The 56,712-nt window shown below is 38.4% G+C and carries 64 protein-coding genes and 1 riboswitch (2 of these 65 running past the window's edge); of the genes, 59 read left to right on the top strand and 5 right to left on the bottom strand.

The window, feature by feature from the left end; translation table 11 throughout:
- Positions 1 to 470, top strand: the 3' portion of a protein-coding gene (locus tag ACOZIR_RS02710) for a peptidoglycan DD-metalloendopeptidase family protein (RefSeq protein ID WP_045292940.1). Its footprint begins 220 nt before the window's first position; only the last 470 of its 690 coding nucleotides appear in the window; the start codon falls outside the window, past its left edge; its stop codon occupies positions 468 to 470.
- Positions 471 to 501: 31 nt separating this feature from the next.
- Here ACOZIR_RS02710 and serA read toward each other — a convergent pair whose 3' ends face one another.
- Positions 502 to 2,076: a phosphoglycerate dehydrogenase gene (serA, locus tag ACOZIR_RS02715; RefSeq protein ID WP_045292938.1), complete on the bottom strand. Its 1,575-nt coding sequence runs from the start codon at positions 2,074 to 2,076 to the stop codon at positions 502 to 504.
- 299 nt (positions 2,077 to 2,375) lie between these two features.
- A riboswitch (FMN riboswitch) is annotated at positions 2,376 to 2,519 on the top strand.
- Between the two features lie 154 nt (positions 2,520 to 2,673).
- Here serA and ACOZIR_RS02720 point away from each other — a divergent pair.
- The gene (locus ACOZIR_RS02720; protein WP_028411530.1) at positions 2,674 to 3,249 is read left to right on the top strand and encodes an ECF transporter S component; all 576 of its coding nucleotides are present in this window, start codon (positions 2,674 to 2,676) and stop codon (positions 3,247 to 3,249) included.
- Positions 3,250 to 3,330: 81 nt separating this feature from the next.
- Here the strand turns inward: ACOZIR_RS02720 and ACOZIR_RS02725 are convergent, their stop codons facing one another.
- Positions 3,331 to 3,579 (bottom strand): ferredoxin, encoded by a 249-nt coding sequence (locus tag ACOZIR_RS02725; RefSeq protein WP_013059046.1) that lies wholly within the window; start codon positions 3,577 to 3,579, stop codon positions 3,331 to 3,333.
- Positions 3,580 to 3,836: 257 nt separating this feature from the next.
- On the opposite strand from ACOZIR_RS02725, the gene ACOZIR_RS02730 reads away from it, so the two are divergent.
- The 10 genes from ACOZIR_RS02730 (at position 3,837) to ACOZIR_RS02775 (ending at position 13,269) form a co-directional block, all read left to right on the top strand.
- A complete protein-coding gene (locus tag ACOZIR_RS02730) occupies positions 3,837 to 4,886 on the top strand; it encodes a helix-turn-helix domain-containing protein (RefSeq protein WP_045292936.1) in 1,050 nt (349 codons plus the stop codon).
- Positions 4,887 to 4,909: 23 nt separating this feature from the next.
- Positions 4,910 to 6,427 (top strand): RecQ family ATP-dependent DNA helicase, encoded by a 1,518-nt coding sequence (locus ACOZIR_RS02735; protein WP_045292935.1) that lies wholly within the window; start codon positions 4,910 to 4,912, stop codon positions 6,425 to 6,427.
- The gene (locus ACOZIR_RS02740) at positions 6,427 to 7,032 is read left to right on the top strand and encodes a CPBP family intramembrane glutamic endopeptidase (protein ID WP_045292932.1); all 606 of its coding nucleotides are present in this window, start codon (positions 6,427 to 6,429) and stop codon (positions 7,030 to 7,032) included. The genes ACOZIR_RS02735 and ACOZIR_RS02740 overlap by 1 nt, the downstream gene beginning before the upstream one ends.
- Positions 7,033 to 7,120: 88 nt before the next feature.
- On the top strand, positions 7,121 to 7,576 hold the full coding sequence (locus ACOZIR_RS02745; RefSeq protein WP_045292931.1) for a DUF2663 family protein: 456 nt from the start codon (positions 7,121 to 7,123) through the stop codon (positions 7,574 to 7,576).
- 54 nt (positions 7,577 to 7,630) lie between these two features.
- The gene (locus tag ACOZIR_RS02750; RefSeq protein ID WP_029714579.1) at positions 7,631 to 8,005 is read left to right on the top strand and encodes a hypothetical protein; all 375 of its coding nucleotides are present in this window, start codon (positions 7,631 to 7,633) and stop codon (positions 8,003 to 8,005) included.
- Between the two features lie 20 nt (positions 8,006 to 8,025).
- Positions 8,026 to 8,793, top strand: coding sequence for a metallophosphoesterase (locus ACOZIR_RS02755; RefSeq protein ID WP_340141706.1), 768 nt, complete (start codon positions 8,026 to 8,028; stop codon positions 8,791 to 8,793).
- Between the two features lie 107 nt (positions 8,794 to 8,900).
- Positions 8,901 to 9,812, top strand: coding sequence for a MerR family transcriptional regulator (locus ACOZIR_RS02760; RefSeq protein ID WP_310878406.1), 912 nt, complete (start codon positions 8,901 to 8,903; stop codon positions 9,810 to 9,812).
- Between the two features lie 127 nt (positions 9,813 to 9,939).
- Positions 9,940 to 10,542, top strand: a complete 603-nt coding sequence (locus ACOZIR_RS02765) for a genetic competence negative regulator (protein WP_045292925.1) — start codon at positions 9,940 to 9,942, stop codon at positions 10,540 to 10,542.
- Positions 10,543 to 10,899: 357 nt separating this feature from the next.
- Entirely contained in the window at positions 10,900 to 12,165 is a 1,266-nt protein-coding gene (locus ACOZIR_RS02770; protein WP_370506064.1) for a Glu/Leu/Phe/Val family dehydrogenase, read from the top strand.
- Between the two features lie 132 nt (positions 12,166 to 12,297).
- Entirely contained in the window at positions 12,298 to 13,269 is a 972-nt protein-coding gene (locus ACOZIR_RS02775) for a YpdA family putative bacillithiol disulfide reductase (RefSeq protein ID WP_034649048.1), read from the top strand.
- 19 nt (positions 13,270 to 13,288) lie between these two features.
- Here the strand turns inward: ACOZIR_RS02775 and ACOZIR_RS02780 are convergent, their stop codons facing one another.
- Positions 13,289 to 14,260, bottom strand: coding sequence for an asparaginase (locus tag ACOZIR_RS02780; RefSeq protein ID WP_045292922.1), 972 nt, complete (start codon positions 14,258 to 14,260; stop codon positions 13,289 to 13,291).
- Positions 14,261 to 14,457: 197 nt separating this feature from the next.
- On the opposite strand from ACOZIR_RS02780, the gene prsW reads away from it, so the two are divergent.
- From prsW to ACOZIR_RS02830, 10 genes are all read left to right on the top strand, one after another.
- Positions 14,458 to 15,108 carry a glutamic-type intramembrane protease PrsW gene (prsW, locus tag ACOZIR_RS02785; RefSeq protein ID WP_034649053.1) on the top strand — a complete coding sequence of 217 codons (651 nt, stop codon included), beginning with the start codon at positions 14,458 to 14,460 and terminating at the stop codon, positions 15,106 to 15,108.
- Positions 15,109 to 15,253: 145 nt separating this feature from the next.
- Positions 15,254 to 16,186 (top strand): spore cortex-lytic enzyme, encoded by a 933-nt coding sequence (gene sleB / locus ACOZIR_RS02790; protein WP_045292918.1) that lies wholly within the window; start codon positions 15,254 to 15,256, stop codon positions 16,184 to 16,186.
- Between the two features lie 17 nt (positions 16,187 to 16,203).
- Positions 16,204 to 17,553, top strand: coding sequence for a germination protein YpeB (gene ypeB / locus ACOZIR_RS02795; RefSeq protein WP_045292916.1), 1,350 nt, complete (start codon positions 16,204 to 16,206; stop codon positions 17,551 to 17,553).
- Positions 17,554 to 17,708: 155 nt separating this feature from the next.
- The gene (locus ACOZIR_RS02800; protein WP_045292915.1) at positions 17,709 to 18,374 is read left to right on the top strand and encodes a flagellar brake protein; all 666 of its coding nucleotides are present in this window, start codon (positions 17,709 to 17,711) and stop codon (positions 18,372 to 18,374) included.
- A 68-nt stretch (positions 18,375 to 18,442) separates the two neighbouring features.
- Complete coding sequence (locus ACOZIR_RS02805; protein ID WP_013059030.1) at positions 18,443 to 18,619, top strand: YpfB family protein; 177 nt, start codon at positions 18,443 to 18,445, stop codon at positions 18,617 to 18,619.
- 162 nt (positions 18,620 to 18,781) lie between these two features.
- Positions 18,782 to 19,456: a (d)CMP kinase gene (gene cmk / locus ACOZIR_RS02810; protein ID WP_045292914.1), complete on the top strand. Its 675-nt coding sequence runs from the start codon at positions 18,782 to 18,784 to the stop codon at positions 19,454 to 19,456.
- Positions 19,453 to 20,040: a lysophospholipid acyltransferase family protein gene (locus ACOZIR_RS02815; RefSeq protein WP_045292912.1), complete on the top strand. Its 588-nt coding sequence runs from the start codon at positions 19,453 to 19,455 to the stop codon at positions 20,038 to 20,040. The genes cmk and ACOZIR_RS02815 overlap by 4 nt, the downstream gene beginning before the upstream one ends.
- Before the next feature lie 162 nt (positions 20,041 to 20,202).
- Positions 20,203 to 21,339, top strand: coding sequence for a 30S ribosomal protein S1 (gene rpsA, locus ACOZIR_RS02820; RefSeq protein ID WP_029714590.1), 1,137 nt, complete (start codon positions 20,203 to 20,205; stop codon positions 21,337 to 21,339).
- A 16-nt stretch (positions 21,340 to 21,355) separates the two neighbouring features.
- Positions 21,356 to 22,408, top strand: coding sequence for a type 2 isopentenyl-diphosphate Delta-isomerase (fni, locus tag ACOZIR_RS02825; RefSeq protein WP_045292910.1), 1,053 nt, complete (start codon positions 21,356 to 21,358; stop codon positions 22,406 to 22,408).
- A 177-nt stretch (positions 22,409 to 22,585) separates the two neighbouring features.
- Positions 22,586 to 23,800 (top strand): MFS transporter, encoded by a 1,215-nt coding sequence (locus ACOZIR_RS02830; protein WP_045292909.1) that lies wholly within the window; start codon positions 22,586 to 22,588, stop codon positions 23,798 to 23,800.
- Between the two features lie 30 nt (positions 23,801 to 23,830).
- Here ACOZIR_RS02830 and ACOZIR_RS02835 read toward each other — a convergent pair whose 3' ends face one another.
- Complete coding sequence (locus tag ACOZIR_RS02835) at positions 23,831 to 23,968, bottom strand: YpzI family protein (RefSeq protein WP_013059024.1); 138 nt, start codon at positions 23,966 to 23,968, stop codon at positions 23,831 to 23,833.
- A gap of 120 nt (positions 23,969 to 24,088) precedes the next feature.
- Between ACOZIR_RS02835 and ACOZIR_RS02840 the strand changes: the two genes are divergently transcribed.
- The 36 genes from ACOZIR_RS02840 to ACOZIR_RS03015 all read left to right on the top strand — a co-directional run bounded on the left by ACOZIR_RS02840 (position 24,089) and on the right by ACOZIR_RS03015 (position 56,047).
- The gene (locus tag ACOZIR_RS02840; RefSeq protein WP_045292907.1) at positions 24,089 to 24,694 is read left to right on the top strand and encodes a YphA family membrane protein; all 606 of its coding nucleotides are present in this window, start codon (positions 24,089 to 24,091) and stop codon (positions 24,692 to 24,694) included.
- Positions 24,695 to 24,991: 297 nt separating this feature from the next.
- Positions 24,992 to 26,302, top strand: a complete 1,311-nt coding sequence (gene der, locus ACOZIR_RS02845) for a ribosome biogenesis GTPase Der (RefSeq protein WP_045292905.1) — start codon at positions 24,992 to 24,994, stop codon at positions 26,300 to 26,302.
- Positions 26,303 to 26,319: 17 nt separating this feature from the next.
- The gene (locus ACOZIR_RS02850; RefSeq protein ID WP_045292903.1) at positions 26,320 to 27,351 is read left to right on the top strand and encodes an NAD(P)H-dependent glycerol-3-phosphate dehydrogenase; all 1,032 of its coding nucleotides are present in this window, start codon (positions 26,320 to 26,322) and stop codon (positions 27,349 to 27,351) included.
- A gap of 315 nt (positions 27,352 to 27,666) precedes the next feature.
- Positions 27,667 to 27,870 carry a DUF2768 domain-containing protein gene (locus ACOZIR_RS02855; RefSeq protein WP_028411511.1) on the top strand — a complete coding sequence of 68 codons (204 nt, stop codon included), beginning with the start codon at positions 27,667 to 27,669 and terminating at the stop codon, positions 27,868 to 27,870.
- 24 nt (positions 27,871 to 27,894) lie between these two features.
- Entirely contained in the window at positions 27,895 to 28,617 is a 723-nt protein-coding gene (locus tag ACOZIR_RS02860; protein WP_045292901.1) for a hypothetical protein, read from the top strand.
- Between the two features lie 229 nt (positions 28,618 to 28,846).
- Positions 28,847 to 30,325, top strand: coding sequence for a stage IV sporulation protein A (gene spoIVA, locus ACOZIR_RS02865; protein WP_013059017.1), 1,479 nt, complete (start codon positions 28,847 to 28,849; stop codon positions 30,323 to 30,325).
- A gap of 373 nt (positions 30,326 to 30,698) precedes the next feature.
- The gene (locus ACOZIR_RS02870) at positions 30,699 to 30,971 is read left to right on the top strand and encodes an HU family DNA-binding protein (RefSeq protein ID WP_013059016.1); all 273 of its coding nucleotides are present in this window, start codon (positions 30,699 to 30,701) and stop codon (positions 30,969 to 30,971) included.
- Positions 30,972 to 31,119: 148 nt separating this feature from the next.
- Positions 31,120 to 31,686, top strand: coding sequence for a GTP cyclohydrolase I FolE (folE, locus tag ACOZIR_RS02875; RefSeq protein ID WP_013059015.1), 567 nt, complete (start codon positions 31,120 to 31,122; stop codon positions 31,684 to 31,686).
- 25 nt (positions 31,687 to 31,711) lie between these two features.
- Positions 31,712 to 31,942 carry a trp RNA-binding attenuation protein MtrB gene (mtrB, locus tag ACOZIR_RS02880; protein WP_028411509.1) on the top strand — a complete coding sequence of 77 codons (231 nt, stop codon included), beginning with the start codon at positions 31,712 to 31,714 and terminating at the stop codon, positions 31,940 to 31,942.
- A gap of 279 nt (positions 31,943 to 32,221) precedes the next feature.
- Positions 32,222 to 33,016 carry a heptaprenyl diphosphate synthase component 1 gene (locus ACOZIR_RS02885; RefSeq protein WP_045292900.1) on the top strand — a complete coding sequence of 265 codons (795 nt, stop codon included), beginning with the start codon at positions 32,222 to 32,224 and terminating at the stop codon, positions 33,014 to 33,016.
- Positions 33,017 to 33,020: 4 nt separating this feature from the next.
- Positions 33,021 to 33,725, top strand: coding sequence for a demethylmenaquinone methyltransferase (locus ACOZIR_RS02890; RefSeq protein WP_013059012.1), 705 nt, complete (start codon positions 33,021 to 33,023; stop codon positions 33,723 to 33,725).
- An 81-nt stretch (positions 33,726 to 33,806) separates the two neighbouring features.
- Entirely contained in the window at positions 33,807 to 34,772 is a 966-nt protein-coding gene (gene hepT / locus ACOZIR_RS02895) for a heptaprenyl diphosphate synthase component II (protein WP_013084891.1), read from the top strand.
- Positions 34,773 to 34,887: 115 nt separating this feature from the next.
- Complete coding sequence (gene ndk / locus ACOZIR_RS02900) at positions 34,888 to 35,337, top strand: nucleoside-diphosphate kinase (RefSeq protein ID WP_013059010.1); 450 nt, start codon at positions 34,888 to 34,890, stop codon at positions 35,335 to 35,337.
- Positions 35,338 to 35,548: 211 nt separating this feature from the next.
- Entirely contained in the window at positions 35,549 to 36,331 is a 783-nt protein-coding gene (locus ACOZIR_RS02905) for a CheR family methyltransferase (RefSeq protein WP_045292899.1), read from the top strand.
- Between the two features lie 134 nt (positions 36,332 to 36,465).
- Positions 36,466 to 37,638, top strand: a complete 1,173-nt coding sequence (aroC, locus tag ACOZIR_RS02910) for a chorismate synthase (protein WP_045292897.1) — start codon at positions 36,466 to 36,468, stop codon at positions 37,636 to 37,638.
- Positions 37,638 to 38,720, top strand: a complete 1,083-nt coding sequence (aroB, locus tag ACOZIR_RS02915) for a 3-dehydroquinate synthase (RefSeq protein WP_045292895.1) — start codon at positions 37,638 to 37,640, stop codon at positions 38,718 to 38,720. Before aroC ends, aroB begins: the two co-directional genes overlap by 1 nt.
- 283 nt (positions 38,721 to 39,003) lie before the next feature.
- Entirely contained in the window at positions 39,004 to 40,518 is a 1,515-nt protein-coding gene (gene trpE / locus ACOZIR_RS02920) for an anthranilate synthase component I (RefSeq protein WP_310878413.1), read from the top strand.
- Positions 40,511 to 41,536 (top strand): anthranilate phosphoribosyltransferase, encoded by a 1,026-nt coding sequence (gene trpD / locus ACOZIR_RS02925; protein WP_045292893.1) that lies wholly within the window; start codon positions 40,511 to 40,513, stop codon positions 41,534 to 41,536. Before trpE ends, trpD begins: the two co-directional genes overlap by 8 nt.
- Positions 41,526 to 42,293, top strand: coding sequence for an indole-3-glycerol phosphate synthase TrpC (gene trpC, locus ACOZIR_RS02930; RefSeq protein ID WP_045292891.1), 768 nt, complete (start codon positions 41,526 to 41,528; stop codon positions 42,291 to 42,293). Before trpD ends, trpC begins: the two co-directional genes overlap by 11 nt.
- On the top strand, positions 42,283 to 42,909 hold the full coding sequence (locus ACOZIR_RS02935; protein WP_045292889.1) for a phosphoribosylanthranilate isomerase: 627 nt from the start codon (positions 42,283 to 42,285) through the stop codon (positions 42,907 to 42,909). Before trpC ends, ACOZIR_RS02935 begins: the two co-directional genes overlap by 11 nt.
- Positions 42,906 to 44,120: a tryptophan synthase subunit beta gene (gene trpB / locus ACOZIR_RS02940; RefSeq protein WP_045292887.1), complete on the top strand. Its 1,215-nt coding sequence runs from the start codon at positions 42,906 to 42,908 to the stop codon at positions 44,118 to 44,120. The genes ACOZIR_RS02935 and trpB overlap by 4 nt, the downstream gene beginning before the upstream one ends.
- On the top strand, positions 44,107 to 44,922 hold the full coding sequence (gene trpA / locus ACOZIR_RS02945) for a tryptophan synthase subunit alpha (RefSeq protein ID WP_029714672.1): 816 nt from the start codon (positions 44,107 to 44,109) through the stop codon (positions 44,920 to 44,922). The genes trpB and trpA overlap by 14 nt, the downstream gene beginning before the upstream one ends.
- A gap of 4 nt (positions 44,923 to 44,926) precedes the next feature.
- On the top strand, positions 44,927 to 46,030 hold the full coding sequence (gene hisC, locus ACOZIR_RS02950; RefSeq protein WP_411303773.1) for a histidinol-phosphate transaminase: 1,104 nt from the start codon (positions 44,927 to 44,929) through the stop codon (positions 46,028 to 46,030).
- Positions 46,031 to 46,102: 72 nt separating this feature from the next.
- Positions 46,103 to 47,203 (top strand): prephenate dehydrogenase, encoded by a 1,101-nt coding sequence (locus ACOZIR_RS02955; protein WP_421535507.1) that lies wholly within the window; start codon positions 46,103 to 46,105, stop codon positions 47,201 to 47,203.
- Positions 47,204 to 47,224: 21 nt separating this feature from the next.
- On the top strand, positions 47,225 to 48,514 hold the full coding sequence (gene aroA / locus ACOZIR_RS02960; protein ID WP_045292878.1) for a 3-phosphoshikimate 1-carboxyvinyltransferase: 1,290 nt from the start codon (positions 47,225 to 47,227) through the stop codon (positions 48,512 to 48,514).
- A 303-nt stretch (positions 48,515 to 48,817) separates the two neighbouring features.
- A complete protein-coding gene (locus ACOZIR_RS02965) occupies positions 48,818 to 50,074 on the top strand; it encodes a tetratricopeptide repeat protein (protein ID WP_014458357.1) in 1,257 nt (418 codons plus the stop codon).
- A 97-nt stretch (positions 50,075 to 50,171) separates the two neighbouring features.
- The gene (locus ACOZIR_RS02970) at positions 50,172 to 50,717 is read left to right on the top strand and encodes a ReoY family proteolytic degradation factor (RefSeq protein ID WP_013058996.1); all 546 of its coding nucleotides are present in this window, start codon (positions 50,172 to 50,174) and stop codon (positions 50,715 to 50,717) included.
- A 117-nt stretch (positions 50,718 to 50,834) separates the two neighbouring features.
- On the top strand, positions 50,835 to 51,293 hold the full coding sequence (locus tag ACOZIR_RS02975; protein WP_224357771.1) for a YpiF family protein: 459 nt from the start codon (positions 50,835 to 50,837) through the stop codon (positions 51,291 to 51,293).
- Between the two features lie 204 nt (positions 51,294 to 51,497).
- Positions 51,498 to 51,998, top strand: coding sequence for a ubiquinol-cytochrome c reductase iron-sulfur subunit (locus ACOZIR_RS02980; RefSeq protein ID WP_415381708.1), 501 nt, complete (start codon positions 51,498 to 51,500; stop codon positions 51,996 to 51,998).
- A 3-nt stretch (positions 51,999 to 52,001) separates the two neighbouring features.
- Positions 52,002 to 52,676, top strand: coding sequence for a menaquinol-cytochrome c reductase cytochrome b subunit (gene qcrB / locus ACOZIR_RS02985; protein WP_013058992.1), 675 nt, complete (start codon positions 52,002 to 52,004; stop codon positions 52,674 to 52,676).
- Positions 52,677 to 52,787: 111 nt separating this feature from the next.
- A complete protein-coding gene (locus tag ACOZIR_RS02990) occupies positions 52,788 to 53,555 on the top strand; it encodes a menaquinol-cytochrome c reductase cytochrome b/c subunit (RefSeq protein ID WP_013058991.1) in 768 nt (255 codons plus the stop codon).
- Positions 53,556 to 53,691: 136 nt separating this feature from the next.
- On the top strand, positions 53,692 to 54,279 hold the full coding sequence (locus ACOZIR_RS02995) for a DUF1405 domain-containing protein (RefSeq protein ID WP_045292874.1): 588 nt from the start codon (positions 53,692 to 53,694) through the stop codon (positions 54,277 to 54,279).
- An 82-nt stretch (positions 54,280 to 54,361) separates the two neighbouring features.
- The gene (locus ACOZIR_RS03000; RefSeq protein ID WP_013058989.1) at positions 54,362 to 54,772 is read left to right on the top strand and encodes a YlbD family protein; all 411 of its coding nucleotides are present in this window, start codon (positions 54,362 to 54,364) and stop codon (positions 54,770 to 54,772) included.
- Between the two features lie 5 nt (positions 54,773 to 54,777).
- The gene (locus ACOZIR_RS03005) at positions 54,778 to 55,014 is read left to right on the top strand and encodes a YlbE-like family protein (protein WP_045292872.1); all 237 of its coding nucleotides are present in this window, start codon (positions 54,778 to 54,780) and stop codon (positions 55,012 to 55,014) included.
- 99 nt (positions 55,015 to 55,113) lie between these two features.
- Positions 55,114 to 55,500 (top strand): hypothetical protein, encoded by a 387-nt coding sequence (locus ACOZIR_RS03010; protein ID WP_045292871.1) that lies wholly within the window; start codon positions 55,114 to 55,116, stop codon positions 55,498 to 55,500.
- A 100-nt stretch (positions 55,501 to 55,600) separates the two neighbouring features.
- A complete protein-coding gene (locus ACOZIR_RS03015; protein ID WP_045292869.1) occupies positions 55,601 to 56,047 on the top strand; it encodes a YlbF family regulator in 447 nt (148 codons plus the stop codon).
- Between the two features lie 5 nt (positions 56,048 to 56,052).
- On the opposite strand, the gene ACOZIR_RS03020 is transcribed toward ACOZIR_RS03015, so the two are convergent.
- Complete coding sequence (locus ACOZIR_RS03020) at positions 56,053 to 56,367, bottom strand: hypothetical protein (RefSeq protein ID WP_045292867.1); 315 nt, start codon at positions 56,365 to 56,367, stop codon at positions 56,053 to 56,055.
- Between the two features lie 77 nt (positions 56,368 to 56,444).
- Between ACOZIR_RS03020 and ACOZIR_RS03025 the strand changes: the two genes are divergently transcribed.
- Positions 56,445 to 56,712, top strand: the 5' portion of a protein-coding gene (locus ACOZIR_RS03025; protein WP_013058985.1) for a YlbG family protein. Its footprint extends 8 nt past the window's final position; 268 of the gene's 276 nt are visible here — the first part of the coding sequence; its start codon is at positions 56,445 to 56,447; its stop codon lies off the right edge, out of view.

The following is a 56,712-nucleotide window of genomic DNA, read 5'->3' on the forward strand; positions in this document are numbered from 1 at the left end:
TGGTGAGCCGCTCTTATTATTCAAATACATACGGGCAAGTTGTTTTTATCAAACAAACGAATGGATACGAAACGGTCTATGCTCATCTAGAGAAACGACTTGTTGCAGAAGGAAATTCTGTAGCCCCAGGTCAAAACATTGGATGGGTTGGCAATACAGGACGATCTTCAGGTGCACATTTGCATTTTGAAGTTCATCAAGGAAGTTGGAATCCGGATAAAACCAATGCGGTAAACCCACTCGCCAAATTGGACAAGCAAAAACTATCGGCATACGTAAAAAACGATTTAGCTGCCACGGTTTTTCAGCAGTTACATCAGGCTTCTGATAACTGTATTCTTATCCATCAAGGAGATACATTATCTGAACTTGCGGCCAAATATGAAGTCGATGTGGAGCAGCTAAGAAAGTGGAATCATTTAGAGAACACCGCTTTAAATGCAGGACAAGTGTTAAAAATAAGTCCATAAAAAAAGAGCCGCTAAGGCTCTTTTTTCAATGTCACAACTCAATGCGCTGTATGGTCACAATTTCGCTTGTTTGTTTTAATGAATTGATGACAGAATCATCTAAAAGTTTATCAAACGTGAGCATCATAATGGCTTCTCCGCCTTTTTGCTTACGGCCCACTTGCATGGTAGCAATGTTAATACGTAAATCTCCAAGTACTTTCCCTACATTTCCAATAACTCCGGGCTGATCACTGTGACGGATATAAAGAAGATGTCCTTCTGGATAAAAATCAATATCAAACGAATCAATATTAACAATTCGAGGTCCATATCCTGCTATATAAGTGCCCGTAATCGTAAATGTACGCTGTTCGCCTGTTACCGTAACGTCAATTATATTAGAATATCCTTGCGTATCTTCCGATGTTTTTTCACCAAATGTAATTCCTCGTTCTTTGGCAATCATAGAAGCATTGACTTCGTTAACAGGTGAGTCAATACGATGGGTTAAAAAGCCTGATAACAAGCTCCGTGTAATATAAGTGGTTTCTAAATCCGTCACTGTACCTCCGTAGGAGATCGAGATATGCTGAACGGGTTCTCGCATGCATTGAGATAAAATAGCTCCCATTTGTTTAGTAAGGCTCGTAAACGGCTGAATTTTTTCAAAAACTTCTTTAGAAAGCGTTGGTAAATTAATAGATGAACTTACAGGATTACCTTCTAGAAAACGCAGAACGTCATGTGCCACGTCTTCAGCAACGTTAAGCTGGGCTTCTTTTGTAGAAGCTCCTAAATGGGGAGTTGTAATAACTTGATCAAAATGTAACAAAGGGTTATCAATCGGCGGTTCAACTTCAAATACGTCAATAGCTGCACCTTGAACATGGCCAATTTCTAAATAATGAACTAAGGCTTTTTCATCAATGATCCCGCCGCGTGCGCAGTTTAATAAAAATACACCCTTCTTTGTTTTGGCTAATGTTTCATGATTGAGCAATCCCTTGGTTTCTTTCGTAAGCGGAGTGTGTACGGTAATTACATCCGCTGCTGCTAGTAATTCATCCAGGGATAATAGTTCTACGCCTAGCTTTTCAGCTCGGGAAGAGGTTAAAAAAGGATCGTAAACGTGAACGCTCATATTGAAGGCTTTTGCGCGTTTCGCAAGCTCTGAGCCAATTCGTCCAAATCCGATAATGCCCAGGTGTTTGCGATTAAGCTCTGTTCCAACAAATGCTGAGCGGTTCCATTCGCGCGCTTTGACTGAAGCATTTCCTTGGGGGATATGCCGAAACAAGCTAGCCATCATAGCAAATGTATGTTCCGCCGTTGAAATGGTATTTCCGTTCGGCGCGTTAATAACGACAACCCCTCGTTTGGTTGAGGCTTCAATATCAATATTATCGACACCTACTCCAGCGCGAGCAACAATTTTTAAATTCGGCATTTTTGCCAGCAAATCCTCTGTAACCGTCGTAGCACTCCGTACTAAAAGCGCATCGTACGTATGCAAATCATTCTCAACTTCTTCAACTTTTTTTCGCGTAAGATTCACATGAGGAGCTTCAAGTAGTGGAGCAAGACCTTCATTGCTAATTGAATCAGCTACTAATACGTTATACATGACGTGAACATCTCCCTTGGATTTTACTATCATCAAATATTTGATAATTTACCATGTTAAAAAAATTCTGTCAATTATATTTTTTAAACTTTACAATTAGTTATCAAATACACAATTGTAAACGTAAAATTGAAACTATAAATATGTCATAATGCTGTTGGTTATGCACTTATTTCCTTATTTTACATATAAAACAGTAATGAAGTTTATAAAAGACATCAATTTAATAGGAATTAAAAAAACTTCTTTATTTACTTTTAATTCGAGATAACATATAATAAATTCATAATTAAATATTGGTCTATCTTCGGGGCAGGGTGAAATTCCCGACCGGCGGTAAAAAAACAAATTGTTTTGAGCCCGCGAGCTTATATGTAATACATACGAGCAGATTTGGTGAAATTCCAAAGCCGACAGTACAGTCTGGATGGGAGAAGGTGGAGGTTCAGCGTTCAAAACCTAATGTGATGAACGTTTATTAAATATGCCTGCCATGTCTCCTCTCAACGAATCATTTGTTGGGAGGTTTTTGCGTGGGGATATGAAGTTGAACCTTTCTTCTTTGAAGAGCGGATCACAAAGAAGGAGAGAGGCAAGATGCAACAAAGTAAGAAAACTCAAAAGCTGGTTATACTAGGAATGTTAAGCAGTATTGCTTACATTTTAATGATGATTAATTTTCCGATTCCTGGATTACCTCCGTTTTTAACAATTGATTTTAGCGAAATTCCTGCACTCGTAGCAGCACTTGTATTTGGACCTATGGCTGCTGTTATAGTAGAAGGAATAAAAAATTTATTGAATTATTTAATTCAAGGAAGTGCCACAGGGGTTCCGGTTGGTCAAGTGGCGAACTTTGTAGCTGGTTTACTGTTCGTTCTTCCTGTATCATACATGTTCCGCCGATTTAAAACGGCTAAAGGCGTAACGATAGGTTTGGTTACGGGTACGGTTGTAATGACGGTACTCATGGCTGTCTTAAATTATTATGTCTTTTTACCGGCGTACACAATCTTCTTACAATCGCCAGAAATGTCTAGTGAACAAGCACGTCAATATATCGTTGCAGGTATTTTGCCGTTTAACTTAATAAAAGGAGCAGCAACAGGGGTTATTTTTGTCTTATTGTTTTCAAAAATGAAGCAATGGATCACGCGCCGCGTTGCTGTTTAATTCAATCGCTCTCCCGGGGAGAGCGATTTTTATATATAAACAAACCTGCAGTATGTACTATACTACAGGTTTGTTCAATACTTATTCGAATTTATTAGCATCGCCTTCGAATTTTTCATCCGCTACGCGAATTGAATCCGTAGGGCAGCCTTCCATTGCATCCATCATATCATCTTCTAGATCTTCTGGAATTTCTACTACACCTTGGTTATCATCTAATGTTACGAATGCAATACCTTCATCATCATAATCATAAATGTCTGGTGCTGCTGCTCCGCAAGCGCCGCATGCGATGCAAGTATCTTTATCAACAATTGTATATTTTGGCATAACAAGACCTCCTGTAAAGTGTTCGAAAATTTCTCATTATATAATCTCTTCGCGAATCAAGAGTGAAATTTCTCCTTATTCATTGTAAAATGATTTATAAAACTTTTCAATAGAAAAGTCACTGAGAATGCTTATCAAATCAAGGTTTCTTCACTTATCCAAACGTTTTGATACATAAAGGAAAGAGCTAAAAAGCCTTTATCTCACATGCTGTTGGTCACTTTTGGTACAATGAATGAGAAAGGAAGTTGACACCTTTGAATTATATTCAAGTTAGCATTTTATTTTGTATAAAACAGTTAAAAGGTGAACGAACCGCCTATGGTATTTATCATTTATTAACAGGTAAAAAGTCAGCTCAAACGATTCAAGACGGAAAAATTTTTGGAATCTCTTTTCTTTTTCAGTCATTTCTTTACTTAGATAAACGGTCTTTTGAAACCTGCGTTGCATATTTAAAAGAACAGCAGTATATTGAAGAAACTGAAAATCAAAAGTATGTGATGACAGATAAGGGACGAGCACGCCTTGAAGATGAACTGACGGATCGGCCCTTTCATCCGGCTTTAGACGGATGGAAATTCGCAAGCAGTACTCAATTATTTTTAGCAAGAATCACTTTGTTCATTCAGACCTTATCAAACCTACAGTATTTTCAAAAAGGGTTTTTACCCATTTCAAAAAACCCTGAGGTCATTCAATGGGTCAAAACGTATATTATGTCTCAAAAGCAAACGCGTCAAGAGTTGGCTGCCGAGCTATTCAAAGAGCTCCGAACGTGCTTGAAAGGTTGTACGGAACGGGATGCGTCTCTTTTTGTTTTGCAACTGACTGGATACCAAAGAGTAGGCTTTACAAAAAATCAGTTAGCATATCAATATGAACTCGATGAACATTATGTTCATATTCAACTTTTAGGAGTTATTCATCATATCATTGAAAAAGTGAGTAAAAATAATGAAAGCTTTCATGTACTTTCTTCTTTTTTACATGATTTATATTTAGAATTACCTTTGACGAGCTCGACGTTAAAAACGTATAGCTGGCTTCAAAAAGGAAAGGCACTTGAAGAAATTGCTTATATAAGGCGTTTAAAAGAAAGTACAATTGAAGATCATATTGCAGAATTAGCTCTGTTTGTTCCGACTTTTTCAATCGATGCATACGTATCGCCTAAGCAGCAGGAAGAAATTATCTCGGCTTTTGAAGGTTTGCGTACAAATAAATTAAAGATGATAAAGGAAGAAGTAAAAGACGACGTTACCTATTTTCAGATTCGTCTCGTATTAGCAAAACATTTTACCTGATACTAAAAAAAGTGGTGTTTGATGTGAAGATAGAACAACTTCTACAGAAACAATTTGGCTATAGCCAATTTCGGCTAGGACAAAAAGAGATTATTCAAGATATTTTAACAGGTCATAATGTGTTAGCGGTTCTTCCTACAGGAACAGGAAAATCATTGTGCTATCAGCTCCCAGCTTATTTGTTGAACCGACCGGTGCTGATTGTATCTCCTTTAATTTCACTGATGGAAGATCAAGTTCAACAACTAAAGGCAAGCGGAGAAAAGCGAGTTATTGCCTTAAATAGTTTCCTACAACAAGAAGAAAAACGACGGGCGCTAAAAGATTTAGCTTTTTATCGTTTTATTTATGCATCTCCTGAAATTTTGCAAAATGCTGTTGTAGTAGAAGCATTAAAGCAGGCAAAGGTAGGCCTTTTCGTTGTGGACGAGGCGCACTGTATTTCTCAGTGGGGACATGATTTCCGTTTGGATTATCTTCAGTTAGGAGATATATGGAAGGAACTTGGCAGTCCGCTATGTCTGGCATTAACGGGAACTGCGACTAAGGAAGTAGTGGAAGATATTAAGCGCTACTTATCGCTGCCTGTGGTCAACGAGCACATCTATTCCATGAATCGAAGTAATATTGCGATGAAAGTTGATTTTGTTGCAAGTATTGAAGAGAAAAAAGAGAAGTTGCTGATGTACGTTAGTGAACTGCAAAGTCCGGGAATTATCTATTGTTCCAGCCGATCTTGGACAGAAGCATTAACACAGCTTCTAAAGGAAAATGGGATACAGCGAGTGCAGTATTACCACGGGGGAATGGAACCGAATGAAAGAATGCTTGTTCAACAGCAATTTTTAGAAAATCAGCTTGATATCATTTGCTGCACAAGTGCATTTGGAATGGGGGTTAACAAATCGAATGTTCGCTTTGTTATTCATTTTCATGCACCTACGCAGCTAGAAGCATACGTACAGGAAATTGGAAGAAGTGGACGCGATCAGCAAAACAGTATTGCGATTTTGCTTTATGCTGAAGGAGACGATGATTTTGCTCATTCTTTACTTGAAATTGAGCTTCCTTCTTCAGATACCATCTTATACTGCTTGTCGTATTTACGAAACCATGATCAGGCCATTCCTTTAAAACAAGTAGAGTCTCATTTTCTTTATACGGTGGGTATTCAAGAAACACATTGGCGATTTATTCGTTATTATTTGCACAGAGAAAATGTAGTAAAAAATGAACATGTTGAACCCTGGAAAATTCCTGAATCGCTGCATGAAACGATTGTTGCAGCTGTAAATAAACGTCTTCGGAACAAACATGACAAGTACCGTGCCATGAAGGGGTTTGTTGAGGCAAAAGAATGCCGTCGGCAGGTGCTCCTTGGCTATTTCAATGAGCTGGGAAAATCAGAGCTTCAGAATTGTTGCGATTGCTGCGGATTGGATTTAGAAGCCTATAAAAAAACAAATGGTGAGCAAGAGCAATGGACATTTCAAGGCTGGGAATTAGAATTAGCTCGTTTGCTTCGTCAAGGAGAGATATAATGGCAAAATCACAGCAAGAGCTTATTTCATCTATGACGGATGCAGAGCTGGTTAAAAATTTATATGTAACGCAGCTGCTCATCTGCTTTATTGCTTTAGGCATCGGTTTTTTTACATTTGATTCGTGGCATTCCTTTTTACAGTTTTTTGAGCTGGATTGGGCTTCTATTTTATTGTACGGGGGAGGCACAGCTCTCTTGGTGGTAGGAGGAGATATGCTTCTAATGAAATATGTACCTGAACATTTATATGACGACGGAGGGATCAATGAACGTTTATTTGCTAATCGTTCTGTTCCTCATCTAGCCTTTATTTGCCTAATCGTTGCATGTTCAGAAGAAATATTATTTCGAGGGGTTATACAAGTTCAGTTTGGCCTTTTTTGGGCGAGTATCGTATTTGCACTCGTTCACATTCGATATTTAAAAAAGTGGTTTCTTTTTATTTCGGTTGTGGTTTTAAGCTTTTTAATAGGGCTACTGTTTTGGTGGACTGAAAATTTGTATGTCACGATTTTCACTCATTTTCTCATTGATTTTTTATTAGGCCTGCAGATACGAAAGTCAAAAGGGAAATCTGTACAGCCAGAAGAACTAATGCAGTAAAGGTTAAGGAAACAGCCATTATTTTCAGTGTTATCCACATAATCTTTTATATTCACTCATATGTTGTACTAGCATACGAGGGGGTGGAATGTTGGGGAACAAGTTGATAGACTTTGAAAGCGATGAAACACTTCAATATATATTAGCGAGCGTTATCAAAAGAAAAGAGACGGTTAATAAGCTGAAAGCTAAAGAGAAAAAATGGAAGCTCTTGTTTTTAGCCAGTGTAACGGCTGTCATTAGCTACTTTTTTTTCATATTTCAAAGCGGTTTTTTTACAACGTTTAGCGAATTTTTCTCATTTTTGTTAGGCAACATAGGGCATTTGATGTTTCTATTGCTTACCGTCTCCCTTTACTTTTATACTGTACAGCTGCAGAAAAAAAGCGAGAAAGCAGAAAAGACTTTTCAAGATTTGCGCTGTGAGATTATTAAAAGAAGCAAAGAGCTATGGGCGACGCCTGAAACATGGGAGCACCGAAAAGAAACGTTCCGCTGGATGCAGTCCACCTATGGAATTAATTTATATCATGAAAACAAATAGAATCGCATGAAAAAGCCTCTTTTTACATAGAAGTTTAGTGAAGGGGGTTTTTTTGTGAGAGATTGGTTTAACTTGCTGGCTGCGTGGTTATGCAGTTATTATATCAGCAGTTTAACGGCTGCAGGCTCAAAAGCCTCGTTAACCTATTTACTTATTCAAATGATTTTACATCCGTTAGATGTGTTTGGTATTATAATCTTATTTTTCACGGCTCTTTTTTGTCTGTCGGCGGCAGTTCGTAAAGTGTTTCTGCAAAGTCGGTTGTTTCTAAAAGGCTATAAAGTAAAATGGCATGAATATCTTGTTTCATGTTTATGTGTGATAGGGATTTTATCGTTAAGTACAATTGCGCTTTATCAAGTAGTAGGTTTGTTAACAATTGCGACAATTTATGCCCTTTCTTCTTTAACAGAAACACACCGTGTATAAAATGAAAAGAAGGAGAACAGATGGTTATTTTTTTAATTATTTTAGCGTTAGGCATAGGCCTGCTGATTTTTATGTTTTCAGAAGCCCATCGTACATATGTAGAAGAAAGAACGATTCATTTATCAACATTTCCCGAAAATCAGCAGTCTTTACACCTGTTTTTTATATCGGATATCCATAAGCGAACAGTTTCTTCGAAGCTGTTGGGAAAAATACCTGGTGAAGTAGATTTTGTGATCATAGGCGGTGACTTACTAGAAGAAGGAGTACCTTTATTGCGTGCTCGTCAAAATATTCAAAAGCTTAAAACGCTTGGACCGGTCTATTTTGTATGGGGAAATAATGATTACGAAGTAAGTCAAATGCAATTGAAGCAGATGCTTAAGGATGAAGGAGTCATTGCCCTTAAAAACGAGCATGTCATTGCAGTTTCTAAACATGGTACTACATGCAATTTTGCGGGAGTAGATGACTTATCAGAAGGTGAAATGAATCTAAAGAGAGCTGTTTCTTCCATTGAACCTGAACAGCTTACCATTCTTCTAAGCCACAATCCTGATGTTATCTATTATGTAGATGAAGAATCAAAAGTAGATTTAATTTTGAGCGGACATACACACGGAGGACAGATACGCTTATTTAATTTTGGTATGTATGAATTAGGAGGACTGAAAGAGAAAAGACAGATTCCTCTTTTTGTTAGTAACGGATATGGTACAACCTCCCTGCCTCTCCGTTTACAAGCTAGAGCACAAACGCATTATATCACTTTAAAAAGGAAAGAATAGCCTTGAACAAACTCTTTACATAGCATATACAAATTTTACACACAGGATAACTTATCCTATAATTCAATTAATAGAAACAGTTCACGAAGAGTAGTTGGAGGTTACGTATGGCTCACGAAGGGAAGTATAATATTAAAGCCATCTCAAATATGGTCGGGATCCAGCCGGGAACTTTGCGTGCATGGGAACGACGTTATCAAATTTTAAATCCTGTCCGCAATGAATCGGGGCATCGGTTATATACAGAGGAAGATTTGCGGAAATTAAAATGGCTCACGGAAAAAGTGAGCGGAGGTTTTACCATTAGTCAAGCGGTTTCGTTATTAGAAACGGAAAGTAGTACAGTAGGAACGTTTGAAGAAGAAGGAGAAGTAGATTCCCCTCAAAAAATTAGGGATGAGCTGTTAACAATGCTTTTATCTTTTGAAGAAGGAAAAGCACAGGATTTAATTAATCATGCTTTTAGTCTGTATTCGGTAGAAAAAGTGGTTATTGATATTTTGGGTTCTCTACTCGTGACGGTTGGAGATATGTGGGAAAAAGGGCAAATTACAAGTGCTCATGAGCATTATACGACTCAAGTATTAAAAACGCGTATCAGCATGATTTTTTATTCGCTGCCTTCAAATGGCTTATTGCCTAAAGCGATTGCTGTATGCGGACCTAATGAGACACATGAAGTAGGACTCCTAGTCTTTACGCTATTTTTACGCCGTAAAGGGTTTGAGGTTATTTATTTAGGAAGCAGCATTGAAGATAAAGATGTTGAGTTAATTGTTAAGGAAGTAGACCCAACGTTTTTATTTATGTCATGCACAATGATGGAAAATGCCGAGAAAACACTAAATTTGACGAACCAAATGATAAAGAAATTCCCGCATCTTAAAGTAGGATTAGGCGGTTATGTATTTGATGGTTTAGATAGCAAAAGAAAAGGCGAGGCCGAGCCGTTTATTTTAGGAAATACAAAAGAAGAGTGGAACAGCTGGCTAACAAAAAAATTAGCAGAAATTGATTGAGAATAGCTTGTCTTTCCTGTCATAAACCTGTAAACTCGTAAGTAAACATCACGAACCGTTTTCCAAAAAATACATATACTGCATTATCGAACCATGTGGTTATGAGTGCAAGCGGGGAGGGACGCTAATGAGGCTTGAACGATTAAACTATAATAAGCTAAAAGTTTTTTTGACCTACGATGATTTAACAGAAAGAGGGTTAACAAAAGAAGATCTATGGACAGATACATTCAAAGTAAAACAGCTCTTTCGTGAGATGATAGAGCAAGCTTCTCAAGAACTGAACTTTGAACCTACAAATTCTCTTTCGGTAGAAGTTTTTTCACTTCAAGCACAGGGAATGGTTGTATTTGTGACAAAGCAGTATGAAGAAGAAACCAGCTACGGTGAGTTCGATGAAGACGAGTTCGAGGACTTCATTGAAATGCAGGTCATGCTAGATGAAAGCGAAGACATGTTTTTTGAGTTTGATTCATTTGAAGATGTCATTCAGCTGACCAAACGCATGTCAAACTTTTACGATACGGATAGCGTGCTCTATTCATTCGAAAAACGTTTTTACGTGCTGTTGGATTATCACATGCTGTCACCAGCTGAAGTTGGGAATATGATTGCGGTTTTGGCGGAGTATGGAAATCCCTCTACAATTACAAAGCACCGCGTAAATGAATATGGAAAAATATTAGTAGAAAAGAGAGCTCTGGAGTATATTAACTCTGTCTTTTCTTAACTGTTTAATTGAAATAATTACACCCGTGAAGGATAAAGCACTTTTATTAAAATAAGAGTGGCTGCACTTTCAGCTTGTACAAAGTTGTTAAAAGTGCTCTTTATCACCGGGTGTTTTTTATTTTTTTAAGACGATTAACGCATACTAGAAAAGAGGCAGACTTAAAACATTGTAGCATACCTTGTAAAGTTATTGGAAGCGTTTTCTTATAAGAACACAAAAAATACTAAAAGTTCGATATTTTCCTTTGCAATGTAAAACTAAGGGTGTATACTATGTCATGAAAGAAGCACCATTCAATTAAAAACGAATAATTTTCGATACATTTTAGGAGGTTTACAGATGGTAGCCGACAAGATGCAAGACAGTAAAAATAGCCAAGAAGAGAAGCATGATGTTTTAAAATCTACACAAACAGTGATACATAAAGCGTTAGAAAAACTAGGCTATCCTGATGAAGTGTATGAACTATTAAAAGAGCCATTACGAATGATGACAGTGAAAATTCCTGTTCGTATGGATGACGGATCAGTTAAGATTTTTACAGGTCACCGAGCGCAGCATAATGATGCAGTTGGTCCTACGAAAGGTGGAATTCGTTTTCACCCAAACGTAACTGAAAAAGAAGTAAAAGCCTTATCTATATGGATGAGTTTGAAATGTGGAATCGTTGACCTTCCTTACGGTGGAGGAAAAGGTGGAATTGTGTGTGATCCTCGAAATATGTCTTTTGGAGAATTAGAACGTTTAAGCCGCGGATATGTTCGTGCGATTAGCCAAATTGTTGGACCAACAAAGGATATTCCAGCGCCGGATGTGTTTACAAATTCACAAATTATGGCTTGGATGATGGATGAATACAGCCGGATTGATGAATTTAACTCGCCTGGCTTTATTACTGGAAAGCCCCTTGTCTTAGGTGGTTCGCACGGCCGTGAAACAGCGACTGCAAAAGGAGTAACTATTTGTATTCGTGAAGCAGCGAAAAAACGAGGCATTGAATTACAAGGTGCACGGGTAGTAGTACAAGGGTTTGGAAATGCAGGAAGCTTTTTAGCTAAGTTCATGCACGACGCTGGCGCTAAAATTGTAGGGATATCTGATGCATACGGAGCGCTGCACGATCCTAATGGTTTAGACATTGATTATTTATTGGATCGACGCGATAGCTTTGGTACAGTAACGAAATTATTCAATAATACAATCAGCAACAAAGAGCTGCTTGAACTTGACTGTGACATCCTAGTTCCAGCTGCGATTGAAAATCAAATTACAGAAGAAAATGCCCATAACATTCAAGCGAGTATTGTGGTAGAAGCAGCAAATGGACCAACAACTCTTGAAGCAACGCGCATCTTGTCAGAGAGAGGGATTTTATTAGTTCCAGACGTTTTGGCAAGTGCGGGCGGTGTAACAGTTTCTTATTTTGAATGGGTGCAAAATAACCAAGGTTATTATTGGACGGAAGAAGAAGTAGAAGAAAAGCTTGAAAAAGTAATGGTTAAATCATTTAATAACATCTACGAAACTTCTACAACTCGAAAGGTCGACATGCGCCTAGCTGCTTATATGATAGGCGTAAGAAAAATGGCGGAAGGCTCTCGTTTCAGAGGCTGGATTTAAAAACAGAACAGCAGAACAGCAGAACAATTGCGTAAATAGAAAAAATCTCCTATCATTAATGAGGAGATTTTTTTGTTTTACACTGCGTTAAAATAAAAAAAAGGTGCGTTTACAACTGAAGGAGTGACAGGCATGAAGAAAGAAAAAGTAATTATTGTTGGCGGAGGACCATGCGGGCTTTCAGCAGCTATTGAGCTTCAACATACAGGTATTGATGCCCTTGTAATTGAAAAAGGGAATATTGTGAATGCAATTTATAACTATCCGACCCACCAAACGTTTTTTAGTTCAAGTGAAAAACTAGAAATTGGGGATGTCCCTTTTATTACCGAAAATCGCAAGCCTGTGCGCAACCAAGCTCTTGCTTACTACCGAGAAGTGGTGAAGCGCAAGCAAGTTCGAATTCAGCCGTTTGAACGTGTCTTGCAAGTAGACAAACAAGCGGAAAACCAAATTATTGTCACAACATCTAAAGAGACATATGAAGCGGAGAATGTCATTATAGCTACGGGCTATTACGATCATCCTAATTATATGAATGTTCCTGGTGAAGATTTATCAAAGGTATTTCATTATTTCAAAGAAGCGCATCCTTACTTTGATAAAGATGTAGTCGTTATAGGCGGAAAAAACTCTAGCGTCGATGCAGCTCTGGAATTGGTGAAGTGTGATGCAAGGGTGACGGTTATTTATCGTGGCTCAGATTACTCCCCGAGCGTAAAACCTTGGATATTGCCTGAATTCGAAGCGCTGGTTCGAAATGGAACGATTGGGATGCATTTTAATGCTCATGTAACAAAGATAACGGATGACACGGTAACATATGAGCAGGAAGGGAAAGAGTCTACAATTAGTAACGATTTCGTTTTTGCCATGACTGGCTATCACCCTGATCACTCGTTTTTAACAAAAATGGGTGTGGAATTAGATGATGAAACAGGCCGCCCTTCTTTTAACGAAGAGACGATGGAAACAAACGTGGAAGGAATTTATATCGCTGGTGTGATTGCTGCAGGAAATAATGCTAATGAGATTTTTATTGAAAATGGACGTTTTCATGGGAAATCAATCGCTTCTCATATTCTCAACAAAAACAACGCATAGGCTTCTATGCGTTGTTTTACTAATGATTAAACAGCTGCTGCAATTCATCGTGATTCTTTGTTACTTGGAGAGCAACTAACAGCTTAATGCGTGCTTTAGGACCATTTAAGCCATTTGAAAAAATAACGCCCATCTCTTTTAACTGCTTGCCACCGCCTTCATATCCATATACATCTTGAGCAATTCCATTAAAACAGCGAGAAACGAGCACGATGGGTATCTTTCGCTTCAAAAGCAACTGAATCCCCGGAAGTGTAAGGGGAGGTAGATTTCCTTGACCGAGAGCTTCAATTACAAGTCCATCAACATTCATTGAAGCCACTGCTTGAAATAAATGGTCATCCATTCCTGCATAAGCTTTTAATAAAGTGATTTGTTTATCTATCTGATTAACAGGATAAAATTCATGTTCTGTAGGCATGTGGTGAAAAGATACGCCGCGTTTTGTGATTAATCCTATTGGCCCGTACTGAGGGCTTTGAAATGTCGCCACGTTGCTTGTGTGGGTCTTGGTCACATTCTCAGCGGTATGAATTTCATCGTTCATCACAACTAAGACACCTTTTCCTTTTGCACCGTCACTAATAGCCACCCGAACCGCGGATATAAAATTATAAGGACCGTCTGAACCAATTTCATTGCTTGATCTCATGGCTCCAGTTAAGACAATTGGAATATCTGTATGCACTGTTAAATCTAAAAAATAAGCGGTTTCTTCCAGCGTGTCCGTGCCGTGGGTTAACACGACTGCATCAATTTTGCCTTCATCAATTTTATCGCGTATTTTTTTTGAAAGTATAAGCATTTCCTTAGGAGTAATGTGAGGAGAAGGCAGATGAAATGCTTCTTCTACGATTACATTGGCCATACCTGAAACAGATGATGTTGAGCGGTGAAGCGGGTTTTGAATATCTGGTGTTACCGATCCAGTTGCCATGTCTTCTTTCATAGAAATTGTGCCGCCGGTGTGAAGAATATAAACAGTTTTCATAGAGAGCTCCTTTCAATTTTTCATATAAGTATGATACATTTTTTGGTATACTTGTTTAAGGTCTTTGTTAGGCTTTGTAAATCGACAGCAAGTTATGTGAGCATTTACATATAAAGATAAGGACATTATAGACGGAGATTATCATCATAAAGATAACATGTTACTATTAAAAAAATAGAGGAGATGAGGCGCTATTTATGTTGGCGATTGTATCTGCAGGCATTGCGCCAGGATTGGCATTGTTAAGTTTTTTTTATTTGAAAGATGAATATGAAACTGAGCCTATTTCAATGGTATTAAAAACATTTATTTTTGGAGCAATGCTTGTTTTGCCAATTATGTTTATACAATATGTATTTGGTGAAGAGCACGTTTTTCAATCACCTTTTCTTGAAGCATTTTTCACGACAAGCTTTTTAGAAGAATTTTTCAAATGGTTCATTTTATATTTCACGATTTATCAGCACGTGGAATTTGATGAGCATTATGATGGAATTGTTTACGGGGCAGCTGTTTCATTAGGTTTTGCTACCGTTGAAAATATTTTATATTTATTTGCAAATGGTTTAGAATCAGCGTTAGGAAGAGCCTTTTTACCCGTATCTAGTCATGCTTTATTCGGTGTCATTATGGGATATTATTTAGGGAAAGCAAAGTTTTCTGAAGGAAAGGAAAAAACGAAGTGGACGCTGTACTCCGTATTTGTGCCGCTCATTTTACATGGAACGTATGATTATATTTTAAAAACAATGGATCATTGGGTATTTATTATTATTCCATTTATGATTTATTTATGGTGGCTGGCGTTAAGAAAAGTAAAAAAGGCCAAACAGCCATCGATTGTCTAGGCTCAGCTTGTAAATCTTTTTTGAGAGATTTACGAGCTGAGTTTTTTCATTTCGGTAAATTTTGCGCATCTTGTATAAAAAAACAACCTTTACAAAAAATACTCCTATCATCTTATCAGTTACATACGATGTAGGAGGTTTTGTCATGTTATCATTTCGATGTTTTAAAAAGTATGCATGTCTCATATGCATATGTTCATTTATTGCAGCGTCCGTTGTGAGCCCAAAGGCCGCTCACGCGTTTTCAAATCAAGTCATTCAACACGGAGCAGTTGGAGATGACGTTATTGAGCTGCAGTCGAGACTTCAGTATTTAGGTTATTATAACGGGAAAATTGACGGTGTATTTGGATGGAGCACATACTGGGCACTGCGCAATTTTCAATATGAATTTGGCATTAAAAAGATTGACGGTTTAGCAGGCTGGCAAACAAAGATTAAATTAGCCAACGCAACAAAATATCACGAAAGCTATGTGAAAAATCAAATTAGAAAAGGAAATAAGTTTACGCATTATGGCGGTAAGCCTCTTGATCAGCAGTCTAAAGGAAGCAGTAGCAGTGGAAAAAGCAGCGGGAACAATGGTCAGCAAAAAGCACAAAGCGGATCTTCTCAAGCAAAAAAACCTGCCAGTCAGCCGCAGCGTAATACGTCTAACGGAAGTTCTGAACAACAGAAAGAAAAAGCACAAAAGCCAACAGCGGTGAATGTACCGAGCGGGTTTTCACAAAATGATATTCAGCTCATGGCAAATGCCGTACATGGTGAAGCACGGGGTGAACCATATAATGGTCAAGTAGCCGTAGCAGCCGTTATTTTAAACCGAGTTAACAGTCCGGCATTTCCAAACACAGTTGCTGGAGTTATTTTTGAACCGCGTGCATTTACTGCCGTAGCAGATGGGCAAATTTGGCTTGAACCCAACCCAACATCTAAAAAAGCGGTTATGGATGCTATTAACGGATGGGATCCCACTGGGAATGCTATCTATTACTTTAATCCGGATACAGCAACAAGCGCGTGGATTTGGTCACGTCCTCAAATTAAGCAAATCGGGAAACACATTTTCTGTCGATAAAGAGAGGTGAAGGAAACATGATTCGAACAATTTTAATTGTATTATTAGCTATTGGTGTTGTAGGTGTAGGGTATTGGGGGTACAGCGAACATCAAGAAAAAGATGCTGTGCTGCTTCAAGCGGAGAATACGTATCAACGAGCATTTCATGATTTGTCATATCAGCTAGATTTATTAAATGATAAAATCGGTGGCACGCTCGCCATGAGTTCGAGAGATCAGCTTTCGCCCGCGCTTGCAGAAGTATGGCGTTTAACTTCTGAAGCTCATAACAATGTAGGGCAGCTGCCTTTATCGCTTTTGCCGTTCAATAAAACAGAAGAGTTTCTTTCAGATGTTGGGGACTTTACGTACAAAGTGGCGGTAAGGGATCTAAGCAAATCACCCTTAACAGATAAAGAGTATAAAACGTTAAATTCGCTTTATGATCAGTCAGGCGAAATTCAAAATGAAATGCGCCAAGTACAGCATCTAGTCATTGATAATAATTTACGCTGGATGGATGTTGAGCTAGCCCTAGCTACAAAAGAAAAACAAGGGGACAATACGATTATTGACGGATTAAAAACCGTTGAAAAAAGTATGGATTCTTTTGCCGAAACAGATTTGGGCGTTATGAATGCAACGAATGAACAGGAAAAAAATGCTTTTCATCAATTAAAAGGCAGAGAAGTTAGTGAAGATGTTGCAAAACAAGTGGCGCGTTCGTTTTTGAATTTAAAAGGAAATGAACAAATTCATATTGTAAAGAGCGGAAAAGATGCCGATTATGAGGTGTACAGCTTAACCATTACAGATCCAAAGACTAAACAAGAAACGTATATGGATATTACACAAAAAGGCGGATATCCGCTTTGGGTGCTCGAAGATCGAGATATTAAAAAACAAAATATTAGTCTAAACGATGCAATGAACAAAGCGAATAAGTTTTTAAAAGATCATCGTTTTGAAAGCCTAGTGATGGCTGAAAGCGCTCAATATGATAACATGGGAGTCTTTACATTCGTAGAGCAGACGGAAAGTGGAGTTCGGATTTATCCGGATTCAGTTAAAATGAAAATGTCTTTAGAAGATGGATCTGTGATTGGTTTCTCAGCTAAAGACTTCTTATTAAAACATCGTACAAGAGATATTCCACAACCTGAAATTTCGAAAGAACAGGCAAAAACCAAGCTGAACTCGAATGTAAAAGTGATGGAAGACCGCTTGGCAATTATTACGAATGATTTAAACGAAGAAGTGCTATGCTATGAGTTTTTAGGGACAATAAAAAATGATACGTATCGTATTTTTATCAATGCCGATACGGGATTTGAAGAAAAAGTCGAAAAACTGCAAAACTCAGAACCTTTATATAATGAACTATAAAGCTGAGAAACCGGTGTCTATAGACACCGGTTTTTTTTGTGTTTTATAAGATTTTTTGAGTCTAAATAACTAATTTTTATTTACAAAATAAATATATTTAACTATGTTTAAATAGAGGGAAAAAGTGTATATAGTGGAACTGAAGGGGAGAGAAGATGATAAGAGCGGGAATGAGGTTGACGTTAGAGAGCGGGCACAGAGAGCCTACATTGCAACAAACGTATCGATGTAAGGTAGTTGAGTTTACGGAAGACGTGATTTATATTAGCTATCCGCTAAATGAAGAAACGCAGCGAAGTGCTTTTTTACTAAAAGGTACAAAATTACTGGCTACGTTTATTGGATATGATCAAAATGTATACACCTTTCCAACTGAAGTAACAGGGCGTGAAATAAAAAGCATGCCTGTTGTGAAGCTCTTTTACCCGGGTGATAAAAAGTTAAAATCCATCCAAAGAAGAAATTTTTTCCGTGTGCCGCTTACAGTGAAGGCGGTGATAGAAAGTGAACAAGAACAGCAGGACGTAATGGAAATCATGACTAAAAACATTAGTGCAGGTGGAATAGCCGGCTCCTTCCATCACTCGCTGCTTTTTAATGAAAAAGATTCCGTTGTTGTACGATTAAGTCTTCCTAATCGTGAGGGAGCTTTGCAGCATCTTAAATTAAAAGGGGAAGTTGTACGAATTACCGCCCCGACTTCTTGTAAAGTAGGTCAGGTATCTATTAAATTTATGGATATGGAAAAACAAACGAAAGAAATGATGATTCGTTATACCTTAAAGCGTCAGCTCGACCTAAGGAGAAAAGGTCTTCTTTAACGTATAAAAAAAACTTCTCTTTCCTAAACTGTAAGCAAAGGTATTACTTCTTACAAAAGGAGAAAAAGATGAATCGAATAGAACGAATTTTAATTAAATTAGTGGTTATTCAATTTGTGTTTTTAATAATTGCCCAATGTATTTTACTATCTAGCAGTCACAGTACATATTTTTCAAAGGTTATTCAGTATGAGGGAGTTAGCAAAAATAATTTTAATAAAATTATTGAAACATTCGACCAGTAGTCGGACGTATGGTAAAATAACTAGGAAAGAAACATGCAGTGAACACCAGGCAGGAGAAGACCCCCTGCTCTTTTTTTCGTTTATAAACGTTTTATATAAAATGGCTCATTGTATAAAAGATGAAAGTGGTTTGTTCCTGTTTTGAAATTAAGGGAGGCACTTATGGAAAAACAAATTTCAATCGCGATTGACGGTCCTGCAGCTGCTGGGAAAAGTACAGTGGCAAAGATTATAGCAGAAACCTTATCATATATTTATGTTGATACAGGAGCGATGTATCGTGCTCTAACGTATCAAGCGCAGAAAAACCAGATAGATTTACAAAATGAAGAAGAGCTATTGCATTTGCTTAATGAAACAGTAATCGATTTAAAACCGTCTGAATCTGGACAGGTAGTCATCTTAAATGGACAGAATGTTACAAGTGAAATTCGTTCCGCAGAAGTAACTAACTCTGTATCCATCGTAGCGAAACATCGTGCAGTTCGTGAAGAGATGGTAACGAGACAGCAGGGTCTTGCTAAAGATGGAGGCGTTGTAATGGATGGACGTGATATCGGCACACACGTGCTTCCTCAGGCAGAAGTTAAAATCTTTTTATTAGCGTCTGTGGATGAAAGAGCACAGCGACGCCATGACGAAAACATAAAAAAAGGTTTTGAATCAAATTTAGAGCGTTTAAAAGAAGAAATTGCCCGCAGAGACAAGCTGGATTCTGAGCGTGAAGTAGCACCTCTTAAAAAAGCTGAAGATGCAATTGAAATCGATACAACTTCCTTATCGATTGAAGGAGTTGTAGAAAAAATACTTTCTATTACAAAAGAAAGGATTGGATGATTTTGAGCTTTTATATGTTTGCACGTGGCATTGTAAAAGGTATTTTAACACCAGTTTATCGTTATGAAGTAATCGGTGCAGAAAATATCCCTTCAGATGGCGGAGTTTTGCTTTGTTCAAATCATATTGACAACTTAGATCCGCCTACTGTAGGTGTGACATGTCCAAGGCCTATTTCGTTTATGGCAAAAGCAGAGCTGTTTAAAGCACCTTTTCTGAAGACGGTTCTGCCAAAGTTAGAAACATTCCCTGTAAAGCGGGGGATGGCAGATCGTGAAGCTTTGCGCCAAGGGTTAAAGATTTTAAAAGAAGGAAAAGTGCTTGGATTATTTCCAGAAGGCACAAGAAGCAAAGATGGGAAATTAGGAAAAGGGATGGCTGGAGTAGGCTTTTTTGCCTTGCGTTCAAAAGCAGCTGTTGTTCCTTGTGCTGTTATTGGTCCATATAAGCGTTTTGCAAGGTTAAAAGTAGTGTACGGACCCCAAATTCAGATGGATGAACTTCGTGAACGAAAGGCATCAGCCGAAGAAGTAACCGAAGTTATTATGAAAAGCATTGGTGAATTAATTGAAAAATATCAATAGTTTGTAACCTTATGACTTGACAAAAGATTCTATTTATTAGAAGTTAGTAACAAAGAGAGTTTTTTCTATACAGAGCTATATACAATAATGATGAGCTAAAAGAGTGAAGAACTCTTACAAGGGAATACATATTGTAGATGGATATTGGAGGAGGAAAAGACGATGACAGAAGATATGAATCAAGTAGAGGTAACGTCATTAGAAGTAGGAGAAACAGTAAAAGGTACTATTACAAAAGTAGAAGAAAAGCAAGTGTATGTAGATGTACCTAACAGCAAACTAGACGGTATTATTCCAATTAGTGAATTAGCGAGCTTACATATTGAAAAAGCAGGCGATGTAATCCAAGAAGGTGCCGAAGTCGAAGCGAAAGTAATTAAAGTGGAAGACGATTTGCTTGTGTTATCTAAACGGGCTGTAGATGCTGAAAAAGCATGGGACGGTTTAGAAGCAAAACTTTCTTCAGGTGAAGTGTTTGAAGCGGTAGTCAAAGAAATTGTCAAAGGCGGATTAGTAGTAGATATTGGTGTAAGAGGGTTCATTCCAGCTTCTCTTGTTGAAACTCATTTCGTGGATGATTTTGCAGAATATCAAGATCAAACTCTTACAGTCAAAGTAGTGGAATTAGATAAAGAAAAAAATCGCGTGATCCTTTCGCATCGTGCAGTTGTAGAAGAAGAGCTTGTACAACAAAAAGAAAATGTTCTTGAGTCATTAAAAGAAGGTCAGGTTTTAGAAGGAACCGTTCAGCGCTTAACAGACTTTGGTGCGTTTGTAGATGTAGGCGGAGTAGATGGGTTAGTGCATATTTCTCAGCTTTCACATACGCGTGTAGAAAAACCTTCAGACGTAGTAGCTGAGGGAGATACTGTGAAAGTCAAAGTATTATCTGTTGACAAATCAACGGGGCGTGTTTCATTATCTATTAAAGATACGTTAGAAGGTCCATGGTCCAACATTTCTACGAAGCTTCGCCAAGGTGATGTAGTAGATGGAACTGTTAAAAGACTTGTATCTTTTGGAGCTTTTGTGGAAGTTCTACCTGGAGTAGAAGGACTTGTACACATTTCTCAAATTTCACATAAGCATATCGGGACACCGCATGAAGTGCTTTCTGAAGGCGAAAAAGTGACGGTAAAAGTACTTGATGTGAATGAACAAGAACGACGCGTTTCGTTAAGCATTCGTGACCTTGAGGAAGAAGAGCAAGAGGATTACGGTGACTATGAATTACAAGAAGAGTCAAAAGGCTTCCAATTAGGTGATATGATTGGAGATCAATTAAAAAAATTAAGATAAGTAATGGTGATGATTTGTGAGCAGAGCAAAACGTAAAATTGATCACATTCATCATGCGATTCAAACGGGACAGCATCGGCTGCACGGGCTAGATGATATTCGCTTCGTTCATAATAGCTTACCAAATACAGGCGTGCACGATGTTCATATTGATACAAAAATTGGCGAACTTTTGTTAAGTTCGCCAATTTTTATAAATGCTATGACGGGCGGAGGCGGACAAGAAACGGAACGGATTAACCGTTCGTTTGCTCAAATTGCTCATCATGGTCAATTAGCAATGGCCGTTGGATCGCAGATGGCTGCGATTAAAGATGAAAAGGAAGAACAATCATACAGAGTAGTGCGTCAAGAAAACCCTAACGGAATTATTTTTGCCAACCTAGGCAGTGAAGCGACAGTTGAACAAGCTAAAAAAGCGGTTGATATGCTTGAAGCAAATGGACTTCAAATTCATTTAAATGTTATACAAGAACTGGTCATGCCAGAGGGAGATCGTGATTTTACCGATGCATTACGTCGTATTGAACGAATTGTCCGAGAAGTAACCGTTCCTGTAATTGTCAAAGAAGTAGGTTTTGGGATGAGCGCTCAAGCAGTGCAAAAACTTAAAGATGTTGGTGTTAAAATCGTTGATATTGGTGGATACGGTGGTACCAATTTTTCGAAAATCGAAAATGAAAGACGAGCAAAACATTTTCACTTCTTTAATGACTGGGGAATTTCAACAGCAGCTTCTTTAGCAGAAGTATCTCAGCACGTAGAAGGTATATCCATTATTGGTTCAGGAGGTATTCAAACCTCTATGGATGTTGCTAAGTCTATTGCGTTAGGAGCTTCTGCAACGGGAATGGCAGGATATTTTTTATCCATTTTAATGAAGTCTGGTTTAGAAGCAGTTATAGAAGAGATAGCCGAGCTGCATGAGGAGTTAACGTTCATCATGGCTGCGTTAGGAGCAACTTCTATTGCTAAGCTTCAGCAAATGCCTCTAGTTATTACAGGGGATACCCATAGCTGGCTGACTCAGCGAAATGTATCTATAGAAACATTTAATAACAGATCATAAAAAAGCATGCAGCTGACTGCGTGCTTTTTTATTTTTTTTAGAAAATAAATGATCGCGTTTTCATTTAAAAAATCAAAAAATGTTGGCAGAAGACATGACAAAAAGCATGAAATCCCAAACGTTGGCCCCTTATAATGAGTTAAATAGACAGAAAAACCAGAAAAAAGAGGTGGCGTAATGAAAAAGGGGCATCCTATATTTACAATTTTTCTTTTCTTTTTAGGCTGGGTTTTTATGTATGCAGATCGTAATATCTTATCTCCGATTATGGGAGATATCGGTGCGCAGTGGGATCTTAATAAAGCGGAACTTGGGCTAATGTCTACCGTGTTTTTTGCAGCGTATGCAGCTATGCAGATTCCAACGGGTTTTTTGGCAGACCGATTTGGTCGCGTTAAGATTTTAGTAGCTGGATACATCTTGTTTGGAGTTGCCACATTCTTTACAGGACTTACAACTACTTTCGGTATGTTCTTGCTCATGCGGGCGCTGACAGGACTTGGAGAAGGAACGTATTATGGTTCACAATACGGAATTTCTTCAAGCATCACGTCCGAACGATACCGAGGTCTAGTATCTGCGCTCATCAATAGTGGAATGGCGTTTGGTATATCACTTGGTTTTATCGGTTCTACATACATTACATATACGTTAGAAAAAGACTGGCAGTTTACTTTTTACTTATTTGCTATTCCGACGATAGTAATAGCTATTTTAATAGCTTTCTTTGTAAAAGATAAGCAAAGGGATCAAGAAAGAAATTCGCCAAGTAAAGAAATAAAGCAGTCGCTAAAAGTATTATTTACAAGAAATCATATTTTCGTATACATTTTAATCTTCTGCTCTCTTTACGGATTTTTTGGGATGCTGACGTGGCTTCCTTATTATTTGCAGCACTCGCGAGGCTTAGAAGGGTCTCAAACAGGCATTATAGCATCTTTAGTACCTTGGGCGTCTATACCAGGAGCAATCTTCTTTGGTTATATATCGGATCGAATTGCAAATAAAAAAGCATTAATTGTCAGTTTGTCAGTAGCGGGCGCTTTATGTCAATTTTTTATTCCCTATACACAGAGTTATTCTTGGCTATTAATCGGCTTAATTGTGTACGGTCTGATAGGGAAATTAGCATTAGATCCTATTTTGATTTCGTATATGGCGGATATTACTCCATCGTCCATGTACTCTAAAGTGTACGGTTTTTTCAACTTCAGCGGCATGCTGTCATCGATCTTTGCACCTTACATTACCGGATATTTTGCAGATAAACTTGGAAGTATGGAATTTGGATTTTATTTGTCAGGAGCACTATTGTTAGTGGGAGGACTTCTCTTTTTGTTTACAGGACAGAAAGAACGTTCTTATCCTGTTTCACATCCAGTTTTAAAATGAAAAATGCGCTGACTTAGTCAGCGCATTTTTTTATTTATGTTCATTTAACTCGCGCGCTTCTTCAGGACTTTGCAAGCTAGTTGCTCCCGGATAGTGAAGTCCTTGATCACGGTCAGATTCAACTCGTTTTGATTCCTTTAATTTTTTCTCTTGACGATCTTTTCCCATTTTAGATTCCCTCCTTTTTTCTGATAGGTTGTCCAAAATAACCGGTTCTATTCTAAAACTCCGATTAAGTTTTCCAAAATTGATACATACTGATGACAGATAGGGGAGGTGCCATATTCAGTGGACGGAATTTTCTTTTATTGGCTTTCGTGGATGGGATGGATTGTTGCGACTTTTCTTATGCCTAAAACAGCTAGGCGTTGGAAGGTAGCAGCCATTATATTAATCAGTATACTCCTAAGCGGAATGAACATGCATATGATTCAGTTTTCATGTAGCTACACCGCTTTGTTTTTAGTGGGAGTAGCGTGTGTTTATGCTTCAGGCTACAGCAGATTTCAGCAGTTATATTATGTTATTGTATGCGGCATTATAATAATTGCCTATGCTAGTTTTTGTTTACTTGAGCTCTATGATCCTGTCTGGATTTTTATTGATCGTAAGTGGATTTTGACTGGACTTATCTTATATATTTGCTTTATGGTGATTAAAGATGCCGAAAAAAGGTTCGCAGCGATCATTTTAGGTGTAGTTGGAGGAGATTTTTTATACGCAGTTGTCATTCGGGATATCGCATCTTATGAAGTAGGGTCTCTTCGTACACTCGACGTTTTAGCAACAGCAGTAGGAGCGATGTTTATCTGGGAGATGCTGGTTTATTTCTCTGCTTATTTAGATTTGTACGTGCTGAAGTCTCACAGGCAAAAGCAAAGTACTTACAAATAGAAGAAGAGATTTCGTAAAATTATATTGTTGTTACCGGTGATTTTTGATAAAATTGTTTGATTGAAAGAGTAATGCTTATTCAGCGGGTAGGCAGTTAATCAGTTCAGTGTAAGAAAGAGCTGATAAAAATCCTGCTTTATCGCTTATGATCGATTAGTAGAGGTCATGCCACGCTGCATGGCCTCGATTTTTGAAAAAAGAATGATCTTATTTATTTGTACATGTAGATAAATACCTTTAGTCGATTAAAGACTGGTTGCCGATACATAAAAAAGATCAAGGAAAGGGAAGAATCGTATGCCAAAACCAATTATTGCGATTGTTGGTCGTCCCAACGTAGGAAAATCAACAATTTTCAACCGAATTGTAGGAGAGCGAGTATCTATTGTAGAAGATATTCCGGGTGTAACTCGTGATCGTATCTATAGTTCAGGTGAGTGGCTAAATATGGACTTTAACATTATTGATACTGGTGGTATTGATATTGGAGATGAGCCATTTTTAGAACAGATCAAACAGCAGGCAGAAATTGCAATTGATGAAGCGGACGTAATCATTTTTCTAGTGAATGGACGCGATGGAATTACTGCAGCTGATGAAGAAGTGGCGAAAATTTTATACAAATCCAAAAAGCCCGTCGTCCTAGCCGTTAATAAAGTAGATAATCCTGACATGAGAGAATTAATCTATGATTTTTACGCACTAGGATATGGAGAACCGTTCCCAATCTCAGGAACGCATGGTTTAGGTTTAGGTGACCTGCTAGACGAGGCAGCTAAGCACTTTCCAAAAGAAAAAGACGAAGATTACGGAGAAGACGTCATTAAATTTTCATTGATTGGTCGTCCTAACGTAGGGAAATCTTCATTAGTTAATGCTCTTCTAGGTGAAGACCGTGTTATTGTCAGTGATCTCGCCGGTACGACACGCGATGCTATTGATACGAAGTTTACAAAAGAAGATCAAGAATATGTTGTTATTGACACAGCTGGAATGAGAAAGCGTGGAAAAGTGTACGAGAGTACTGAAAAATACAGCGTACTTCGCGCATTAAAGGCAATTGAACGCTCAGACGTTGTCTTAATTGTATTAAATGCTGAAGAGGGTATTATTGAACAAGATAAGAAGATTGCTGGCTATGCACAAGAAGCTGGAAAAGCTGTTGTAATCGTTGTGAACAAATGGGATACAGTAGAAAAAGATGAAAAAACAATGAAAAAATTTGAAGAAAATATACGCGAGCATTTTCAGTTCTTAACATATGCTCCAATTGTATTCCTTTCAGCTAAAACGAAAAAACGTACGCATACGCTATTGCCAATGATTGATCTTGCAAGCGAAAGCCATGCGGTACGTGTAGAAACAAGCATCTTAAATGATGTAATTATGGATGCAGTAGCAATGAACCCTACGCCTACTCACAACGGCAACCGCTTAAAAATCTATTACACAACTCAAGTAGCAATCAAGCCGCCAACTTTTGTTGTGTTTGTAAATGATCCTGAGCTAATGCATTTTTCATATAAACGTTTCTTAGAAAATAAGCTTCGTGAAGCTTTTGGATTCGAAGGAACTCCAATTAAAATTATTGCAAGACCAAGAAAATAACAGAGGATGTGATCGGCGTGGAAAGAATAGCTGTACTAGGAGCAGGGAGTTGGGGAACTGCATTAGCTTTCGTATTGGCAGAAAATGGACACGATGTTCGCATTTGGGGACATAGACAACAAGTCATTGATCAAATCAACGAGACGCATCAGAATGAAAAATATCTGCCTGGTGTAGAGCTTCCTTCTCAGATTAAAGGTTTTACGTCATTAGAAAAGGCAATAGAGGGTGTTGAAACCCTCATTTTAGCTGTTCCAACGAAGGCCATTCGTGAAGTGTTGCAACAGCTAAAATCCCTTACCGATGAACTGTTTACAATTGTTCACGTAAGTAAAGGAATTGAACCGGATTCTCTTTTACGTATATCTCAAATGATTCAACAAGAAATTGATACAAAAGACATCGTTGTCTTATCAGGTCCGAGTCATGCTGAAGAAGTAAGCAGAAGGCAGCCGACAACCGTGACCTCAGCTTCAACAAATATACAAGCAGCAGAAAAAGTGCAGGATTTATTTAATAATCAACAGTACTTCCGTGTTTACACAAATCCTGATGTGATTGGTGTGGAAATTGGTGGAGCGTTAAAAAATATTATTGCTCTTGCTGCTGGTATCACGGATGGACTTGGATATGGTGACAATGCGAAGGCCGCTCTTATGACTCGTGGCTTAGCTGAAATCGCTCGTTTAGGTACGGTGCTTGGCGCCAATCCTCTGACATTCTCAGGTTTAACCGGGATTGGAGACTTGATTGTAACGTGTACAAGCGTTCATTCTCGAAATTGGCGCGCTGGTAATCTTCTTGGAAAAGGCAAAAATTTAGACGAAGTATTAGAAAATATGGGAATGGTTGTAGAAGGTGTACGCACGACGAAAGCAGCTTACCAGCTATCTCAAAAATACGACGTGAAAATGCCGATTGCTGATGCTTTATATAATGTACTGTTTAATGATGTGAAGGCAAAAGATGCAGTAGACGCGCTTATGTCTCGTACTAAAACACATGAAATGGAAGATTTAGCGAATGTTTTAGGAGAAAAATTAAATTAAGTGCAAAGAAATATGAAAAAATAGGCAATTGGTGATACCCAAAATCATTTACTTGCATAAAATAACGTGTAAATAAAGATGAGTAGAACTGTTAGTATGGGAATATTTAGTTATGGTCGAAGCGAAGAGCCCCCTTCGCTTCGATTTTTTTTATGTGAAAAAGCAGGAATTTGTCAATTTAATAGGAAAGTAATTACTATAGAGCGTAAATCAATGGAAGATAAATAAATAGTGAATTTAGAATGTTCTATTAATATCCGTCTTAATTATAAGTCCTTATGTTATAATAACGGTGAAAAAAGGAGTGGATGCAATTTGTCGCCAGGTTTGTTAAAGATGTGGATTTCATTGGGTTCCATTGTATTTATGTTTATTGCGGTATTTTCTATTTACTTTAGTCGTTATAAAATCACGAACCGCGTTGGTAAAATTGTACTCGCTTTCATTGCCTATTCGCTCATGATTGTAGCAGGTCTTATTATGGTAATTGTTGTATTCAGCGGTCCGACAGATGCTTAATGTACATATGGTAGGGTGAGAAAAATGAAAAAATTCATGCTAACGTCTATTGTTGGGTTAACCATTTTTGTATTATCCGGTTGTTTGTACCCGACGGAAAGAATGTCTCAAAATCAAGTTCCTTATAAAGATCAAGTTGCTTCCGTGCAAACGGCCGTTGATCAATTTAAACAAGAAAGCGGAGGCTTATTGCCGATAAAAACGAAAGATATGGACACGCCGATTTATCAAAAATATCCGATTGACTTTACGAAAATTGTTCCTAGATACATGCAAGACGCACCTGGGAATTCGTATGAAAGCGGAGGGATATTTGCGTACGTGCTTGTGGATGCAGAAACAAAGCCTACGGTTAAATTATTAGACTTACGGATGGCGGATACGATTCAAGATGTTAATGTACATTTGAATATATACCGCCAAAACCATAAAGGGTACGTACCGTTTAAAGACGTCATCGCTCCCGGCGTATTCTCTATTAACTATAAGAAATTGAATATGAAAGAACCTCCTGTCGTTACTAGCCCGTATACAGGTAATAGTCTTTCGTTAATTGTTAATGGGCAGGGAGATGTATTTGTAGATTATCGTCCTGATTTGTATGATGCCATTCAAAAGCATAAAAGCTCCTACAAACCGGGTGAAGATATCCGAAAGCTCCTTGTGGAAAACAGTGATTTTGTACCTGCTTACTCTCTTCCTTATACAGTCAACAATAAGAATGAACCAATATTTTTAAAAAAATAAGTCATGAACCCCTTCTCCTTGAATAATATTCAGAGAGAAGGGGTTTTCTCTTTCTTGTACACCAATAATGAAAATCAGAATGACTAAGTCAGCATGTGCATGAAAAAAATCATAAATTTTTCTATCAAAAGTCATATTTTAATAGGACAACGTCATAACTATATAGTGTCCTAATTTACTCTCGCAATGGATGTCATATTCCATGAACTCATAGATCGGAGGGGATCTTTTGGAAAAGGTGGATGTATTTAAAGATATCGCTGAACGTACAGGAGGCGATATATATTTAGGTGTGGTGGGAGCAGTTCGAACAGGAAAATCTACATTTATTAAAAAATTTATGGAGCTGGTGGTCCTGCCTCACATCGAGAACGAGGCAGAAAGAGCTCGCACACAAGATGAACTACCACAAAGTGCAGCTGGAAAAACGATTATGACAACTGAGCCGAAATTCGTACCGAATCAAGCAGTTAATGTTTTGGTAGATGACGGGCTAGAAGTTAACATACGGTTAGTAGATTGTGTAGGATATACAGTGCCAGGCGCTAAAGGGTACGAAGATGAAAATGGACCTCGAATGATCAATACACCTTGGTATGAGGAACCAATTCCATTTCATGAAGCGGCTGAAATTGGAACGAGAAAGGTCATTCAAGAACACTCAACGATTGGTGTCGTCATTACAACAGATGGCTCAATTGGAGATATACCTCGTCAAGATTACGTGGAAGCAGAAGAGCGCGTCATTAATGAGCTAAAAGAAGTAGGCAAACCATTTATCATGGTCATTAATACCGTACAGCCATATCATCCTGATACAGAAAAGCTTCGTGCAAAGCTTAATGAAAAATATGATATCCCAGTATTAGCGATGAGTGTGGAAAGCATGCGCGACACTGATGTGATGAACGTATTAAGAGAAGCGCTATACGAGTTCCCTGTGTTAGAAGTCAACGTTAATCTACCAAGCTGGGTAATGGTTTTAAAAGATAAACATTGGCTGCGTGAAAGCTATCAAGAAGCCGTTAAAGAAACGGTAAAAGATATTAAGAGGCTGAGAGACGTTGAACGGGTAGTAGAGCAATTTAGCCAGTTTGAGTTTATCGATCAGGCTCGATTAGCCGGAATTGAGATGGGGCAGGGAATTGCCGAAATTGACTTATACGCTCCAGATGACTTATATGATCAGATTTTGAAAGAAATCGTGGGAGTAGAAATTCGCGGAAGAGATCATTTGCTGCAGCTAATGCAAGACTTTGTGCATGCAAAAACTGAGTATGATCAAGTCTCTGATGCACTTCGTATGGTTAAACAAACGGGTTATGGTGTAGCTGCACCTTCGCTTTCAGATATGAGCCTTGATGAACCTGAAATTATTCGCCAAGGATCGCGTTTTGGAGTTCGTTTAAAAGCAGTAGCACCTTCTATACACATGATTAAAGTGGATGTAGAATCAGAATTTGCGCCGATTATCGGAACGGAGAAGCAAAGTGAAGAATTAGTTCGTTATTTGATGCAAGACTTTGAAGATGATCCGCTTTCAATTTGGAATTCAGATATATTTGGCCGCTCTCTAAGTTCAATCGTAAGAGAAGGGATTCAAGGAAAGCTGTCGCTGATGCCTGAAAATGCGCGATATAAGTTAAAAGAAACGCTAGAACGGATTATTAACGAAGGATCTGGAGGTTTAATCGCGATTATTTTATAAGAATATAACGTTAGGCTCCTCATAAAGGAGCCTCTTCTTTTTGGATAGATCATACAAAACTTTACATATATTGTGATAGATCGCGTGGTTATCCTATTCCTGCGTTATTTTCTGCTTGCTATGCCTTGTTCAATATGTTAATCTTTTAACAGAAATCGATCGATCATACTGTTTTCACTACATACACACGGCAGATGAATGAAAAACATTGAATTATTTAGTTCAATCGTTTATGATTAGGCTTGTCGATACATAGGTTATGTATAATATCCATTTGTTTTGTTAAAGAATGAGATATAACGAATTACTAGATTCCTTTTCTAACAAGGTTTTTAGTTATTATATGATCCGATTTTGGGAGGAGGTGAATGGCATGAACAAGACAGAATTAATTAATGCTGTTGCAGAAGCAAGTGAGCTTTCAAAAAAGGATGCTACAAAAGCAGTTGATGCTGTTTTCGATACAATTTTAGAAGCTTTAAAAGCTGAGGACAAAGTTCAACTTATCGGTTTTGGTAACTTCGAAGTACGTGAACGTGCTGCTCGTAAAGGACGCAATCCACAAACTGGCGAAGAAATCGAAATTCCTGCTAGCAAAGTTCCTGCATTCAAACCAGGTAAAGCTCTTAAAGATGCTGTAAAATAATATCTACATAAAATGGCTTTATTCATAGCCGTTGATGAAGAGCTTTGAAAGGTCGCACATTTGCGACCTTTCTTTTTTGCCTTTGGTATATACATATGCTAGAATTTTTTTCATAAAGTCGTAATGCAACGAATTGGAGGGCAACAACATGTCATCTGTAAATAAACCACAGATCGAACAAGCTGTGAGACTAATTTTAGAAGCAATTGGCGAAGATCCAAACCGTGAAGGATTATTAGATACACCAAAGCGAGTAGCTAAAATGTATGAGGAAGTCTTTTCCGGGTTGAATGAAGATCCAAAAGAGCATTTTAAAACAGTTTTTGGAGAAGATCATGAAGAGCTAGTGCTTGTAAAAGATATTCCTTTTTACTCTATGTGTGAACACCACTTAGTGCCTTTTTACGGAAAAGCTCATGTTGCGTATATTCCAAAAGGCGGACGAGTGACCGGTTTAAGTAAGCTGGCAAGAGCGGTAGAAGCTGTTGCGAAACGTCCTCAGCTTCAGGAGAGAATTACATCTACAGTGGCGGATTCTATTGTAGAAACATTAGAGCCTCACGGGGTAATGGTAGTAGTGGAAGCAGAGCACATGTGTATGACCATGCGAGGCATTAAAAAGCCTGGGGCTATGACAATCACTTCTGCTGTGCGTGGAGTGTTAGAACACGATGCAAGTTCTAGAGCTGAAGTTTTATCATTGATTAAATCATAATGTGGATGATGAAGGAGAAGAGAATATGACACAAAAAGGAACGCCAGAGTATATTGTCATTAAAGCGGTCGAAGATGGAGTTAACGTAATTGGCTTAACGCGAGGAGCAGATACGCGATTTCATCATTCAGAAAAACTAGATAAAGGCGAAGTGATGATTGCGCAGTTTACTGAGCATACATCAGCAATTAAAATTCGTGGCAAAGCCGTCGTTCAGACTGTTCACGGAGAAATTGAATCCGATACGAAAAAATAAGCAGGGATTTTCCTGCTTTTATTTATATTTAAAATAGATGAATAAGAACAGGAAAAACATGGTGAAACTAAAAGCAATATCTTAAATTACTATCTAAGAAATCAAGATGGTATGTAGATGAACGGTGTTCAAGCGGATGAGCAGCTAAAGGATTTAAACCGTGAAAAAGCTTCAAAAGAATTTAAAGGATATTTTATAATGTAATTATGTTATAATTGACACTATCGATTTGGAGTTAAAAGAACTTTAAACAAATAGTTGATGGAAAGGGAGACAAGGATGATGAGCGTAAAAACCATCTATGATATTGTGGCCAACATGAAAGAACAGCTTCATGTTGAATTAAGTCATCCATATGTAAAAAAATATATTCATCATCCGCGTATTGATGAAAATAGATTACTGTACATGTGTTCGTTCTTAGATACTCTTTCAATGGAAGAAGAAAAAAAGAACAGCTCTGTGCTATCTGTGATGCTCGTTCAAACCGCACTTGATACCCACGATCTAGTCTCCACTCAAAATGTTAGCGGAAATGAAGGGAAGCTGCATGAGCGGCAGCTGGTAGTTTTGGCCGGAGATTATTACAGCGGCCTGTACTATTACTATTTAGCTCAAAGCAGCCAGCTGAATTTAATGAAAGTTATAGCATCTGCTATTAAAGAAATTAATATCGCTAAGATACACATTTATAACAATCGCTCTACTAATCCACACGACGTTATGAATAGTTTTTTAGCAGCAGAATCATCGTTTGTAAGATGCTTATGTGACTATTTTGAACGTGAAGAGTGGAAAGAACTTTTAAAACATGCAGCGTATTTGAACGGGATATTAAAGCAATTAAAGTCATTACAGCATAAAGAGCCTACTCTCTTGCTAAACTATTGCAAACAAATTGGCATGAATCAAGAACAAATAAAAGAATACCTTTATTCGTATACTCAACAGTCTGTAAATATTGTTAGAGGATACTTCCGAAGTGAATTTGCAATGAATGAGTCTTTAAGAGAGCACTTAGATGAACTTACATCTAGCTTAGAAGTGTTGAAAAATGTCGTAGGAGAAGGATAGAGATATGCAGCAATCAAAAGAACAGCGTGTCCATGGCGTATTTGAAAAAATATACAAAAATTATGATCAAATGAATTCTGTTATTAGTTTTCAGCGTCATAAGGCATGGCGCAAAGATACGATGAAGCGAATGAATGTTCAAAAAGGAACAAAAGCTTTAGATGTTTGTTGCGGAACTGCGGATTGGACGCTAGCTATGGCTGAAGCAGTTGGAGAAACAGGAGAGGCAGTTGGCCTGGATTTTAGTCAAAATATGCTAAAGATTGGTGAAGAGAAAGTAAAAAACTCACCTTTTTCAAATATTACCTTACTACATGGCAATGCAATGGAACTTCCTTTTGAAGATAATTCATTTGACTATGTAACAATTGGATTCGGACTGCGCAACGTGCCTGATTACCTTCAAGTTTTAAAGGAAATGCAGCGCGTCGTGAAACCTGGCGGAAAAGTGGTTTGCCTTGAAACGTCTCAGCCAACGATGATTGGCTACCGACAAATGTACTTGCTTTATTTTAAGTATATTATGCCTGCGCTTGGAAAGATGGTCGCTAAAAGTTATGATGAATATTCATGGCTTCAAGAGTCAGCTAGGGACTTTCCAGGTCAAAAGCAATTGGCTGATATGTTCCGTGAAGCCGGTTTGACAGATGTTGAAGTGAAATCTTACACAGGTGGAGTAGCAGCGATGCATCTAGGGTACAAACGATAAAAGAGAAAAAGCTTGTCCTACAGGTGCAACAGCCTGTAGGATAAGGAGTAAAGAATGAATATATAATGCAAGGTGAGTCCAATGAAACTAAAAATGATGTACGCTTTTTTGAATACGGATATTACCCTTATTGAGAAAGAACTTGAACAAACTGTTCATACCGATGAAACACTTATCACAGATGCTTCTCTTCACCTTTTACAAGCAGGGGGGAAACGAATTCGCCCTGTATTTGTTTTGTTGGCAGCTAAATTTGGGCATTACAACATCGACCAAATCAAACATGTGGCAGTAGCGCTTGAGCTGATTCATATGGCGTCTCTTGTTCATGATGATGTTATTGATGACGCTGATAAGCGACGCGGAAAACCAACAATTAAGGCAAAATGGGACAATCGTATTGCTATGTATACTGGGGATTACATCTTTGCTCGTGCACTTGAAGTTATGAGTGAGGTTAAAGATGTGGAAGCACATAAAATTTTATCTAATACGATGGTGGAGTTAACGCTCGGTGAAATTGAACAGATTAAGGACAAATACAACCTAAACCAAAACTTACGCGTGTATCTGCGTAGAATTAAACGTAAAACGGCACTGCTAATTGCTGCAAGCTGTCAGTTAGGCGCAATTGCAGCGGGAGCTCCTGAAGATATACATAAACGTTTATTTTGGTTTGGATATTACGTGGGAATGTCATTTCAAATTACCGATGACATTTTAGATTTTATCTCATCAGAAGAACAGCTTGGGAAACCAGTTGGCAGCGACTTATTGCAAGGAAATATTACGCTGCCAGTTTTGTATGCCATTGAAAATGCTGAGTTTCGAGATAAAGTAGAACAGCTTTTCGAGAGGGAATATGAGCAAGAGCTGATCAATGAAATTATTTCTGATATTAAATCTTCTAACGCCATTGAACGTTCATTTGAGATGAGCGATCGTTATCTGCAAAAAGCGATGAGCATTTTAGAAGAACTGCCGCCAAACAAGGCGAAAAAAACGCTGCATCAAATTGCGAAGTACATTGGAAAACGGAAATTTTGATTTATTTACTTTCATAAGTTGTAAACTGCTCGAAACAATGTTAATATCTTCATGAGGTGTGATTGCGCTTTCAAAACTTGTTTACATATCATGAACTTCAGGGGTGGAGAGTAAAATGATACAAAAAACGTTTTTAATGGTCAAACCAGACGGGGTACAAAGAAGCATTATTGGTGAGGTTATTTCTCGCTTTGAGAAAAAAGGTTTTCAATTAGTTGGAGCTAAGCTTATGCATATTTCGCAGGAATTAGCTGAAACACACTACGGTGAACATAAAGAGAAACCTTTCTTCGGTGAGTTAGTGAAATTTATCACATCAGGTCCAGTTTTTGCTATGGTGTGGGAAGGTGAAAACGTGATTTCAGTATCACGTCAAATGGTGGGGAAAACTAACCCTCAAGAAGCGCTTCCTGGAACTATTCGAGGTGATTATGGACTGATTGTCGATAAGAATATTATTCACGGCTCAGATTCACCAGAAAGTGCGGAGCGTGAAATCAGCTTATTCTTTGAAAGTGAAGAGCTGACTTTCTATAAAAAAGACGCAGACGCTTGGATTTACTAATCTAGATAGCGCAAAGAGACGAATGAATTTTCATTCGTCTTTTTTGTTGTGTTTATAAATAGGCTTCTAGGCTATTAAGTGCAAAGATTTCCTTACATAAACATTTTCATAATGTATTCCGATATATTAATAAGAAGATAAGCGTATATAAAGGTTTTATTTCTTTATACGTCTAACATAAATGTATAGGAATGAGAAAGGAGAGTCAAAAATGATAGATGAATACGACGCGTTTGTGGAGAAAATAAAAACAAAAACAGGCATTGATTTGTCACTATATAAGCAGTCTCAAATGCACCGCCGCCTCACCTCGCTGTATGAAAAAAAAGGATTTACTAGTTTTTTTGAATATTATCGAGCAATGAACAGTAACAACGAACTGCTTGAGGAGTTTTTAGATCGGATGACGATTAACGTGTCAGAGTTTTATCGCAATTATCAGCGGTGGGATATATTGGAGCAAAAAATTTTACCGACTCTTGTAAAAGGAAAAACAGATCTGAAAGTGTGGAGCGCTGCCTGTTCAACAGGGGAAGAGCCATATACACTAGCGATGGTTTTATCAACATTTTTTCCGCTTTCGCGTATTTCTATATTGGCGACCGATTTGGATGAAAAAGTGATAGAAAAAGCAAAAGTAGGCTTTTATGATGAACGTTCACTTCAGGAAATGCCTGTTTCGATGAAAAATAAGTACTTTCAACAAAGAGGAACCGGGTACTTATTAGATGAAAAAATCAAAAAAACAGTTGTTTTTCAAAAACATAACTTACTGTCAGACTCTTTTCCTAAAAACGTTGACTTGATTGTTTGTCGAAATGTGCTTATTTATTTTACAGATGAAGCAAAGCATACTTTATATGAAAAATTTAGCAGAGCTTTAGCACCTGGCGGCATCTTATTTGTAGGAAGCACAGAGCAGGTTTTTACTCCGCAAAAGTATGGATTTGAAACGGCTGATACGTTTTTTTACAGAAAAGTAAAGACCATTTAATTGAGATAACTTGAAGCGATTTCTTACAAGCGGAGGTGAAACTTTTTATATATTCTTATGTTATAGTATGGTATAGTCATATTTAAAAATGGAAAAATTCTGACGAATAATACATATTAAGCGGAGGTACGATTATGCGATATTTAACAGCAGGAGAATCACACGGTCCACAGTTGACTACTATTTTAGAAGGTGTTCCGGCAGGGCTTCCTTTAACAGCCGAAGACATCAATACAGATTTAGCGCGAAGACAAAAAGGTCATGGTCGCGGAAGACGTATGCAAATTGAAAAAGATCAAGCGGAAATTTTAAGCGGTGTCCGCCACGGCTATACGCTAGGATCTCCTATTACGTTAGCGGTAGAAAATAACGACTGGAAACACTGGACAAAAATTATGGGCATCGAGCCAATTTCTGAAGAAGAATCAGAAGAAGTAAAGCGTAAAATCTCAAGACCAAGACCAGGGCATGCCGATTTAAACGGCGCTATTAAATATGGTCATCGCGATATGAGAAATGTATTAGAACGTTCTTCAGCTCGTGAAACAACTGTAAGGGTAGCAGCAGGTGCTGTGGCTCGTCAAATCCTTGCTCAGTTCGGGATTTCTGTAGCTGGACATGTATTAGAAATTGGCGGCGTACAGGCAAATCCGCCTCAATACAAAAGTTTAGAGCAACTTCAAGAAGTCACTGAAGCTTCTCCAGTAAGATGTTTTGACTCAGCTGTTGAGAAAGACATGATGCAAGCAATCGATGATGCTAAGAAAAACGGCGATTCTATCGGAGGCGTAGTAGAAGTTATTATTGAAGGCGTGCCAGCAGGAGTAGGCAGCTATGTCCATTACGATCGTAAATTAGATGCGAAGATTGCTGCAGCCGTTATGAGCATTAATGCATTTAAAGGCGTTGAGTTTGGGATTGGATTTGAAGCGGCTCGCAGACCAGGAAGCGAAGTTCATGACGAAATTCTATGGGATGAACAGAATGGATATACCCGTAAAACAAACAACTTAGGCGGCTTTGAAGGCGGCATGACAACAGGTATGCCAATTGTAGTACGCGGTGTAATGAAACCTATTCCAACGCTTTACAAGCCGTTAAAAAGTGTTGATATTGAAACAAAAGAAGCCTTCGAGGCAAGCATCGAACGTTCAGACAGCTGCGCTGTGCCGGCAGCAAGCGTTGTCGCAGAAGCCGTTGTAGCTTGGGAATTGGCTGATGCGCTAATCGAACAGTTTGGACAAGACCGAATTGATTTAATTGCTGAAAATATTGAGAAAATGCGTGCACATGCGAGGGAGTTTTAATGTTGCAAATTGATATTCAAACTTTATCCAAAACATATCCTCTTTATTTAGGAAATGGATTAATTAAAAAGCTGCCTTCTATTATTGAGAGTGTAAAACCTAATCTGTCGTCCGTGTTAATCATCACTGATTCAGCTGTAGATGCATATTATGGAGAAGCGGTTGTAAAAGCGATTGAGACGCAGTTTAAAGTGGCTAAATACGTAGTGCCAAGCGGTGAACATGCAAAGTCATTTCAACATTACTACGATTGTCAGACATTTGCACTCGAGCAGCAGCTTGACCGCAATGCGCTCGTTATTGCTTTCGGCGGAGGGGTAGTTGGCGATTTAGCTGGATTTGTAGCCGCTACATACATGAGAGGGGTTTCGTTTATTCAAGTGCCAACGACGCTTCTTGCTCACGATAGTGCTGTAGGTGGTAAAGTAGCCATTAATCATGAGCTTGGAAAAAATATGATTGGCGCTTTTTATCAGCCTGAAGCGGTTGTTTATGACATTGATCTTCTTAAAACGCTTCCTGAAAGAGAGTGGCGTTCCGGTTTTGCAGAAGTGATTAAACACGCTTTTATTCACGATGAAGCATTTTATGAATGGCTTCAGCAAAATATACAATCGCTGACTGATTTACAAGATGAAAAATTAATTTATGCTATCCAAAGCGGTATTTTAGTCAAAGCATCTGTTGTAAAAGAAGATGAGACAGAAGCTGGCGTTCGCGCTCACCTGAACTTTGGACATACGTTAGGTCATGCTATCGAAGCAGAGTGCGGCTATGGACAAATCAGTCACGGAGAAGGCGTAGCCATTGGGATGCTGTTTGCTATGAAAGTCAGCAATACGCTTGGGAAAAGTGAGTTCCCTGTAGCTGAAATTGCGAAATGGTTTGAAAAATTTGGCTATGAGACGTCTGTTCCAAACCACCTTTCAGCTGAAAAGCTGCTCGTGAGAATGAAAGCAGACAAGAAGTCCAAATCAAGCAATGTTCATATGGTACTGCTTGAAGGCATAGGAAAACCTTTTGTTCAACAAGTAGAAGATGAAGTAATTCTTAAGCTGCTGAATGAAGAGCTTCAAGCGTAGTTTCTTCAAAAGCCAAGTAGATAGTAGTTGACAAATGAATTTGAAACGTACTACAATTGGTAACAAGTTAGTTTAGAGATTTTAGTTATGAGAAAACAATAGACAGTTTAGTTGAGATTAGGGTAGACGAGAATGAGACAGTTGAGCAGAGTTTAGTTGAGTGAATTTTACCATTCGTATACCCAAAGGCCCATTTTTGATGTGTCTTTGGGTTTATTTATTATATCCTCTTTTATATCACCTCATCTATTCTCATTCTCCATGAAATGGAGGATTGAAAGATATGACGAACACGTATACTTCTTTTTTAGAAGACTCTACAAAGTATTTAACCATTCCAATCATAAAAAAAATATTTATCGATAGCATGACACCTGTTGATCTTTTTCAACAGGTAAAAGATGAAGCTGTATATTTACTTGAAAGTAATGATGAATCATCACCATGGTCCAATTATTCTTTTATTGGCTTGAATCCATTTTTGTATGTAGAAGAAGAGAACGGAACCTATCTAGCGAAAAACAAGCAGCTTCAACCTGTGCTGCAAGGAGACAGCTTTAAAGAGGTATTTTGTAAAATTCAGCAAGAGCTGAAAGTGAAAGTACCAGACCTTGCACTTCCTTTTAAAGGAGGAGCAGTAGGGTTTATCAGCTACGACGCAGTATCGCAAATTGAAAAAGTAAACGTACATGCTCAAAACGATTTGAACATGCCTACTTTTCACTTTATCTATTGTCAAACGATGCTCGCTTATAATCACCAAACAAAAGAGCTTATGGTGATTCATTACATTCAGCTTGATGAGCAAGATAAAGAACAGCAGAAAAAAGAAAAATATAACGAAGCTCTAACGGAGATCAATCGATATGTTGAAAGAATAGCGCAGACGGTGAAAGAAAAGCCCATGATGTTTGAAAGCGAGCAGCGCGAAGTTAGCTTTGAAGGCGTGACATCGTCATACCAAAAAGATAAATTTGTGCAAGATGTGGAAAAAATTAAGGAATACATTAAAAGCGGAGATGTTTTTCAAGCCGTATTGTCGCAGAGATTTCAAATTGATACGACCGTAGCTGGATTTGATATTTACAGAGTATTGCGATTAGTTAATCCCTCTCCTTATTTATTTTACGTGAAAGTAAAGGGAGTGGAATTGATCGGAAGTTCCCCTGAGCGATTGATTCAAATTGAAAACGGCCATTTAGAAATTCATCCAATTGCAGGAACGAGAAGACGCGGCAGAGATGCAGAAGAAGATGCTCGCTTGTATGAAGACTTAATTAACGATGAAAAAGAGCGGGCAGAACACTATATGCTCGTGGACTTAGCAAGAAATGACATCGGCCGAGTTGCACAGTATGGAAGTGTCCAAACGCCAGTATTAATGCAACAGGTTAACTTTTCGCACGTCATGCACTTGATTTCTAAAGTGACAGGACGCCTGGATGAAAAAGTACATCCTATTGATGCGCTGCTTTCTGCATTTCCAGCGGGTACCGTATCTGGCGCTCCAAAAGTGCGGGCGATGCAAATCTTAAATGAAATTGAACCAGTTGCGCGAAATGTATATGCAGGAACCGTAGCATATCTCGGATTTGATGGAAACATTGATTCGTGCATTGCGATTCGCACCATTCTTTTGAAAGACCAAACCGCTTATATACAGGCCGGAGCAGGAGTGGTTGCTGACTCAAAACCGGAGCTTGAGTGGAAAGAAACCCGCAATAAAGCTAGCGCTTTAATTAAAACAATTCAATTAGCTCAAGACATCTACGATAAAAAGGAGGATGTATATGTTTAAAGGATTGTTGAAAAAGTGTTTGCGCGGCGAGTCACTTTCAGCGGAAGAAGCAGAAAAAATTATGAATGATATTATGAACGGTAAAGTCCCGGCAGCTCAAATTGCTAGCGTGCTAACCATCTTAACGTACCGAGGAGAAACCGTCGATGAAATTGTTGGGTTTGTCCGAGGTATGAAAAACAATATGAATGCTATTTCTCTAGAAGAATTAAACGTAGTAGATACGTGCGGTACGGGAGGAGACGGCGCCTCTACTTTTAATATTTCGACGGCTAGTGCGATTGTGGCATCTGCTGCCGGAGTAAAGGTTGCGAAACACGGGAATCGCGCCGTGTCTTCTAAAAGCGGAAGTGCAGACGTGTTAGAACATCTGGATATATGGATTCAAGGAAATGAAAAAGAAGTGAAAAATGCGGTGGCTGACCTCAACATGTCCTTTTTATTTGCGCCGCTTTATCACCCTGCTATGAAGCACGTTGCTGCTACTCGAAAGGAATTAGGGTTTAGAACCGTTTTTAATGCATTAGGTCCGTTAGCAAACCCTACTAACTGCACAAAGCAAGTAATCGGCGTTTATTCTATTGAGCTTGCACGGAAATTAGCAGAAGCGCTTGTTGTACTGGGAGCGAATCACGTCCTGCTTGTTGCGGGCAGAGATGGTTTAGATGAAATTAGTGCCACGGATGTAACGGATGTTGTAGAAGTACAGGGCAATGTCATTACAGAATATACGCTTGCACCAGAAGATGTACTCTTACAGAGAGGGAAGCTTGAAGACTTGGTGGTAGAAGACGCGAAATCGAGTGCAGAGCTCATTGAATCTCTATTTTTAAATAAAAGTAATGTAACTGCTAAAAATGCAGTCGTGTTGAACTCTGCTGCAGCTATTTACGTTAGCGGAAACGTTTCTACTTTTGAAGAAGGAGTAGCTGTAGCTTTAGAAACAATTGAATCAGGTGCTGCATACACGCAATTACAACGATTGAAATCGAAAAAGGTGGTTGAACATGCTCAATAAAATTATTGAAACAAAAAAAGAAGAAATTCAAAACCTACAGTTACCGGAACAGCAAAATGTTACAAAACGATCATTTTTAGAAGCTTTATCAAATCCGAATCGAGAGCTGGCTCTTATTGCAGAAGTAAAAAAAGCCTCTCCTTCCAAAGGATTAATAAAAGAGAATTTTCAGCCTGTGGAAATTGCTAGAGCCTACGAGGAAGGAAAAGCAGATGCTTTGTCTGTGTTAACGGATCAGCACTATTTTCAAGGACATCGAACGTTTTTAAGTGATATTAAACAGCATGTCTCTATTCCTGTACTTCGCAAGGATTTCATCATTGATTCCATTCAAGTGGAAGAAAGTGCACGAATTGGTGCCGATGCTATTTTACTCATTGGAGAAGCACTTGAACCATTAAAATTGCAAGAGCTTTATCTTCAAGCTGCTGAAAAAGAGTTAGATTGTTTAGTAGAAGTGCATTCTTTAGAAACGCTCGAACAGCTGTTAGCTGTATTTACGCCGAAAATTATTGGCATTAATAATCGAAATCTTCATACGTTTGAAACCAGCGTGCAGCAGACCAAAGAAATTGCCAAGCACGTTCCGAAAGATCAGCTGTTAGTGAGTGAAAGCGGCATTTACTTATACGATGATGTTTCCTACGTAAAAGAAGCTGGAGCAAAAGTTATTTTAGTAGGAGAATCGCTTATGAGACAGGATAATCAAACCAAAGCGATTGAAAAGCTGTTTGGGGAAAGTGAATATGCTTATTAAGTATTGCGGTATTCGATCAAAACAAGATATAGCTTTAATCGAAAAGTCGGCTGCTACTCACATTGGCTTTATTTTCTACCCTAAAAGTAAACGATATGTAAAGCCTGAACGAGTAAATGAGTTTGTAACGGATGAAATAAAAAAACAAGTCTCGCTAGTAGGGGTATTTGTTAATACACCGGTGGATCAAATGCTTGAAATTGCCTCCGTGACAAATTTAGAGGTTATTCAGTGCCACGGGCAAGAAACAGCTGCTGAAGTACGTGAGTTAAAGCAGCGTGGATATGAAGTGTGGAAAGCACTCCCGCACAATAAAGAGACGCTGCAGCAAATGCATGTATATGAAGAAGCTGACGGTTATGTAATTGACAGCAAGGTTAAAGAACAATTCGGAGGAACGGGCGTCGCTTTTGATTGGAGCTTCGTTCCTCAGTATGAATCAGCTGCACGAACGTTAGGTAAAAAATGCTTTATTGCTGGAGGAATCAATGCTTTTAACATTGAGAACTTGTTACCTTACAAGCCTGGGGCGATTGATATTTCTGGCGGTATTGAAACAAATGGAACGAAGGACTATACAAAAATTATAGAGATTGAAAGGAAGATCATACTATGACATACAATCATCCTGATGAATTTGGCCGCTTTGGTGAATTTGGCGGAAAATACGTACCTGAAACATTAATGAAACCACTGGAAGAAGTAGAAGCAGCTTTGAATGAAGCAATGAAAGATCCAGCATTTAAAGATGAATATCTATCCTTACTCGTCAATTACTCAGGGCGACCAACGGCTTTAACATATGCTGATAATATTACCGAAACACTCGGCGGAGCAAAAATTTATTTAAAACGTGAAGACTTAAATCATACGGGTGCTCACAAAATCAATAATGCCATTGGACAGATTTTACTGGCTAAACGTATGGGCAAAACAAAAATTATTGCTGAAACAGGAGCGGGTCAGCACGGGGTAGCGACAGCTACAGTAGCTGCAAAGTTCGGAATGGAATGTAAAGTATTCATGGGAGAAGAAGATATTGAACGTCAGGCGTTGAACGTCTTTCGCATGAAGCTTCTAGGAGCAGAAGTCATTCCTGCAACTTCTGGAACAAAAACGCTAAAAGATGCAACAAATGAAGCAATTCGCTACTGGGTTCAACACTGTGAAGATCATTTTTACTTAATTGGTTCGGCAATTGGACCGCATCCTTATCCTAAAATGGTTCGAGATTTCCAAAAAATTATTGGAGAAGAAGCAAAAGAACAGTTTACAGCGGTAGAAGGAAAACTTCCGAATGCTGTCGTGGCATGCGTCGGAGGCGGCAGTAATGCAATCGGCATGTTTTATGATTTTATTAAAGAAGAAAATGTACGCTTGATTGGGGTAGAAGCAGGGGGGAAAGGACTAAATACAGCCCTTCATGCTGCTAAAATGGCTAAAGGCACAAAAGGTGTTATTCACGGAACGCTCACGTATTTACTTCAAGATGAAAATGGTCAAATTACAGAGCCTTATTCTATTTCAGCAGGTTTGGATTATCCGGGTATCGGTCCAGAGCATTCTCACCTTTCATCTATTGGACGAGTAGAATATGAAAGTGTAACGGATGATGAATCAATCGAAGCTCTTCAGCTATTGGCGAAAACAGAGGGAATCATCCCGGCTATTGAATCCGCCCATGCGCTAGCAAAAGCATTTGAACTGGCTAAAAGCATGACGAAAGAAGAAACCATTTTAATTTGCTTATCAGGTCGAGGAGATAAGGACGTTCATACATTAGTAAACTTGCTAGAAGGGAAGGAAGAAGAACATGAATACGTTTGAAGCGAGACTACCTAAACATGAAACATTATTTATTCCATTTATTACAGCGGGAGATCCTCATGAAGATGCAACGGTGGAGATTGCTTTGTCTTTGCAAAAGCAAGGTGCTTCTATTTTAGAGCTGGGCGTACCGTATTCCGATCCTTTAGCAGATGGTCCAATTATTCAAGAGGCGTCTAAAAGAGCTTTATCTGGCGGCATGTCTATTTCAAAAGCTATTAAGCTTGTATCGGTGATGAGAAAAAAAGGTGTGAAAATACCGGTAATTCTCTTTACCTATTTTAATCCTGTGTTACAATTAGGTTTAGAATCCTTTTTCGCGTTAATGCGAGAAAATGAAATAGATGGAGTGCTAATTCCGGATTTACCGTACGAAGAGAGTGGCCGTATCCGGGAGCTTGCCGCTGAAAATGAAGTTGTGTATATTTCAATGGTTGCTCCTACATCTAAAGAGCGTATTCAAAAAATTGCTGCAGATGCAACGGGCTTCTTATACTGCGTGTCGTCTTTAGGCGTTACCGGGGTTCGCTCTACGTTGCCACCTGATATTGGGACCTTTTTAGAAGATGTGAAAGCAGCAGCTTCTATACCGGTTGCCGTCGGTTTTGGGATTTCAACAAGCGAACAAGTAGAGGTATTAAAAGAACACAGCGACGGCATTGTAATTGGAAGTGCAATTGTTAATAAAATTGGCCAGCTTGAAGAAGTTCTTTTAAATAAGGATACACGCCGAGACGGATTAAATCAAATTGAGGAGTATGTTGCATCCATCGTTTCGCCTATACAAAAATGCGAGGTGTGACACGGTGAAGGTAAAAGAACAATTACTAACTTTATCTCCATATAAACCAGGTAAGCCAATTGAAGAAGTGAAGCGTGAATTTAATTTAGATCGCGTTGTAAAATTAGCATCCAATGAAAATCCTTACGGCAGCTCTGCTTTAGTAAAAGAGGCGATTGCTGCAGAAATTGAAAATATGGCGCTTTATCCAGACGGTTATGCAGCTGAACTGCGTGCAGCAGTAGCAAAACACGTAGGTGTAGAGCAAGATCAGCTGATTTTTGGAAATGGGTCTGATGAAGTCATTCAAATTATTTGCCGAGCTTTGCTATCGGCTGATACAAATACTGTCATGCCAACGCCATCATTTCCTCAATATAAGCACAATGCCGTAATTGAAGGTGCAGAAATTCGTGAAGTACCGCTGCGCGGTGGAGATCATGATTTAGATGCTATGCTTCGTGCCATTGATGAAAATACGACAATTGTATGGGTATGCAGTCCTAATAACCCAACGGGAACGTATGTGAAGGGCGATGAATTAATTTCCTTTATGAAACAAGTTCCTAAGCATACGTTAATTGTTATGGATGAAGCGTATTTTGAGTATGCAGCAGATCAAGCCGACTATCCGAATACGGTAGAGCTTTTGAATCAATACGAAAACTTAATTGTACTTCGCACATTTTCAAAAGCATACGGCTTAGCTTCTTTGCGTATTGGTTACGGTATTGCAAACGAATCATTGCTACAAAAAATTGAGCCGGCTCGTGAACCTTTTAATACAAGCCGCATGGCTCAAAAAGCAGCAATCGTTGCTCTTGAAGACCAAGCGTTCATTGAAGAGTGCAAAAAGAAAAATGAAGCAGGTTTGCAGCAGTACTATGCTTTCTGTGATAAGAATGGCTTAAACTTTTATCCTTCTTTCACTAATTTTGTTCTAATTGATTTTGGCCGTCAAGGCGATGAAGTGTTTCAATTTTTATTGCAGCGCGGATTTATCGTTCGTTCAGGGAATGCACTAGGCTTCCCAACTTCTGTTCGTATTACGGTGGGAACAAAAGAACAAAATGAACAAATCATTGAATTGCTTCAGCAGTTTGTTAACCAAGAAACGGCGAAAGCTTAATACCTAATATAGTAAAAGATGAGAGTGTGATTTCACACTCTCATCTTCATATGTACAATGAGGTGAAGGAAAGTGAAAGGAAATGTTTTTGTTATAGGCCTGGGATTAATTGGAGGATCTCTTGCGCTTAATATAAAAAAGACGCATCATCATCTTGATGTAATAGGTTTTGACATTAATCATGAGCAGCTGGAGCTCGCTAAAACTCTAGGCGTAATTGACCAAGCGGCTTCTTCTCTGCAACAAGGCGCTGAGCAAGCGGATTATATTGTTATTGCCATTCCGGTCAACCAAGCAGCGGAAGTACTAAAACAGTTCGAACACTTTACGCTCAAGCAGTCTGTCATCGTAACAGACGTAGGAAGTACAAAAGAAGAAGTCGTGAAGACAGCCGAGGTTCTTATTTCTAAAGGCATTGAGTTTATCGGCGGTCATCCAATGGCGGGGTCTCATAAAAGCGGAGTAGCTGCTTCTAAAGCTCATTTATTTGAAAATGCAATGTATGTATTAACACCTTCATCTTCTACTTCTTCGGAGGCTTTAGACAGCTTAAAGGAATTGCTAAATGGTACAAAAGCTAAAATTATTGTGATGTCACCAAAAGAACATGATAAATTAGCAGGTGTCATTAGCCATTTTCCACATATTATTGCTGCAAGCCTTGTTCATCAAGCAGAACATTACCAACAAGACAATCAGCTAGTTTCGCAGCTTGCGGCTGGAGGGTTTCGTGATATTACACGTATTGCTTCAAGCAGTCCAGCGATGTGGAGAGATATTTTGCTTCATAACCAGGATGCGCTTCTGTCAATGTTTGACCACTGGCTTGAAGAAATGAACGACGTGCGAAATATGATCGAACGAAAAGATGCGAACGATATCTATACATATTTTTCACAAGCAAAACAATTTAGAGATCGGCTTCCTGTACGAACCAAAGGAGCAATTCCATCCTTTTACGATCTCTATGTGGATGTTCCTGACTATCCGGGTATTATCTCAGAAGTGACCGGTTATTTAGCAGAAGATGAAATCAGTATTACAAACATTCGAATTTTAGAAACACGAGAAGACATATACGGAGTATTACGTTTGAGCTTTCAAACAGAGGAAGATAGAAAGCGGGCAAGAGCGTGTCTCCATCAGCATCAATATCAGACGTTTATTTCTTAATGTACGAAAGGTGTGAATGAAATGAGTGGAAAACCATTAAAAACGAATCTTTCATCTCTTCAAGGAGAAATTTCTATTCCCGGGGATAAGTCGATTTCTCACAGAGCTGTGATGTTCGGAGCGATGGCAGAAGGGAAAACAACGATTAATCATTTTTTAGCAGGTGAAGATTGCTTGAGTACTATCTCTTGTTTTGAAAAGATGGGTGTATCGATTAAAAGAGAAGGCGAGTATGTTGAAGTGGAAGGTAAAGGTATCGAAGGATTAAGTGAACCTACTTCCATCCTAGATGTAGGAAATTCAGGAACAACTACTCGTTTAATGCTGGGGATTCTTGCCGGTGTGCCATTTCATACGTCTCTAATTGGAGATGAGTCAATTGCCAAGCGTCCAATGAGCCGCGTTACGGTGCCGCTGCGCTCTATGGGTGCAAAGATTGATGGGCGTGAGCATGGCCAATATACGCCTTTATCTACTAGAGGAGGAGCATTAAAAGCAATTCATTACCATTCTCCTGTAGCAAGTGCACAAGTAAAATCGGCGATTTTACTTGCGGGACTTCATGCCGAAGGCACAACAAAAGTAACCGAGCCTTTTACATCACGCGACCATACAGAGCGTATGCTTCGCGCATTTGGAGTAGACGTAGAGGTAGATGGAACGACTGTAAGTATTGAAGGAGGACAATCCCTGCGCGGAACGGATGTGTACGTCCCTGGGGACATTTCTTCAGCTGCATTCTTTCTTGTTGCAGGAGCCATTGTTCCAAACAGCCGAATCGTTTTGAAAAACGTCGGACTCAATCCTACAAGAACAGGTATTATTGATGTGCTTCAGCAAATGGGTGCATGCCTTACAATTTCCAATGAACGTATTCAAAATGGAGAGCCTATTGGCGATTTGACGATTGAAACGTCTCAGTTGAAAGGGATTGAAATTGGGGGCGATTTAATTCCTCGTTTAATTGATGAAATTCCAGTAATCGCTCTTTTGGCGACTCAGGCAACTGGCAAAACGGTTATTAAAGATGCGGAAGAACTAAAAGTAAAAGAAACGAACCGTATCGATACGGTTGCGACGGAGTTAAGCAAGCTTGGTGCATCTATTGCTCCAACAGCTGATGGACTCATTATTGAAGGCAAGACGGTCTTACAACACGGTGAAGTAGACAGCTACGGAGATCATCGAATTGGAATGATGCTTGCGGTGGCAGCAGCCATTGCAACAGGAGATGTAACGCTAAATAGAAGTGAAGCCATTCACGTTTCTTATCCTACTTTCTTTGAAGATCTTAATAAACTAAGCGAATAAGAAAGAGGCCGGGAAAAACGCATTTTGGTTGAAGGGAAATCCGAACGATAAATTGATATTCTTGATGAAGAATCAAATTCGTTCGGATTTTTTATTGAGATGGGGAATGTAGGTTTCACGTCTCAATCTCGTTTTTATCTAAAAAATGTAAGCGTATTCAAATTGATTTGTTGAACAAACGCTCAAACTATTTTATCATGGTGTATAGAAGCATGTGTTCTTGCTTCGGTTTGGGGAAAATAGAAAATTAATTCGTTTTATTTTTATATAAAAAGTGAATGTAATAATAAAGGAGAATTGTGTGTGAAAGAACTAGACCGCGCGATAGGTTACGTAGAATCCAATGAAATTGAAAAAGGTCTTGCCCTTATTCATGAATTGAAAGATAAAGCTACAGACGAAGAAAAGTTTTTAATGGCTGAACAGCTGCAGGAGTGGGGACTAGTAAATGATGCGCTGCCTTTAATAGACGAGCTCATCGCTAAATATCCAGAAGAAGGCGAGCTGTATTTATTAAAAGCTGAAATGCTCATTGATTTAGAAGAAGAAGAAGAAGCAATTCATATTTTAAATCAAATTAGCAGCGAAGACGATAATTACGTGCCAGCTCTGCTTCTTGTAGCTGACTTATATCAAATGCAAGGCCTTAGTGAAGTAAGTGAGCAAAAGTTAATGGAAGCGAAAAAAATGCTGCCAAATGAGCCGGTTATAGATTTTGGGCTCGGTGAATTTTACAGCAGTCAAGGAATTTATCAAAAGGCAATTCCTTTTTATCAAACGCTGCTAAAAACTGAAAAAGAATTTAACGGTACGGATCTTCGTCAGCGATTAGCTGAAAGTTTAGCAGGTATCGGCCAGTTCGAAGAAGCACTTCCTTACTTTGATCAAGCGTTAAAAGATAAGCTTGAGATTAACACACTATTTGAATATGCGATTTCAGCGTATCAAGCAGGTCATTATCAGACCGCTATTGAAAAGTTCACAGAACTAAAAGAGTTAGACCGTGAGTACCATTCTCTTTATTTATATTTAGCAAAATCATATGAACATGAAGAGATGCTAGAAGAGGCTGCGGTGGCTGTCAACGAAGGTATTGCACAGGATGAATTTCAAAAAGAACTATACTTTTTTAAAGGTAAGATTGCATTAAAGCGCGGTCTAGAAGAAGAGGCTGAATCGGCATTTCAACAAGCGATTGCACTAGATCCAGGGTATATTGAAGCCATTTTAACTCTCTCTAAACTTTATATGAGTCAAGAGAGATATGAAGATGTAGTAGAGAATATCGAGCATGCCAAAGAATATAATGAGCATGACCCCCATTTTGAATGGGATTTAGCAAAAGCTCACCAGGAATTAGAAAATTATGAAGAAGCGCTAAAATACTACGAATCTGCATACACTGTTTTTAAAGAAGAGTATGCGTTTTTAGAAGAGTATGGCTACTTCTTATTAGAAGAAGGACAGCGCTCGAAAGCGAAGGGGATTTTCCAAGCCTTATTAGCTATGGATCCAACAGTAGATGAAATTCAAGACATATTATTTCAATTAGAAGAATAAATAATAGTTCAGAGGATTTTATTGCTGCCGTGTGGAATAAATAACTGTAAAAGGTGTTTTAACTGAGAGTTTAAACACAGAGGAGGGAAGTGAGAATATGACGACCCCTGTTACTGTCAACGAGAAAAAAGAATTTGTTCGCTGGTTTTTAACGAATTATCAGCTGAAGCGAAGAGAATGTGTATGGATTTTAAATTATTTGATGAGCCATGATCAATTGATGAAACGAGTTCACTTCGTTGAGCAAGCACAGTTTTGTCCTCGCGGGATGGTGATGTCTACGCACTGTGTGGAAGACCCTCCATTTCGTTTTTATAAAGAAAATATCATGACAACCGATGCAGAAAAATCATTTCATGATATTCGTTTGAATCGAGAAGAAGACATTTATATTCAATTAAACTTCCGATCGTTGTATTCATCGCCTCAATATGTGGCTGTACTGGAAGACAATCCGTATATGCCAAAAGCTAATCAAACAAATGAAAAAGACAGAGTATTAGCTGAGCAAATATTGGAAGAATCTATTCAGAAATTTCAACGATCAAAAATCATGGAACTAATTGATAAAGCATTAGATGAAAATGATAAAGAGGAATTTCAGCGCTTAAGCGAATATTTAAATAACCATTATGTACAGTAGATAAACGAGAGATTGGCTAGCTTCTTAGAAAAAGGTCAATCTCTTTTTTTATCTCCTTATTCAGTTTGGAAAATAAATAAGACAAGCCTTAGCAAGCTTGCTGGAAGGAGAAGAAAGTTGAAGCTGCAGGCCAAGGAAATGGATGTGTATTTACAATCCAAAAGTTATGTTGATACCGTATTGGTTCCACTCATTCCAATTGATTTCGGAGAAGATTTAAAGCTTACTGCATCTATGAGTGAATATACGACTGCTCTTACTGAAGAGTTAGAGAGGCAATTTAAAGGAAGAGTGATTTTAACACCTAGTTTTACATACTTAAAAAAAGATGGAGTAGCTGCTGTTTATGAAACATTACTTCGCTGGAATGAGCATATAAATGACAATGAAGTCAAACATCTTTTTGTGCTTACTAGCGACCGAGACTGGCTGCAGTATGAAAAAGAAATAGGGGCTCACTGCATTTGGATACCTGCTTTACCGCTTGAGCATATAGACGAGTCGCATAAGTATACGCTCATACATGAACAAGTTCAACAGCTCCTGCCGATTTTTGTAGAGAAATGGAGTGTTTAAAAAGACTGTAGAATAAGTAATGGAAGCGCAAACAAAATAATGACGAAAAATTTAGAAAAATAAAGATTATTTCCATGTTTTAGGTTTTTATTGTATTGACCTTCCAGAAATATTAATATATCATGATTATGTCCTAGTTTAATAGAATGGTCCATCATGTGTCCAAAATTCTCTGGACTGAACTTTTTTAAAGGGGGGAAAAGCATGGGTGATCGGGTATCAAGACGACAGTTTTTAAACTATACGCTCACTGGTGTAGGGGGATTTATGGCTGCTGGAATGTTAATGCCAATGGTGCGCTTTGCAGTAGATCCAATTTTGGAAAAAGAAGCGGGTCAGGATTTAGTAGCTGTAGCGCAGGTTAAAGACATTACAAAAGAGCCGAAACGTGTCGATTTTAAAATCAAGCAAGTGGATGCGTGGCATAAATCAGAAGAACCAAGATCAGCTTGGGTGTACAAAACTGATAAAGGTGAAATCGTCGCGCTGTCACCAATTTGTAAGCATTTAGGCTGTACGGTTAACTGGGCTGGTGACAAAAACTATCCACATCGTTTCTACTGCCCTTGTCATGGGGGAATGTATGAAAAAAGCGGTAAAAATGTACCGGGGACACCACCGATGGGACCGTTAGATGTATACGTTCAAAAAGTAAAAAGCGGTACGTTGTATCTAGGAAAAGCCAAACCACAAGGAGGGGCATAGAAAATGTTGAATAAAATCTATGACTGGGTGGATGAACGGCTAGATATTACTCCTTTATGGCGAGATGTGGCCGATCATGAAGTGCCAGAGCACGTAAATCCTGCACATCACTTTTCAGCATTTGTTTATTGTTTTGGGGGATTGACGTTTTTTGTTACCGTTATTCAAATTTTATCAGGCATGTTTTTAACCATGTATTATGTACCAGATATAAAAAATGCATGGGAATCCGTTTATTATCTGCAAAATGAAGTCGCTTTCGGACAAATTGTTCGAGGTATGCATCACTGGGGAGCAAGTTTGGTTATCGTCATGATGTTTTTACATACACTTCGTGTTTTCTTCCAAGGAGCATACAAAAAACCCCGCGAGTTAAACTGGATTGTGGGTGTGCTAATTTTCTTTGTTATGTTAGGTTTAGGTTTTACAGGTTATTTGTTGCCGTGGGATATGAAAGCGCTATTTGCAACGAAAGTAGGTTTGCAAATTGCTGAATCCACACCAATTATAGGCCAGCAAGTGAAGACATTACTCTCAGGACATCCAGACATCGTTGGTGCTCAAACACTAACTCGCTTTTTCGCCATTCACGTATTCTTTTTGCCCGGAGCCCTACTTGGCTTAATGGGTGCCCACTTCTTAATGATTCGTAAACAAGGAATTTCAGGACCACTATAAAAGTTTATACGCTTTATTCAATTAGTCAATCACACTAGTCATCATATGCATCAAGCACATACTCCGTTGTTAGTACTTTCACTAGAACAGTGAGAAAAAAGGAGGGAGAACATGCATCGTGGTAAAGGGATGAAGTTTGTTGGAGATTCACGTGTTCCTGCAGAACGAAAACCCAATATTCCAAAAGATTACTCTGAATTTCCAGGGAAAACAGAAGCATTCTGGCCAAACTTTTTACTAAAAGAATGGATGGTAGGAGCAGTTTTTTTAATCGGTTATTTATGTTTAACCATCGCTCATCCATCTCCTCTTGAACGTATTGCCGATCCGACTGATACGGGGTACTTGCCTCTTCCCGACTGGTATTTTTTGTTTCTATATCAATTGCTTAAGTATTCATTTGCTTCTGGTCCATATAATATTATAGGTGCATTTATTATTCCGGGGATTGCATTTGGCGCATTAATGCTTGCCCCGTTCATTGATCGAGGACCAGAAAGAAGACCGGCTAAGAGGCCGTTTGCGACAGGATTCATGCTTTTGGCTATAGCAGCAGTCTTTTTCCTAACGTGGCAGTCAGCGACACAGGTGGATTGGAAAGCACGCGAAGAGCAAGGGAAAATTAGAGAAGAAGTAGCGATTGACAAAAATTCAGAAGGCTACAAAATTATGCAAGAGCAAACGTGCTTGACCTGTCATGGTGATAATTTACAGGGAGGCCCTGCGGCTCCGGCTTTAACAGGAATTGATTTATCTCCTGAAGAAATCGCCAATATCGCAAAAAATGGTAAAGGCAATATGCCAAAAGGTGTTTTCAAAGGTTCAGATAAAGAATTGAAAACGCTCTCGGAATTTGTCGGCAACTTAGGAAAAGAATAATGAAAATCAGCCAAAAGGCTGGTTTTTTTTTTGAATTTATTTAATGTGATGGTTTATATCAATGAGATAGGTGCTTGCTATTGTCCAAAAACTGTACATAATAAAGAAGAGATTAAATGTAAAGGAGACTCTTTAAATGGCCTGGTTATGGTATACCTTAAAAGATAAGCGTTTTTTAACGCTTTTGCTGATTGTGAATATACTAGGAACAATATATGGATATATTTGGTATGGTAGTCAATTAGCAGAAACGCCTAAGAAGTTTTTATTATTTGTACCTGATAGTCCAACGGCAAGCTTGTTTTTTGTTATTGTACTTATCGGTCTTTTACTTGGAAAACATTTTTCACTATTTGAAGCTTTAGCAATGATCACGCTGTTTAAATACGGGATTTGGGCCGTTATAATGAATGTATTGGTCTATGTGTTAACAGGATACATTGATTGGATGATGCTTATGTTAATGGTTTCTCATGCAGCAATGGCTTTTCAAGGGCTTTTATACGTACCGTTTTACCGGATTAAATTATGGCATTTAGCTGTTGCCGCTGTATGGACCGTACATAATGATATCATTGATTACGTTTTTTCTATGATGCCAAGATATAGCATGCTCAATGCGTATATGTCTGAAATTGGTTATTTTACATTTTGGCTAAGCATTTTATCTATTTTCATTACATACTGGTTCACAGTTCGTGCTTCTTCAAAAAAACAGCTATAAAAAATTTTTGAAATAGGCGCACGAAACGAGCTCTCTTTTCCTAAGATATAGTAGGCTATATTTAAGTATGAGGTGAGTGACTGTGAAGGAAACCAAACGAGAGCTTCATCCGTCCGTTGTGGAATTTAAACAATTTGTAAAATCACATCCTAAATTAGTAGAACAGGTTCGAAAGCAGCAAAAAACGTGGAAAGAGCTTTATGAAGATTGGTATTTATTCGGTGCAGAAGATCCAATGTGGGAGGCATATCGTTCAGAAGAAAGTGCAAAGGCTGAACCAGCTGCTGCAACAGAGGAGAAAAAAGATATTATGGGTACAATTGTATCCTCGCTGAAAAACATGGACTTGAATCAAATGCAAAATCATATCACAAATGTAAATTCCGCTATTTCGAATATTCAACAAGTACTGCAGCAATTTCAACCATCTAAGCCATCAGGTGGAGGAGCAGCTTCCGGGCCAGGGAATCCATTTGGCTTTAGGAAAGATTAAGCGCAATGAGAAAGGATATATACGAGTATATGCAGTCTCGTCCTAAGCTCAACGACTTCGTTCGTGAACAGCCAATGTGGTACCGGCGTTTATCTAGAAATCCTGAAGAACTGGATAAATTTGAATTAGAATCCAAACATTACTACAAACAAACGATTCCTCATAAAGTCGAAAAATTTTCGAATTCGATTCAAATGGCAAATATGATGTTTCATATGTTTCAATCCATGAAAAACCAATGATCTCTGCATACATAGCGATGCAGAGATTTTTGCACGTCATGAGTAAAAACAAAGAGTTTGTAAACACTATGGAGAAACGAATGATAAAGGAATGGTATGATGCGCTTACTATTAACGACGGCCTTATGTGTAGTTTCTCTGCTAGGATGCAACCATGATAAACCAAAACCTGAAACTAAAATTTCCTCTCAACCGCGGGCAGCTGAAACTTTTGGTGAAACGAATGCAAAACCTTCACTGATGGTCCACCAGCATGTGAAAGGACAGAACGTATACGTTGAATGTATTCTAAGTGGGTTTTCATTTTCAACAGAGAGTGGATTTCTTCAAATAACAGTAGATGGAATACCATTTAAAGAAATGAAGCAAGCAGCCTTTGTTTTAAGTGATCTTCCAAAAGGATCTCATACGGTTACGATTGAACTAATGAAATCAAAAGAAGAAAGTTATCAGGTGAGTAATACCTTTACGGTTGAAATTATATAGTTAAAAAGTAGAACTTGTAGTAAATCAGTGTAAGCTGTTTTAGCAAGTTCTTTTTCTTTAGATCCAAAACGTGATAAGATAAAAACGGAGGTGCACAGCCATGCTGACAACAATGAGAACTGTTGAATTACTCGATGAGTCTGATCACGTAGCTAACATGGTGTTACAATCAGACGTAGCCGAGAACTATCGTCAATGTTTATATAGATTAAATAAAGATTCACATGCACAGGCATTAATTGCTGAATTTGTGAAAATAAAGGAACAGTATGAGGATGTTCAGCGATTTGGGAAATATCATCCTGATTATAAAACCGTTACGAGACAAGTACGTGATGTAAAGCGTCAAGTTGATTTACACGCGACAATCGCTGCGTTCAAAAAAGCAGAAAATGAATTACAAAAGCTGCTTGATGAAATTAGCGTTATCCTTGGTCAAGCTGTTTCAGAGCACGTTAAAGTACCGACGGGAAATCCGTTTTTTGATACGGGAAGCAGCTGCGGCGGCGGCTGCGGATCTGGTGGAAGCTGTGGGTGCAGCGCTTAAACCGTTCACTGTATAAATCGAATGCAATCAGCACAGGAATTTCCGCAGCAGGCCATTTTACGCTGTGGAACGTAAAACCTGTGCTGATAGACATAAGTAAGATGCTGACTTCTGACAAAACTCGAGCGCCACGTAGCATTTGTATTGGATGTAGCAAAAATAGATGAAGCTTCTAGAAGCTCATCTATTTTTCTACGCTCAATTGATGTGTTTATATACAAAAAGGGTATATTTGTGATTTTTTTGAAAATGACTTGTTCAATAGCTCTGTGCTCGTTAAAATGAGTAAGAAAGATCATCCAGATATCATCTAAATTCATACATAAAGCACCTACTTCATATAAAAGAATTTATGATAAAGAAAACCAATATAACGTATGCAAAAGGGGAACTAAATATGTTTGTTGAACGTCAAGGAATTGTGGCGTATGTGCATTCTGTTAAGCAAGCAAAAGCATTGCGAAAGTACGGAAATGTACATTACGTATCTAAAGAATTAAAGTATGTTGTCTTATATTGCAACCAAGATGGCATTGAAAAAACAATCCATAAACTTCAGTCTCTACCTTTTGTGAAGAAAGTAGATCCTTCTTATCGGCCGTTTTTAAAAACAGAATTCGAAAATTCAAAGCCGGATAAAGCGAAGGAATATGACTATAAGATAG

It is taken from the genome of Priestia sp. D3YE.R1 (genome assembly GCF_049199565.1).
Taxonomy (GTDB): Bacteria; Bacillota; Bacilli; order Bacillales; family Bacillaceae_H; genus Priestia; species Priestia aryabhattai.

What these genes read in the sequence shown, in the direction of transcription:
- prsW (WP_034649053.1), top strand. Translation starts at nt 14,458, where the DNA reads ATGTTGGCGATTGTATCTGCAGGCATTGCGCCAGGATTGGCATTGTTA.
- folE (WP_013059015.1), top strand. Translation starts at nt 31,120, where the DNA reads ATGTCATCTGTAAATAAACCACAGATCGAACAAGCTGTGAGACTAATT.
- ACOZIR_RS02970 (WP_013058996.1), top strand. Translation starts at nt 50,172, where the DNA reads ATGACGACCCCTGTTACTGTCAACGAGAAAAAAGAATTTGTTCGCTGG.
- ACOZIR_RS02725 (WP_013059046.1), bottom strand. Translation starts at nt 3,579, where the DNA reads ATGCCAAAATATACAATTGTTGATAAAGATACTTGCATCGCATGCGGC.
- ACOZIR_RS02815 (WP_045292912.1), top strand. Translation starts at nt 19,453, where the DNA reads ATGATTTTGAGCTTTTATATGTTTGCACGTGGCATTGTAAAAGGTATT.
- rpsA (WP_029714590.1), top strand. Translation starts at nt 20,203, where the DNA reads ATGACAGAAGATATGAATCAAGTAGAGGTAACGTCATTAGAAGTAGGA.
- qcrB (WP_013058992.1), top strand. Translation starts at nt 52,002, where the DNA reads ATGTTGAATAAAATCTATGACTGGGTGGATGAACGGCTAGATATTACT.
- trpA (WP_029714672.1), top strand. Translation starts at nt 44,107, where the DNA reads ATGAATACGTTTGAAGCGAGACTACCTAAACATGAAACATTATTTATT.
- serA (WP_045292938.1), bottom strand. Translation starts at nt 2,076, where the DNA reads ATGTATAACGTATTAGTAGCTGATTCAATTAGCAATGAAGGTCTTGCT.
- ACOZIR_RS02775 (WP_034649048.1), top strand. Translation starts at nt 12,298, where the DNA reads ATGAAGAAAGAAAAAGTAATTATTGTTGGCGGAGGACCATGCGGGCTT.
- cmk (WP_045292914.1), top strand. Translation starts at nt 18,782, where the DNA reads ATGGAAAAACAAATTTCAATCGCGATTGACGGTCCTGCAGCTGCTGGG.
- ACOZIR_RS02780 (WP_045292922.1), bottom strand. Translation starts at nt 14,260, where the DNA reads ATGAAAACTGTTTATATTCTTCACACCGGCGGCACAATTTCTATGAAA.
- trpB (WP_045292887.1), top strand. Translation starts at nt 42,906, where the DNA reads ATGACATACAATCATCCTGATGAATTTGGCCGCTTTGGTGAATTTGGC.
- ypeB (WP_045292916.1), top strand. Translation starts at nt 16,204, where the DNA reads ATGATTCGAACAATTTTAATTGTATTATTAGCTATTGGTGTTGTAGGT.
- ACOZIR_RS02755 (WP_340141706.1), top strand. Translation starts at nt 8,026, where the DNA reads ATGGTTATTTTTTTAATTATTTTAGCGTTAGGCATAGGCCTGCTGATT.
- ACOZIR_RS02745 (WP_045292931.1), top strand. Translation starts at nt 7,121, where the DNA reads ATGTTGGGGAACAAGTTGATAGACTTTGAAAGCGATGAAACACTTCAA.
- ACOZIR_RS03020 (WP_045292867.1), bottom strand. Translation starts at nt 56,367, where the DNA reads ATGAATTTAGATGATATCTGGATGATCTTTCTTACTCATTTTAACGAG.
- ACOZIR_RS03010 (WP_045292871.1), top strand. Translation starts at nt 55,114, where the DNA reads ATGCGCTTACTATTAACGACGGCCTTATGTGTAGTTTCTCTGCTAGGA.
- ACOZIR_RS02885 (WP_045292900.1), top strand. Translation starts at nt 32,222, where the DNA reads ATGATGAGCGTAAAAACCATCTATGATATTGTGGCCAACATGAAAGAA.
- ACOZIR_RS02805 (WP_013059030.1), top strand. Translation starts at nt 18,443, where the DNA reads ATGAATCGAATAGAACGAATTTTAATTAAATTAGTGGTTATTCAATTT.
- ACOZIR_RS02935 (WP_045292889.1), top strand. Translation starts at nt 42,283, where the DNA reads ATGCTTATTAAGTATTGCGGTATTCGATCAAAACAAGATATAGCTTTA.
- ACOZIR_RS03015 (WP_045292869.1), top strand. Translation starts at nt 55,601, where the DNA reads ATGCTGACAACAATGAGAACTGTTGAATTACTCGATGAGTCTGATCAC.
- ndk (WP_013059010.1), top strand. Translation starts at nt 34,888, where the DNA reads ATGATACAAAAAACGTTTTTAATGGTCAAACCAGACGGGGTACAAAGA.
- aroA (WP_045292878.1), top strand. Translation starts at nt 47,225, where the DNA reads ATGAGTGGAAAACCATTAAAAACGAATCTTTCATCTCTTCAAGGAGAA.
- ACOZIR_RS02890 (WP_013059012.1), top strand. Translation starts at nt 33,021, where the DNA reads ATGCAGCAATCAAAAGAACAGCGTGTCCATGGCGTATTTGAAAAAATA.
- ACOZIR_RS03005 (WP_045292872.1), top strand. Translation starts at nt 54,778, where the DNA reads ATGAGAAAGGATATATACGAGTATATGCAGTCTCGTCCTAAGCTCAAC.
- ACOZIR_RS02835 (WP_013059024.1), bottom strand. Translation starts at nt 23,968, where the DNA reads ATGGGAAAAGATCGTCAAGAGAAAAAATTAAAGGAATCAAAACGAGTT.
- der (WP_045292905.1), top strand. Translation starts at nt 24,992, where the DNA reads ATGCCAAAACCAATTATTGCGATTGTTGGTCGTCCCAACGTAGGAAAA.
- trpE (WP_310878413.1), top strand. Translation starts at nt 39,004, where the DNA reads ATGACGAACACGTATACTTCTTTTTTAGAAGACTCTACAAAGTATTTA.
- ACOZIR_RS02995 (WP_045292874.1), top strand. Translation starts at nt 53,692, where the DNA reads ATGGCCTGGTTATGGTATACCTTAAAAGATAAGCGTTTTTTAACGCTT.
- ACOZIR_RS02765 (WP_045292925.1), top strand. Translation starts at nt 9,940, where the DNA reads ATGAGGCTTGAACGATTAAACTATAATAAGCTAAAAGTTTTTTTGACC.
- ACOZIR_RS02980 (WP_415381708.1), top strand. Translation starts at nt 51,498, where the DNA reads ATGGGTGATCGGGTATCAAGACGACAGTTTTTAAACTATACGCTCACT.
- ACOZIR_RS02905 (WP_045292899.1), top strand. Translation starts at nt 35,549, where the DNA reads ATGATAGATGAATACGACGCGTTTGTGGAGAAAATAAAAACAAAAACA.
- trpD (WP_045292893.1), top strand. Translation starts at nt 40,511, where the DNA reads ATGTTTAAAGGATTGTTGAAAAAGTGTTTGCGCGGCGAGTCACTTTCA.
- ACOZIR_RS02720 (WP_028411530.1), top strand. Translation starts at nt 2,674, where the DNA reads ATGCAACAAAGTAAGAAAACTCAAAAGCTGGTTATACTAGGAATGTTA.
- hepT (WP_013084891.1), top strand. Translation starts at nt 33,807, where the DNA reads ATGAAACTAAAAATGATGTACGCTTTTTTGAATACGGATATTACCCTT.
- mtrB (WP_028411509.1), top strand. Translation starts at nt 31,712, where the DNA reads ATGACACAAAAAGGAACGCCAGAGTATATTGTCATTAAAGCGGTCGAA.
- ACOZIR_RS02740 (WP_045292932.1), top strand. Translation starts at nt 6,427, where the DNA reads ATGGCAAAATCACAGCAAGAGCTTATTTCATCTATGACGGATGCAGAG.
- sleB (WP_045292918.1), top strand. Translation starts at nt 15,254, where the DNA reads ATGTTATCATTTCGATGTTTTAAAAAGTATGCATGTCTCATATGCATA.
- trpC (WP_045292891.1), top strand. Translation starts at nt 41,526, where the DNA reads ATGCTCAATAAAATTATTGAAACAAAAAAAGAAGAAATTCAAAACCTA.
- ACOZIR_RS02860 (WP_045292901.1), top strand. Translation starts at nt 27,895, where the DNA reads ATGAAAAAATTCATGCTAACGTCTATTGTTGGGTTAACCATTTTTGTA.
- ACOZIR_RS02760 (WP_310878406.1), top strand. Translation starts at nt 8,901, where the DNA reads ATGGCTCACGAAGGGAAGTATAATATTAAAGCCATCTCAAATATGGTC.
- aroC (WP_045292897.1), top strand. Translation starts at nt 36,466, where the DNA reads ATGCGATATTTAACAGCAGGAGAATCACACGGTCCACAGTTGACTACT.
- aroB (WP_045292895.1), top strand. Translation starts at nt 37,638, where the DNA reads ATGTTGCAAATTGATATTCAAACTTTATCCAAAACATATCCTCTTTAT.
- ACOZIR_RS02800 (WP_045292915.1), top strand. Translation starts at nt 17,709, where the DNA reads ATGATAAGAGCGGGAATGAGGTTGACGTTAGAGAGCGGGCACAGAGAG.
- ACOZIR_RS02770 (WP_370506064.1), top strand. Translation starts at nt 10,900, where the DNA reads ATGCAAGACAGTAAAAATAGCCAAGAAGAGAAGCATGATGTTTTAAAA.
- ACOZIR_RS02870 (WP_013059016.1), top strand. Translation starts at nt 30,699, where the DNA reads ATGAACAAGACAGAATTAATTAATGCTGTTGCAGAAGCAAGTGAGCTT.
- ACOZIR_RS02830 (WP_045292909.1), top strand. Translation starts at nt 22,586, where the DNA reads ATGAAAAAGGGGCATCCTATATTTACAATTTTTCTTTTCTTTTTAGGC.
- ACOZIR_RS02990 (WP_013058991.1), top strand. Translation starts at nt 52,788, where the DNA reads ATGCATCGTGGTAAAGGGATGAAGTTTGTTGGAGATTCACGTGTTCCT.